Source organism: Streptococcus cristatus AS 1.3089 (assembly GCF_000385925.1).
Classification (GTDB): Bacteria; Bacillota; Bacilli; order Lactobacillales; family Streptococcaceae; genus Streptococcus; species Streptococcus cristatus_B.
Map to the genome: position 1 here is coordinate 317,501 of NC_021175.1, position 57,671 is coordinate 375,171.

Annotated in this window: 43 protein-coding genes, 1 tRNA gene, 7 pseudogenes and 2 CRISPR repeat arrays (2 of these 53 running past the window's edge); of the genes and pseudogenes, 44 read left to right on the forward strand and 7 right to left on the reverse strand. The window is 42.1% G+C overall.

The genetic code is table 11. From position 1 onward, the window contains the following. The 8 genes and pseudogenes from I872_RS01625 to I872_RS10745 all read left to right on the forward strand — a co-directional run. Nucleotides 1–736 carry the 3' portion of an ABC transporter permease gene (locus I872_RS01625; RefSeq protein WP_005591119.1) on the forward strand. The gene continues 83 nt to the left of window position 1, outside the view, so 736 of the gene's 819 nt are visible here — the last part of the coding sequence; its start codon lies beyond the left edge, outside the window; it ends in the stop codon at nucleotides 734–736. A gap of 1 nt (nucleotide 737) precedes the next feature. Continuing rightward, nucleotides 738–1,522, forward strand: a pseudogene (locus I872_RS01630) (ABC transporter permease). 220 nt (nucleotides 1,523–1,742) lie between these two features. Beyond that, nucleotides 1,743–2,153 carry a GNAT family N-acetyltransferase gene (locus tag I872_RS01635; RefSeq protein WP_041826775.1) on the forward strand — a complete coding sequence of 137 codons (411 nt, stop codon included), beginning with the start codon at nucleotides 1,743–1,745 and terminating at the stop codon, nucleotides 2,151–2,153. A 75-nt stretch (nucleotides 2,154–2,228) separates the two neighbouring features. Next, nucleotides 2,229–2,531 carry a cell division protein ZapA gene (locus I872_RS01640; RefSeq protein WP_015604420.1) on the forward strand — a complete coding sequence of 101 codons (303 nt, stop codon included), beginning with the start codon at nucleotides 2,229–2,231 and terminating at the stop codon, nucleotides 2,529–2,531. Next, nucleotides 2,531–3,082 carry a CvpA family protein gene (locus tag I872_RS01645; protein WP_015604421.1) on the forward strand — a complete coding sequence of 184 codons (552 nt, stop codon included), beginning with the start codon at nucleotides 2,531–2,533 and terminating at the stop codon, nucleotides 3,080–3,082. The genes I872_RS01640 and I872_RS01645 overlap by 1 nt, the downstream gene beginning before the upstream one ends. A 69-nt stretch (nucleotides 3,083–3,151) precedes the next feature. Then, nucleotides 3,152–5,485, forward strand: a complete 2,334-nt coding sequence (locus I872_RS01650) for an endonuclease MutS2 (protein ID WP_015604422.1) — start codon at nucleotides 3,152–3,154, stop codon at nucleotides 5,483–5,485. 93 nt (nucleotides 5,486–5,578) lie between these two features. After that, entirely contained in the window at nucleotides 5,579–5,893 is a 315-nt protein-coding gene (gene trxA, locus I872_RS01655) for a thioredoxin (protein ID WP_015604423.1), read from the forward strand. A 488-nt stretch (nucleotides 5,894–6,381) separates the two neighbouring features. Further along, nucleotides 6,382–6,676, forward strand: a pseudogene (locus I872_RS10745) (IS3 family transposase); the annotation flags it as partial. Nucleotides 6,677–6,731: 55 nt separating this feature from the next. Here the strand turns inward: I872_RS10745 and I872_RS01660 are convergent. Together I872_RS01660 and I872_RS01665 are read right to left on the reverse strand one after the other, a co-directional pair. Next, nucleotides 6,732–7,007: a hypothetical protein gene (locus I872_RS01660; RefSeq protein ID WP_015604424.1), complete on the reverse strand. Its 276-nt coding sequence runs from the start codon at nucleotides 7,005–7,007 to the stop codon at nucleotides 6,732–6,734. Between the two features lie 9 nt (nucleotides 7,008–7,016). Beyond that, the gene (locus tag I872_RS01665; RefSeq protein ID WP_015604425.1) at nucleotides 7,017–7,427 is read right to left on the reverse strand and encodes an HIT family protein; all 411 of its coding nucleotides are present in this window, start codon (nucleotides 7,425–7,427) and stop codon (nucleotides 7,017–7,019) included. A gap of 75 nt (nucleotides 7,428–7,502) precedes the next feature. Here I872_RS01665 and I872_RS01670 point away from each other — a divergent pair, with 75 nt between their 5' ends. The 7 genes from I872_RS01670 to I872_RS01700 all read left to right on the forward strand — a co-directional run bounded on the left by I872_RS01670 (nucleotide 7,503) and on the right by I872_RS01700 (nucleotide 18,648). Continuing rightward, the gene (locus tag I872_RS01670; protein WP_015604426.1) at nucleotides 7,503–8,234 is read left to right on the forward strand and encodes an ABC transporter ATP-binding protein; all 732 of its coding nucleotides are present in this window, start codon (nucleotides 7,503–7,505) and stop codon (nucleotides 8,232–8,234) included. Continuing rightward, nucleotides 8,231–9,277, forward strand: a complete 1,047-nt coding sequence (locus I872_RS01675; protein ID WP_015604427.1) for an ABC transporter permease — start codon at nucleotides 8,231–8,233, stop codon at nucleotides 9,275–9,277. The genes I872_RS01670 and I872_RS01675 overlap by 4 nt, the downstream gene beginning before the upstream one ends. A gap of 50 nt (nucleotides 9,278–9,327) precedes the next feature. Beyond that, nucleotides 9,328–10,122, forward strand: coding sequence for a cell cycle regulator CcrZ (gene ccrZ / locus I872_RS01680; protein WP_015604428.1), 795 nt, complete (start codon nucleotides 9,328–9,330; stop codon nucleotides 10,120–10,122). Beyond that, nucleotides 10,119–10,757, forward strand: coding sequence for a tRNA (guanosine(46)-N7)-methyltransferase TrmB (trmB, locus tag I872_RS01685; RefSeq protein ID WP_015604429.1), 639 nt, complete (start codon nucleotides 10,119–10,121; stop codon nucleotides 10,755–10,757). The genes ccrZ and trmB overlap by 4 nt, the downstream gene beginning before the upstream one ends. A gap of 389 nt (nucleotides 10,758–11,146) precedes the next feature. After that, the gene (locus I872_RS10665) at nucleotides 11,147–16,369 is read left to right on the forward strand and encodes a mucin-binding protein (protein ID WP_015604430.1); all 5,223 of its coding nucleotides are present in this window, start codon (nucleotides 11,147–11,149) and stop codon (nucleotides 16,367–16,369) included. Next, nucleotides 16,311–17,414: a mucin-binding protein gene (locus tag I872_RS01695; RefSeq protein WP_015604431.1), complete on the forward strand. Its 1,104-nt coding sequence runs from the start codon at nucleotides 16,311–16,313 to the stop codon at nucleotides 17,412–17,414. The genes I872_RS10665 and I872_RS01695 overlap by 59 nt, the downstream gene beginning before the upstream one ends. Before the next feature lie 517 nt (nucleotides 17,415–17,931). Beyond that, nucleotides 17,932–18,648 (forward strand): YebC/PmpR family DNA-binding transcriptional regulator, encoded by a 717-nt coding sequence (locus I872_RS01700; RefSeq protein ID WP_015604432.1) that lies wholly within the window; start codon nucleotides 17,932–17,934, stop codon nucleotides 18,646–18,648. A 79-nt stretch (nucleotides 18,649–18,727) separates the two neighbouring features. Here the strand turns inward: I872_RS01700 and queG are convergent, their stop codons facing one another. Continuing rightward, a complete protein-coding gene (gene queG / locus I872_RS01705; RefSeq protein WP_015604433.1) occupies nucleotides 18,728–19,852 on the reverse strand; it encodes a tRNA epoxyqueuosine(34) reductase QueG in 1,125 nt (374 codons plus the stop codon). Between the two features lie 229 nt (nucleotides 19,853–20,081). Between queG and secA the strand changes: the two genes are divergently transcribed. The 9 genes from secA to pepC all read left to right on the forward strand — a co-directional run bounded on the left by secA (nucleotide 20,082) and on the right by pepC (nucleotide 32,469). Continuing rightward, nucleotides 20,082–22,601 (forward strand): preprotein translocase subunit SecA, encoded by a 2,520-nt coding sequence (secA, locus tag I872_RS01710; RefSeq protein ID WP_015604434.1) that lies wholly within the window; start codon nucleotides 20,082–20,084, stop codon nucleotides 22,599–22,601. Nucleotides 22,602–22,617: 16 nt separating this feature from the next. Beyond that, nucleotides 22,618–23,649, forward strand: coding sequence for a 3-deoxy-7-phosphoheptulonate synthase (locus I872_RS01715; RefSeq protein ID WP_015604435.1), 1,032 nt, complete (start codon nucleotides 22,618–22,620; stop codon nucleotides 23,647–23,649). A gap of 1 nt (nucleotide 23,650) precedes the next feature. Next, on the forward strand, nucleotides 23,651–24,688 hold the full coding sequence (locus I872_RS01720; protein ID WP_015604436.1) for a 3-deoxy-7-phosphoheptulonate synthase: 1,038 nt from the start codon (nucleotides 23,651–23,653) through the stop codon (nucleotides 24,686–24,688). Nucleotides 24,689–24,888: 200 nt separating this feature from the next. Next, nucleotides 24,889–25,251 carry a holo-ACP synthase gene (acpS, locus tag I872_RS01725; RefSeq protein ID WP_015604437.1) on the forward strand — a complete coding sequence of 121 codons (363 nt, stop codon included), beginning with the start codon at nucleotides 24,889–24,891 and terminating at the stop codon, nucleotides 25,249–25,251. Continuing rightward, nucleotides 25,241–26,347 carry an alanine racemase gene (gene alr / locus I872_RS01730; RefSeq protein ID WP_015604438.1) on the forward strand — a complete coding sequence of 369 codons (1,107 nt, stop codon included), beginning with the start codon at nucleotides 25,241–25,243 and terminating at the stop codon, nucleotides 26,345–26,347. The genes acpS and alr overlap by 11 nt, the downstream gene beginning before the upstream one ends. Nucleotides 26,348–26,378: 31 nt before the next feature. Next, nucleotides 26,379–28,394 carry an ATP-dependent DNA helicase RecG gene (gene recG / locus I872_RS01735; protein ID WP_015604439.1) on the forward strand — a complete coding sequence of 672 codons (2,016 nt, stop codon included), beginning with the start codon at nucleotides 26,379–26,381 and terminating at the stop codon, nucleotides 28,392–28,394. Between the two features lie 314 nt (nucleotides 28,395–28,708). After that, a complete protein-coding gene (locus tag I872_RS01740) occupies nucleotides 28,709–30,169 on the forward strand; it encodes a nicotinate phosphoribosyltransferase (RefSeq protein WP_015604440.1) in 1,461 nt (486 codons plus the stop codon). Continuing rightward, on the forward strand, nucleotides 30,166–30,990 hold the full coding sequence (nadE, locus tag I872_RS01745) for an ammonia-dependent NAD(+) synthetase (RefSeq protein ID WP_015604441.1): 825 nt from the start codon (nucleotides 30,166–30,168) through the stop codon (nucleotides 30,988–30,990). The genes I872_RS01740 and nadE overlap by 4 nt, the downstream gene beginning before the upstream one ends. A 132-nt stretch (nucleotides 30,991–31,122) precedes the next feature. Further along, the gene (pepC, locus tag I872_RS01750; protein ID WP_015604442.1) at nucleotides 31,123–32,469 is read left to right on the forward strand and encodes an aminopeptidase C; all 1,347 of its coding nucleotides are present in this window, start codon (nucleotides 31,123–31,125) and stop codon (nucleotides 32,467–32,469) included. 90 nt (nucleotides 32,470–32,559) lie between these two features. On the opposite strand, the pseudogene I872_RS11250 reads toward pepC, so the two are convergent. Further along, nucleotides 32,560–33,916 (reverse strand): annotated as a pseudogene (locus I872_RS11250) (IS3 family transposase). 57 nt (nucleotides 33,917–33,973) lie between these two features. On the opposite strand from I872_RS11250, the pseudogene I872_RS01765 reads away from it, so the two are divergent. Next, a pseudogene (locus tag I872_RS01765) lies at nucleotides 33,974–34,300 on the forward strand (site-specific integrase); the annotation flags it as partial. Between the two features lie 104 nt (nucleotides 34,301–34,404). Here the strand turns inward: I872_RS01765 and I872_RS01770 are convergent. After that, entirely contained in the window at nucleotides 34,405–34,647 is a 243-nt protein-coding gene (locus tag I872_RS01770) for a type B 50S ribosomal protein L31 (protein ID WP_005590635.1), read from the reverse strand. A gap of 104 nt (nucleotides 34,648–34,751) precedes the next feature. Further along, nucleotides 34,752–35,687 carry a DHH family phosphoesterase gene (locus I872_RS01775; protein WP_015604447.1) on the reverse strand — a complete coding sequence of 312 codons (936 nt, stop codon included), beginning with the start codon at nucleotides 35,685–35,687 and terminating at the stop codon, nucleotides 34,752–34,754. 104 nt (nucleotides 35,688–35,791) lie between these two features. On the opposite strand from I872_RS01775, the gene I872_RS01780 reads away from it, so the two are divergent. The 16 genes and pseudogenes from I872_RS01780 to I872_RS01855 all read left to right on the forward strand — a co-directional run bounded on the left by I872_RS01780 (nucleotide 35,792) and on the right by I872_RS01855 (nucleotide 52,565). Further along, the gene (locus tag I872_RS01780; protein WP_015604448.1) at nucleotides 35,792–36,235 is read left to right on the forward strand and encodes a flavodoxin; all 444 of its coding nucleotides are present in this window, start codon (nucleotides 35,792–35,794) and stop codon (nucleotides 36,233–36,235) included. Between the two features lie 354 nt (nucleotides 36,236–36,589). After that, a pseudogene (locus I872_RS01785) lies at nucleotides 36,590–36,857 on the forward strand (chorismate mutase). After that, nucleotides 36,854–37,228, forward strand: coding sequence for a fluoride efflux transporter CrcB (gene crcB / locus I872_RS01790; protein ID WP_015604451.1), 375 nt, complete (start codon nucleotides 36,854–36,856; stop codon nucleotides 37,226–37,228). The pseudogene I872_RS01785 and the gene crcB (I872_RS01790) overlap by 4 nt, the downstream one beginning before the upstream one ends. Next, nucleotides 37,225–37,551: a fluoride efflux transporter CrcB gene (gene crcB / locus I872_RS01795; protein WP_015604452.1), complete on the forward strand. Its 327-nt coding sequence runs from the start codon at nucleotides 37,225–37,227 to the stop codon at nucleotides 37,549–37,551. Before crcB (I872_RS01790) ends, crcB (I872_RS01795) begins: the two co-directional genes overlap by 4 nt. Before the next feature lie 118 nt (nucleotides 37,552–37,669). Beyond that, nucleotides 37,670–38,017, forward strand: coding sequence for a 50S ribosomal protein L19 (rplS, locus tag I872_RS01800; protein WP_005590628.1), 348 nt, complete (start codon nucleotides 37,670–37,672; stop codon nucleotides 38,015–38,017). Between the two features lie 40 nt (nucleotides 38,018–38,057). Further along, nucleotides 38,058–38,129 (forward strand) — tRNA-Arg (locus tag I872_RS01805). Between the two features lie 806 nt (nucleotides 38,130–38,935). Continuing rightward, entirely contained in the window at nucleotides 38,936–41,350 is a 2,415-nt protein-coding gene (locus I872_RS01810; protein ID WP_015604453.1) for a CRISPR-associated helicase/endonuclease Cas3, read from the forward strand. Nucleotides 41,351–41,594: 244 nt separating this feature from the next. Next, on the forward strand, nucleotides 41,595–42,323 hold the full coding sequence (cas5c, locus tag I872_RS01815; protein WP_015604454.1) for a type I-C CRISPR-associated protein Cas5c: 729 nt from the start codon (nucleotides 41,595–41,597) through the stop codon (nucleotides 42,321–42,323). Beyond that, nucleotides 42,323–44,252: pseudogene (cas8c, locus tag I872_RS01820) on the forward strand (type I-C CRISPR-associated protein Cas8c/Csd1). The gene cas5c and the pseudogene cas8c overlap by 1 nt, the downstream one beginning before the upstream one ends. Before the next feature lie 3 nt (nucleotides 44,253–44,255). After that, on the forward strand, nucleotides 44,256–45,107 hold the full coding sequence (gene cas7c / locus I872_RS01825; RefSeq protein ID WP_015604457.1) for a type I-C CRISPR-associated protein Cas7/Csd2: 852 nt from the start codon (nucleotides 44,256–44,258) through the stop codon (nucleotides 45,105–45,107). A 1-nt stretch (nucleotide 45,108) separates the two neighbouring features. Further along, entirely contained in the window at nucleotides 45,109–45,780 is a 672-nt protein-coding gene (gene cas4, locus I872_RS01830) for a CRISPR-associated protein Cas4 (protein ID WP_015604458.1), read from the forward strand. Continuing rightward, complete coding sequence (gene cas1c / locus I872_RS01835) at nucleotides 45,777–46,802, forward strand: type I-C CRISPR-associated endonuclease Cas1c (RefSeq protein WP_015604459.1); 1,026 nt, start codon at nucleotides 45,777–45,779, stop codon at nucleotides 46,800–46,802. The genes cas4 and cas1c overlap by 4 nt, the downstream gene beginning before the upstream one ends. A 10-nt stretch (nucleotides 46,803–46,812) precedes the next feature. Further along, on the forward strand, nucleotides 46,813–47,106 hold the full coding sequence (gene cas2, locus I872_RS01840) for a CRISPR-associated endonuclease Cas2 (RefSeq protein WP_015604460.1): 294 nt from the start codon (nucleotides 46,813–46,815) through the stop codon (nucleotides 47,104–47,106). Between the two features lie 146 nt (nucleotides 47,107–47,252). After that, nucleotides 47,253–49,655: a CRISPR direct-repeat array (repeat unit 32 nt; unit sequence GTCGCTCCCTTCACGGGAGCGTGGATTGAAAT). Nucleotides 49,656–49,824: 169 nt separating this feature from the next. Beyond that, nucleotides 49,825–50,120: direct repeats of the CRISPR family, unit length 32 nt. 306 nt (nucleotides 50,121–50,426) lie between these two features. Continuing rightward, on the forward strand, nucleotides 50,427–51,068 hold the full coding sequence (locus tag I872_RS01845; RefSeq protein ID WP_015604461.1) for an amino acid ABC transporter permease: 642 nt from the start codon (nucleotides 50,427–50,429) through the stop codon (nucleotides 51,066–51,068). An 8-nt stretch (nucleotides 51,069–51,076) separates the two neighbouring features. After that, nucleotides 51,077–51,705 (forward strand): annotated as a pseudogene (locus I872_RS01850) (amino acid ABC transporter ATP-binding protein). An 11-nt stretch (nucleotides 51,706–51,716) separates the two neighbouring features. Further along, nucleotides 51,717–52,565 (forward strand): amino acid ABC transporter substrate-binding protein, encoded by an 849-nt coding sequence (locus tag I872_RS01855; RefSeq protein ID WP_015604462.1) that lies wholly within the window; start codon nucleotides 51,717–51,719, stop codon nucleotides 52,563–52,565. A 7-nt stretch (nucleotides 52,566–52,572) separates the two neighbouring features. On the opposite strand, the gene I872_RS01860 is transcribed toward I872_RS01855, so the two are convergent. Beyond that, entirely contained in the window at nucleotides 52,573–53,763 is a 1,191-nt protein-coding gene (locus tag I872_RS01860) for a cation diffusion facilitator family transporter (RefSeq protein WP_015604463.1), read from the reverse strand. 147 nt (nucleotides 53,764–53,910) lie between these two features. Here I872_RS01860 and pcrA point away from each other — a divergent pair, with 147 nt between their 5' ends. The 3 genes from pcrA to I872_RS01875 form a co-directional block, all read left to right on the forward strand. After that, nucleotides 53,911–56,199 carry a DNA helicase PcrA gene (gene pcrA / locus I872_RS01865; protein ID WP_015604464.1) on the forward strand — a complete coding sequence of 763 codons (2,289 nt, stop codon included), beginning with the start codon at nucleotides 53,911–53,913 and terminating at the stop codon, nucleotides 56,197–56,199. After that, on the forward strand, nucleotides 56,196–56,594 hold the full coding sequence (locus I872_RS01870) for an NUDIX hydrolase (RefSeq protein WP_041826777.1): 399 nt from the start codon (nucleotides 56,196–56,198) through the stop codon (nucleotides 56,592–56,594). Before pcrA ends, I872_RS01870 begins: the two co-directional genes overlap by 4 nt. A 98-nt stretch (nucleotides 56,595–56,692) precedes the next feature. After that, nucleotides 56,693–57,671: the 5' portion of an O-acetylhomoserine aminocarboxypropyltransferase/cysteine synthase family protein gene (locus I872_RS01875; protein ID WP_015604466.1), read on the forward strand. The gene runs 302 nt beyond the window's last position; 979 of the gene's 1,281 nt are visible here — the first part of the coding sequence; the start codon lies at nucleotides 56,693–56,695; the stop codon falls past the right edge of the window.

Sequence of the window (57,671 nt, forward strand, 5' to 3'; positions counted from 1 at the left end):
TTATCGGATTGGCGATGTCATGGGTGCTTTTGTGGAATTTTATCTCTGGAAGGCTGTCTTTGATTCCTCGCAAGAGTCTTTGATTCAGGGTTTCAGTATGGCAGATATCACCCTCTACATCATCATGAGTTTTGTGACCAATCTCTTGACCAGATCGGATAGCTCCTTTATGATTGGTGAGGAGGTCAAGGATGGTTCCATTATCATGCGTTTGTTGAGACCAGTGCATTTTGCGGCTTCTTATCTTTTCACAGAACTTGGTTCCAAGTGGTTGATTTTTATCTCTGTTGGACTGCCATTTTTAAGTGTCATCGTATTGATGAAAATTTTATCTAGGCAAGGGGTTGTAGAAGTGCTAGGATTAACCATCCTTTATCTCTTTAGCTTAATCCTAGCCTACCTGATCAACTTTTTCTTTAATATCTGTTTTGGATTTTCAGCCTTTGTGTTTAAAAATTTATGGGGCTCTAATCTGCTTAAGAATTCTCTGATTGACTTTATGTCTGGGAGTTTGATTCCCTTGGCTTTCTTTCCAAAGATCGTATCAGATATTCTGTCCTTCTTGCCTTTTTCATCCTTGATTTATACTCCAGTCATGATCATTGTTGGAAAATACGATGCCAGTCAGATTCTTCAAGCACTCTTGCTACAGTTCTTCTGGCTCATAGTGATGGTGGGCTTGTCTCAGTTGATTTGGAAACGAGTCCAGTCATTTATCACCATTCAGGGAGGTTAATATGAAAAAATATCAACGCATGCATCTGATTTTTATCAGACAATACATCAAGCAAATCATGGAGTACAAGGTCGATTTTGTGGTTGGTGTTTAGGTGTTTTCCTGACTCAAGGGTTGAACCTCTTGTTTCTCAACGTACTCTTTCAACACATCCCCTCGCTAGAAGGCTGGACATTTCAAGAAATTGCTTTTATCTATGGCTTTTCCTTGATTCCCAAGGGACTGGACCATCTCTTTTTTGACAATCTCTGGGCACTGGGGCAACGCTTGGTGCGAAAGGGAGAGTTTGACAAATACCTGACTCGTCCTATCAACCCTCTCTTTCACATCCTAGTCGAGACCTTTCAGATTGATGCTTTGGGAGAACTCTTGGTCGGTGGAATCCTACTGGCGACAACGGTCACCAGTATTAGCTGGACCTTTCCTAAATTTTTGCTTTTCCTAGTTTGTATTCCTTTTGCGACATTGATTTATACTTCCTTGAAAATTGCGACAGCCAGTATCGCTTTTTGGACCAAGCAGTCAGGCGCGATGATTTACATTTTCTATATGTTCAATGACTTTGCTAAGTATCCGATTTCCATTTACAATTCGCTTCTTCGTTGGTTGATTAGCTTTATCGTTCCCTTTGCTTTTACAGCCTACTATCCTGCTAGCTATTTCTTGCAGGACAAGAATGGACTCTTTAACATTGGTGGTTTGATCCTGATTTCTCTTATCTTCTTTGTCATTTCCTTGAAACTCTGGGATAGGGGCTTGGACGCCTACGAAAGTGCTGGTTCGTAAGGGTGAGTATAAATAAAGGGTGATATTCATTCAGAAAGTCTATGAATAAGAGAACTATTAGATACGGTATAAAGACAAGGTTTGCTGCCTTGTCTTTTCTAATATATTTTAAGGTAGCTATCTTTCAAATTTTTACTTTTGGAATGAATAAATTCTACTTATCTTGCTAAAATGGTAGAATAGGTTTAAGATTTGTTTGATAAGTAAGAAGGAGACTCTAATGAAATTGAGATTGGAAAATAAAGAATCTGAACAAGTCCAGGAACTTGGGAATTTAATCCGAGCTTATAATCGCTCTAAAAGGGAAGCTTCAATAAGTGAGCCTCTCAATATCTTTGTCGAAGATGAGGACGGAAATTTAATGGGCGGTCTGGTAGCCGAAACGTTTGGTTATTGGCTTGAAATTGAGTATTTATATGTGAGTGAGGCGTTACGAGGGCAAGGGTTGGGCTCGGATATTTTGCAAAGGGCGGAAGAGGAAGCTCGTGAAAGGAAGTGTAAGTATTCATTTGTGGATACCTTTCATTTTCAAGCGCCAGACTTTTATAAGAAGCATGGTTATGAAGAAGTGTTTAGATTAAAAGAATATCCTTATACAGGTGAGCGATACTATTATACGAAAGAGTTATAATTTATCAAAGGACGGATAGCAGATTTCTACCTGACAAATGTAGGGATTTTTGGTATAATATCATGAGGTGATTTTATGGCAAATTTGAATAGATATAAGTTTACATTTGGAAACAAAACCTTAACTTTAACAACAGAACACGATAATCTTTTTATGGAAGAAGTGGAGCGGGTTGCTAAGGAAAAATATAAGGCTATTAAAGAGCAGATGCCTGCGGCAGATGATGAAGTCTTGGCCATTTTGTTGGCGATTAATAGTTTATCTACTCAGCTCAGTCGCGAGATTGAATTTGATGATAAGGAAAAAGAATTGGAAAGTCTTCGTCGCAAAATGCTTAGCGAATTAAGAGAAAAGTCAGCTAATACAGGGGAAAGATAGTGTTTGCAATTATTATTTTACTAATATTAGCTTGGAGCTTTTATATTGGCTACTCGCGTGGGATTGTTCTGCAGGGATATTATGCTGCGATGACGATTGTATCCATGCTGGTGGCTGGAGCTCTATATCAGGGCTTGGCTAAGTCTATCAGCTTGTGGGTGCCCTATGCTAGCGCTGTCAAAGGCAGCTCGACTTATTTCTTTGCAAATTCCCAACTTTTCCATTTGGATAAGGTTTTTTATGCGGGGCTGGCTTATCTTCTTGTTTTCAGTCTTGTTTATATAGTAGGCCGCTTTTTTGGGATTTTTGTAAATTTAATTCCCTATCCGAATAAGTGGGATACCAAAGTTTTCAATATGGTTAGTGGGGCTATTGCGGTCTTCATCTCACTCTTTGTCATCGAGATGGGACTGACTATTTTAGCTACTGTACCCATGTCCTTTATCCAAGAACGCTTAAATTCGAGTTTGCTGATTCGGTTTATTATCAATCACACGCCTGTAACTTCATACATTTTACATGACCTTTGGGTCACAAAAATTATCGGATAATTAAGACTCAGTTGCCCTGTAGCTGAGTTTCTTTTTCAGTTTAAATCATATAGAAATAGAATGAACATGATGAATCATAAAATTTTAGAAACATTGGAATTTGATAAAATCAAGGAGCTTTTTTCTCCCTATCTGCTGACTGAGCTGGGAGAATTGGAGTTGAAGCAGCTCCAGCCAAACAGTAAAAAAGAATCAATTGCTGCCTCTTTTTTGGAAATGTCCGATATGCGGCAGATTTTTGTGCAACATCCGCACTTTAGTTTGGGAACGATTCAGGATATTAGGGGCTTGACCAAGCGCCTAGAGCTGGATAGTGACCTGAATATTGAGGAGTTTTTAGCCCTCAAGAGGGTCTTGGCTGTGACGCATGAGCTGGTGTCCTTCTACGAGGACTTGGAAAATGTCCAATTGGAGCGTTTGGATCGTCTTTTTAACAATCTAGTAGAATTTCCTAGTATTCAGGGAAGCCTGCAAGCTATCAATGATGGGGGCTTTCTCGAAAGTTTTGCTAGTGAAGAGTTGAGTCGTATTCGCCGGAAAATCCAAGAAAATGAAGTTCAGGTTCGAGATATTCTTCAAGAGATTCTCAAAACCAAGGGTGACATGCTGGCAGACCAAGTGGTGGCCAGTCGGAACGGCCGTAATGTGCTGCCTGTGAAAAATACCTACCGCAATCGTATTGCGGGCGTCGTTCACGATATTTCGGCCAGCGGTAGTACGGTTTACATTGAGCCGCGGGCGGTGGTTAATCTCAATGAAGAAATTGCTAGCAGTCGGGCGGACGAGCGCTATGAAATTCAGCGGATTTTGCAGGCCATGTCGGATATGATACGGCCTCATGCGGCTGAAATTGCCAACAATGCTTGGATTATTGGACATCTGGACCTGGTGCGTGCCAAGGTCCGCTTCATGCAGGAGACGGGAGCGGTGGTGCCAGACCTGTCGGAGGAGCAGGATATTCAGCTACTTAGTGTCCGCCATCCCCTGATTGAAAATGCAGTGGCTAATGACCTGCATTTCGGGCCGGACTTGACAGAAATTGTCATTACAGGCCCTAATACGGGTGGTAAGACCATCATGCTGAAGACCTTGGGCTTGGCTCAGATCATGGCCCAGTCAGGCCTTCCGATTCTGGCGGACAAGGGTAGCCACGTCGGGATTTTCAGTCAGATTTTTGCAGACATTGGTGATGAGCAGTCCATTGAGCAGAGCCTGTCGACTTTCTCCAGTCACATGACTAATATCGTCTCTATTTTAGAGCAGGTTGATAGCGAGAGTCTGGTTCTGCTGGATGAGCTGGGAGCTGGGACTGACCCTCAGGAGGGAGCAGCTCTGGCCATTGCTATCTTGGAAGATTTAAGGCTAAGACAGATTAAAACCATGGCGACGACCCACTATCCTGAGCTCAAAGCCTATGGGATTGAGACGGACTGGGTGGAAAATGCCAGCATGGAATTTGATACAGATAGTTTGCGGCCGACCTATCGCTTTATGCAGGGAGTACCTGGCCGCTCCAATGCCTTTGAAATTGCTCGGCGTTTGGGCTTGTCGGAAGTTATCGTTAGCCACGCCCAAGAGCAGACCAACACAGACAGCGATGTCAATCGGATCATTGAGCGTCTAGAGGAGCAGACGCTGGAAAGCCGTAAGCGCTTGGATAATATCCGTGAGGTCGAGCAGGAAAATCTCAAATTTAACCGAGCCCTCAAAAAACTTTACAATGAGTTTAATCGAGAAAAGGAAACCGAGCTCAATAAGGCGCGCTTGGAAGCCCAGGAAATCGTTGACATGGCCTTGTCAGAGAGCGAGAGCATTCTCAAAAATCTCCATGATAAATCCAGTCTCAAACCGCATGAGATTATTGAAGCCAAGGCCCAGCTTAAAAAGTTGGCACCAGAAACGGTTGATTTATCAAAGAATAAGGTGCTCAAGCAGGCCAAGAAAAATCGGGCGCCCAAGGTGGGAGATGATATCCTGGTGACCAGCTATGGTCAGCGGGGAACCTTGGTCAAGCAGCTCAAGGACGGACGCTGGGAAGCTCAGGTCGGTCTTATCAAGATGACACTAGAAGAGCAGGAGTTCAACTTACTCAAGGCTGAAAAGGAGCAGCAACCTAAGCGCAAGCAGGTCAATGTGGTCAAGCGAACCAATACCAAAGGTCCAAGAGCCAGATTGGATCTGCGTGGCAAACGCTATGAAGAGGCCATGGAAGAACTCGATGCCTTTATCGATCAGGCCCTTCTCAATAACATGGCTCAGGTGGATATTATCCACGGTATCGGAACGGGTGTTATCCGTGAAGGGGTGACAAAATACCTCCGCCGCAACAAGCAGGTCAAGTCCTTCGGCTATGCACCGCAAAATGCTGGTGGCAGTGGCGCGACGATTGTAATCTTTAAGTAGGGAAGCATCGGGTACTCCGTAGCAAATATTTTCTTTTCCTCTGGGTTTGGTGTACAATATTATCAAAAGTAAGCTATTCAAAGGAGAAGATTTATGGTAGCAGCAGTTACAGATGCAACATTCGCTGAAGAGACAAAAGACGGACTGGTTCTGATTGATTTTTGGGCAACTTGGTGTGGTCCATGCCGCATGCAGGCGCCTATCTTGGAGCAGTTGGCGGAGGAAGTTCATGAAGATGAACTGAAAATCCTTAAAATGGATGTGGATGAAAATCCTAATACTGCCCGTGAATTCGGCATTATGTCCATTCCGACCCTTCTGTTCAAGAAAGACGGTCAAATCGTTAAGCAAGTAGCTGGTGTTCATACGAAGGAGCAACTGAAGGCGATTTTGGCAGAATTAAGTTAAGAAAGAAGCCTTAGGCTGCGATTCAGGTTGAAGACAAAGTTCTTAGAACACCAGTTTCTAAGGGCTTTTCTTTGTGTAAAATTGAATAAAAGATGTAAGAAGAGTTGCGAGGTGTTTTCCATGTTTCACAAAGAAAAACAAGACTATAATCGTCTCTAATATAGTTTTTATACAATAGACGAATTGCCCTAAAAGATTACTTCCATTGACAAGTAGAATCAAGGATTGATTTGGCTATATATGACTTGGTTGAAGATACCTGTGGCCCAGTTATAAGTTATAATGGATCGTAAGCCAAAGAAAATCTGAGAGGAGATGAGACATAACTAAAAGCTCTTCAAGCAGAAAATGAATGCCTAAGAGCGAAGGATGCTGTTCTAAAAAGTTTATAAAATTTCAATTGAAGGAGGAAAAGAGAGAAGAAAAACGGAAATTATCCAAGAATTGCTAATTGAGTTTTTTTTGATATTCTTCTAAAGATTGTCGAAATTACTCGCTCACCGAACTTGGAACAAGTGAAAACTATGTTGGAGGAAGCATTTACAGAGAAATATCAGGGAAATACCATTCTTTACAGAGACCAAGTCTGATAATATCAACACGCTTCTTATCATCAATTTTTGGAGAAGAAGGGGATTCAGCCATCCATGTCACGCAAGGGAAATAGCCCTGACAACGGTATGAAGGAGTCCTTCTTTGGAATTTTAAAATTAGATATCTTTCGTTGATGTCAAACTAAAAGGACTCAACTCTGAGCAATACAGAACTAAGTCCTTTACTTAAATTATAGTCTAACCTTTTGAGATTGGTAGGTTTTTTGTTGCTATGAGAAAGTTTTCTATTGCCAGATGTCCTGTATTTGTGCGATTTGAGCCTGGGCTTGTTTTTCGAAAACCTTGTATTTGTAAGTCAGATCCTGCGCCATCTCTTTGATATTGTCTCGCTGTTCTTGGATAATGGCGATGTTGTGCTGGATGTTAGCTAAATTGTCCTGAATTTTGTCCAAGATATCGGATGTTTCGACGACTTCTTGGCTAATTGCCTTCCGGTTTTTGACCAATCGGTAGCTGGTCCAGGCAGCACCTGTGAACAGCATAAGATTTGAAAATTTCATAGTTCCTCCTTAAGCTTGGGTAATTTTTTCAGCCAATTGAGCCAAGGCTGGAAAATCTGGTTCGTGGGCTTCAAAGCTGATTTGTAAGCCGTCTGTCTCATCGTAGCGAGGGGCTAGATGGACATGTGTATGGAAGACGGTCTGGCCGGCAATTTCTTCGTTGTTATTAAGAATGTTCATGCCTTTGGCACCTGTTGCTTTCATGACCTTGCGGGCGATGTCTGGGACACGAGCGAAGAGCTGGCTTGTGCTATCTGCATCCATTTCTAGAAGGTTTCTGAAGTGCTGTTTGGGAACGACCAAAGTATGGCCTGGAGTGACCTGAGAAATGTCTAGAAAGGCTACTACCTGGTCGTCTTCATAAACTTTATAAGAGGGGATTTCCCCTGTGATAATCTTACAAAAAATGCAATCAGCCATAAATGATACCTCTATTCGCTAGATTTTTGTTATAATTTAAAATATAAGAACATTATACCAGAATTTGGAGAAAATATGTTAGAAATCAAAGGCCTTACAGGAGGCTATATTAACATTCCTGTTTTGAAAGATATTAGCTTTGAAGTGGGCGATGGTCAGCTGGTTGGGCTGATTGGTCTCAATGGTGCTGGTAAATCCACCACCATCAATGAAATTATCGGTTTATTGACGCCTTATAAGGGAGAAATTCGGATTGATGGTTTGCAGCTGCGAGAAAATCCTAGTGCCTACCGTAAGAAGATTGGTTTTATCCCAGAGACACCGAGTCTCTACGAAGAGCTGACCCTACGTGAGCATATTGAAACGGTGGCCATGGCTTACGATATCGAGCAGGAAGTTGCTTTTGAGCGCGTGGAGAGCTTGTTGACTATCTTCCGACTGAAGGATAAATTGGACTGGTTTCCAGTGCATTTCTCTAAGGGGATGAAGCAGAAGGTCATGATTATCTGTGCTTTCGTGGTAGATCCTAGTCTTTTTATCGTGGACGAACCCTTTTTGGGGCTGGATCCGGTAGCTATTGCAGACCTTATCCAGCTCTTGGATGAGGAAAAGAAAAAAGGTAAATCCATCCTCATGAGTACCCACGTACTGGATTCGGCTGAGAAGATGTGTGATAGCTTTGTGATTTTGCATAAAGGGCAGGTGCGCGCTAAGGGCAATTTAGCTGAGTTGCGAGTGCAATTTCAGATGCCGGAAGCTAGTCTCAATGACATCTATCTTGCCTTGACGGAAGAGGTTGCCTTATGAAAGAAGTATTTGCTAAACGCAAGCAGGATTTCCGTCAGCGCTGCCTGAAGTATTTGCGCTATGTTCTCAATGATCACTTTGTCCTGTTTTTATTGATTTTTCTCGGATTTCTGGCGGTTCAGTACAATCAATTGCTGCGGAATTTCCCTAGTCAGTCTTGGCCGATAATAGTAGGATTAGTCTTGTTTTCTGTGCTCATTCTTCCTTTTGGCGGTATTGCAACCTATCTGGAGAAGCCAGACATGCTCTTCTTGCTGGTGCAGGAGCAGGCAGTCATTGAGTTTGTTAAGGGACAAATCCAGCGGTCTTATATCCTCTTTGGCCTACTACAAACCTTGTTGCTGCTTTTGTTAGCGCCCCTGTTTTTGGCTCTAGGTTTGCCAATCTGGGGCTTTGGGCTGTACTGTCTCCTTATGTTATTGCTAAAATGGCTAGTCTTTCAGTTCAAGGGACGTCGCTTTTTCTTGGTTGACCGCCTCGATTGGCAGTTTGCAATTGCAGCTGAGGAAGGGCGCAAGCAGAAAGTTCTTCGTTTCTTCGCCCTCTTTACAAATGTAAAAGGCATTTCCAATAGTGTTAAAAGAAGAGCTTACTTGGACGGGCTGACGAGACTTTTGCCTAAGATCCATGCCAAGACTTGGCAAAATATGTTTCTGCGCTCTTATCTTCGCAATGGCGATCTATTCCCTCTGACCTTGCGTCTCCTGCTTTTAGCCCTGCTGACAATTGCTTTTGTTAGCCAGCCTTGGATTGCTGCAGGTTTTGTCGTCCTATTCAACTATCTGTTGCTCTTTCAGTTGCTGGCCTTGTATGAAGCCTTTGATTATCAGTATCTAACCCAGCTTTTCCCGCTGGATAGCAGGTCTAAAATCAAGGGATCAAGACAGGTTATTACAGGGATTGGATACAGTGTCTTACTGTTTGAAACGCTAGTAGCAGCGCTTTGTTTTCAAGATAAAATAGCTGTGCTAGCATTGCTTGGGATGACGACCTTCTTGTATCTTGTCTATTTGCCATATAAGCTGAAAAGATTGGTTGACTAAAAGAATGAAAATTAGTAAAATAGTAAGGAAACTTTTTAAGGAGGGGAATCATGGTCTTGGTTGATAACGAGCTAACCCTGACACCAATAGCTGGTAAGAGCGGAAAGGCCTATATGGGAACTTATCCAGACGGGGGGCGAGTTTTCGTCAAGATGAATACGACCCCGATTCTGGCAGGTTTAGCCAGAGAACAAATTGCTCCGCAACTTCTGTGGAGTCGACGCTTGCCAGATGGCAATGTTATGAGTGGCCAAGAATGGCTTTCAGGTGCCATTTTAACACCAAATGACATGTCGAAAAAGCAAGTAATCAATATTTTAACGCGTTTGCATCGGTCGCGCCCTCTGATGACTCAGTTGGCTAAATTGGGTTATATTTTGGAAACGCCGATCGATTTAATCAATAGCTGGCTCAATCAAGCGCCGGTCGTTTTGAGGAACAATCAGTACCTGCAATCTATTATTCGGGATTTGCGGCAAACGGTCCCTGCTTTCCGTGAGGACTATGCGACGATTGTCCACGGGGATGTGCGCCATAGCAACTGGTTCCAGACGGACAGTGGCTTGATTTATTTGGTGGATTGGGATTCCGTTCGCTTGACGGATAGAATGTTGGATGTGGCTCATATCTTGAGTCACTATATCCCAGATACCAATTGGCAGGAGTGGCTGACCTACTACGGTTATAAGTACAATGACAAGGTTGTCAAAAAACTGTATTGGTTTGGTCAATACTCTTATCTGATGCAGATTGCTAAATATTACGAAAACAATGATTTAGAAAATGTGAACCGGGAGATTTACGCTCTACGCAACTTCCGTTCTAAGTATGGAAAGGTAAGATGAGAGTAAGAAATCGTAAGGGGGCGACTGAACTATTAGAAGCCAACCCCCACTATGTAATTCTAAATCCAGCTGATGCCAAGGGAAAGTGGCGGGAAATTTTTGGTAATGACCACCCTATCCACATTGAAGTCGGAAGTGGCAAGGGGGCCTTTATCACAGGAATGGCCAAGGCTAATCCAGATATCAACTATATCGGAATTGACATTCAGAAGTCTGTTCTCAGCTATGCTTTGGATAAGGTTTTGGTGGCTGATGTACCCAATATTAAGCTGCTCTGGGTGGATGGTTCAGATTTGACCAACTACTTTGCAGACGGAGAGATTGATCGGCTTTATTTGAATTTCTCTGATCCGTGGCCTAAGAAGCGGCATGAAAAACGCCGGCTGACCTATAAGTCTTTCTTGGATACGTTTAAGCAGATTTTGCCAGAAAAAGGAGAAATCCACTTCAAGACGGATAATCGTGGCTTGTTTGAATACAGTCTGGTCAGCTTTTCGCAGTATGGCATGGTTCTCAAAGGTGTTTGGCTGGATCTTCATGCCAGTGACTTTGAAGGCAATGTTCTAACCGAATATGAGCAAAAATTCTCTAGCAAGGGTCAGGTTATTTACCGAGTTGAAGCAGAGTTTCAATAAAAATTGAGAGAGTCCTAAGCAGGGAATGTGTCTTAATTGTTAGATTTTGAGTCTAATTTTTGGTACACATTCCTGTTAAGGATTCTTTTTGTTTTGGCTTATTTTTAGTCTGGAAGGATGATTTTTCTTTAAGGGTAGCGTTTTCAAGATAACAAAGGCACAAGAACTCCTTGTTCCAATAATAATATATGTCACTTTTGTTACAGAAAAAATTAGATAGAAAAATCCTTGATATAATAGGAGAAAAACGGTATAATTATAGGTATGGTTTGATGTTCAAATTTTGGCATTATAACCACCAATCATATATTATAAAATACTTTGCTGCTCAGGCGTTAAGGTGTTGAGTAATAGGTGGTTGAACTATATTTTAAAAAGGAGAGATGTTCATGGATAAAAATGCGAGACGCAGATTAAACCGTGCGAGTGCTGAGAAACGACTTCGATACTCAGTTCGTAAGTTTAATGTGGGCGTGGCTTCTGTAGCAGTCGCAGCTTTCATGTTCTTTGGGGGGAATGTTGTCTCAGCCGATACGCTAGCTAAGACAGATTCTTCAACCACCTCTACGGAGAAAACGACCTCTGTGCCGGATTCAGGGAAAGATTCGGGAACGGATGACTCTGATTCTGAGTCGGCCATAGGTAAGGATTCAACCGTAGCAACTGTTGCTGAAAGCAATACAGTTTCAAGTGCTGTTTCTACAGCATCTTCTACCTCTGCTGAGGACTTGTCTAGCAAAGTAGAAGACAAGACTGTTAAATCAGAAGCTGCTTCAAAAAGTGAAGCAGTCTTGAAAGAAGCTACTTCACAAGCATCTAAAGCTTCAGTAGCGACTAGTCAATCAGCTGCCCCTGCAGCTCAGTCTGAGGCTCCAGCAGCTTCACCAGCTTCTTCAGCTACTGCAGAGTCAACTGCGGTTTCATCTGAAGCTGCAGCAGAATCAACTGCTGCTGTGGAACCTAAAGTATCAGTTGAAAAAGCAGCTAGCCAAGCAGCTAGTTTGGCAACAGCTAGCAAAACACCAAATGCAGTAGCTAAGAGTGAGGCTAATTCCACATTAGCAGCAGCTCAAAACGAAGTAAATAAAGGTTACGCTGATTTCCGTAAATCAGGAGAAAGCGGCTTCCGTTCGTTTGACCCACAAACAGGGAAAACAACTGTAACGAAAGAAAACTTCCTTGACTACTTCAGATTGAATGGTTCAGCTACCTATAATTCATACGATGGTATCGTAACCCTTACTCCAGATGAAAACTCTAAGACAGGTAACTTCAGTCTGAAGAGTAAGATTAATATGAACCAAAGCTTCAAGCTGACTGGAGGAGTTAACCTTGGTAGCAAGACTCAGGAACGTTATGGTGCCGATGGTATCGGTTTTGCCTTCCATACAGGGAACACAACAGACCTAGGTGCTGATGGTGGTAACCTTGGTATCGGTGGTTTGCGTAATGCGACTGGTTTCAAACTGGATACTTTCTGGAACGTCCACACCCCGCCAAAAGGAAATCGTTTTGACACTAGCAATACGGATTCCTTCCAATACGGTTGGGCTGAAGACCCTCGTCTGGGACAGTTCGGTGCTTGGGTAAATACCACTCATAAACAAGTTCCTGGTGCTCGTGGTCTCTTCGGACCTAGTGGCACATATGAGCGTTGGTGGGCTGAGACAGACGCTGGTAGTGCTCAGCGCCTGGACTCAAGTGACTTGGATGGTCGTTTCCACAGATTTGCTATCCAGTATGACGGTGTAACCAAGGAATTAACTGTCTCTTACGAAAGTAATCTTGGTATCAAGCAATGGAAGAAGAAAGTTTCTACTCCAGAAGAACTGATGTCCATGGTGGTTACGGCGACGACGGGTAACTACAAGAACTTGCAACAGTTCCAAATCAAGCGTTTTGATTTCTATCAAAGTGCCTCTGTTGACGTACGTTATGAAGATGAGCAAGGTCGAGAAATCGCTGAAGGCTCAGTAGCTTATCCACAAGGTGCCTTCAAAGGTAAACCTTATACCACTGAACAAAAAACAATCCCAGGCTATGGCTTTGTCCGGATGAAAAATGGTAGTTTGCCACCTTCAGGAACTCTGGCTGACTGGGGTACCAACGGTACAGTAACCTACGTTTACCGTAAAGGTGCAACTGATACGAAGACAGAAAAGAAGACAGTCTCTCGTACTATTTATTATAAATATAAACCAGGTGTGACAGGACCGACACTTCCGCCAGCTTATACTCAAACAGCTGAGTTCACTCGGACTGTGACAGGTGGTCGACCAGGTCCATGGAGTCCTTCATCTAAGAATTTTGCGCCTGTAGATTCTCTAGATGTACCAGGATATACACCAGATATAGCGACAGTTCCAGGGCTTACAGTAAATCCAGGTTCTACCCCAAGTGATGTAACAGTATACTACGACAAGATTGCGCCAAGAGTAACAACTGAAACAAAAGACGTCACTCGTACAGTAGTTTACGAATACGAAGATGGTGTGACTAGAAATCGTCCAGCACTTCCACGTGAAGTACAACAAAATGTACAATTTACTCGTCAAGTGTCAGAAGACCCAGCGACTGGTAGAAAGACATACGGCAATTGGACACCAAGTCGTCAAACTGTAGATGCGGTTGATACACCAGCGATTAAAGGCTTTACACCAAATAAAACTCGTGTAAATTCAGCCTCTGTTTCACCAACAGACCCAAGCTGGCGTGAAATCGTTTCATACCGTAAGAATGATCCGAAAGTAACAACTGAAACTAAGGATGTTACTCGTACAGTCGCTTACGAATATGAAGACGGTGTGACTAGAAATCGTCCAGCACTTCCGCAACCGGTTGAGCAAACAGTTCAATTTACTCGCCAAGTGTCAGAAGATCCAGTAACTGGTCAGAAGACATACGGTAACTGGACACCTAGCCGTCAAAATGTAGCTGCTGTTGATAGTCCAGAAGTAGCAGGCTTTACACCAAATAAACCACGTGTAAATTCAGCCTCTGTTGCTCCAACAGATCCAAGTTGGCGTGAAATTGTAAGCTATTCTGCTGCAACTCAAAAGGGAAGCATCGTTTACCGTACAGATGGTAAGAATGGTGTTGAAGCTAAGACTCTCCACACAGATAACGTAACAGGTAATTCAAACACTCCTGTCAACTACACAACAACTGCGAAAATCAATGAATTTAAACAGTTGGGTTATGATCTTGTTAGCGATGGCTTTACTAAAGCTGGCGGTCAAAAATTTGACAGCAATAACAATGTAGATCAAACATGGGAAGTTGTTCTTACTCCACGTATTGAGACAAAACAAGAAACAAAAGATGTTACTCGTAACGTTCGTTACCAATACAAGGATGGAGTGACCACAGGTCGTCCAGCACTTCCTCGTCCAGTTACTCAAACAACAACATTTACTCGCCCAGTTTCTGTGAACAAGGTGACAGGTGTTGAAACTCCTGGACAATGGAACAAGCCAAGTGAAGAACTTCCAAAGGTTGATTCTCCAGCAGTTACTGGATTCACCCCAGACAAACCAAGCGTTCCAGCTGCAACTGTTACTCCTACATCTCCTAATGAAGATGAAGTAGTAAGCTACAGCCAAGATGATCAACGCGGTATCATTGAGTATGTGACAGATGGACAAAACGGTGTTCCAGCTAAGACTCTTTACACAGACGGTGTTACAGGTAAATCAGGTGAAGATGTTGTTTATTCAACTGCTAGCCGTATCGCTCAACTTCAACAAGCAGGTTACAAACTTGTAAGTGATGGCTTCACTCAACCAAGTGGTCAGAAGTTTGATAACGATAAGACAAAAGACCAAGTTTGGAAAGTTGTCGTAACCCCACGCGTGGATGACAATACGAATCCAGCTGATTTGAACAGCAAGGTTACACGTACCATCAAGTATCAATACGCAGATGGTCAAACAGCGGGTCGTCCAGCTCTGAAAGCTCCTGTAACTCAAGAAGCAACCTTCACACGTACTGGTAAAATAAATGCTGTAACTGGTGAAAAGACCTTCACTGCATGGACACCAGCTACGAAAGAATTGGCTCAAGAAGCTACACCAGTTGTAACTGGATTCGTGGCAGATAAGGCTAATGTAGCAGCGAAGACAGTGAAAGCTGGCGACGCTAACAGTGAAGAAGTTGTACAATACAAGAAGCTCGGTTCATACGTACCAAATGTACCAGACGGACTTCCAAAAGTACCAAATCTTCCATATCCAAACGATCCGAAAGATCCAAGCAAGCCAGGCACTGACCTTCCAGTGATTCCACATGTACCAGGCACTACACCAGTAGGCCCAGATGGCACAACACCATTGACACCGAAAGATCCGAGCGATCCAAGCAAGGGTTACAACCCACCACCAATTCCAAGTGATCCAACTAAGGATACACCAATCAACTTCGTGAAGGATGGTCAAAAAGCGATTATCAGCTTCGTAGACCAAACTGACGGTAATAAGGAATTGACTAAGGTAGTTGAAAGCGGTAAGTCAGGTGAGCCAATCGGTACAACTAACTACGCAGCCCGTCTGAAAGAATTGACAGACAAGGGTTACGAAATTGTGAACGATGAGTTCAAGGGACCTAAGACCTTCGATAATGACGATAAGAAGGATCAAACCTTCACCGTTACTCTTCGTCAAGGTACAGAGAAGATTACAGACCCAGCTAAGCTCAACAAGAAAGTATCACGTACGATCAAGTACGAATACGCAGATGGTCAAACAGCAGGTCGTCCAGCTCTGAAAGCTCCAGTGACTCAAGAAGCAGCCTTCACACGTACAGGTGAACGAAACCGTGTAACTGGCGTTGAAACCTTCGGCGCATGGACACCAGCTACGAAAGAATTGGCACAAGAAGCTACACCAGTAGTAACTGGATTTGTGGCAGATAAGGCCAATGTAGCAGCGAAGACAGTGACTCCTGACGATAAGGATAGCGAAGAAACAGTTAAGTACAGCAAACTTGGTTCATACGTACCAAATGTACCAGACGGACTTCCAAAAGTACCAAATCTTCCATATCCAAACGATCCGAAAGATCCAAGCAAGCCAGGCACTGACCTTCCAGTGATTCCACATGTACCAGGCACTACACCAGTAGGCCCAGATGGCACAACACCATTGACACCGAAAGATCCGAGCGATCCAAGCAAGGGTTACAACCCACCACCAATTCCAAGTGATCCAACTAAGGATACACCAATCAACTTCGTGAAGGATGGTCAAAAAGCGATTATCAGCTTCGTAGACCAAACTGACGGTAATAAGGAATTGACTAAGGTAGTTGAAAGCGGTAAGTCAGGTGAGCCAATCGGTACAACTAACTACGCAGCCCGTCTGAAAGAATTGACAGACAAGGGTTACAAGGTTGTGAATGATGAGTTCAAGGGACCTAAGACCTTCGACAACGACGATAAGAAGGATCAAACCTTCACCGTTGCTATGCGTCAAGTTGTAGTACCATTCGATCCGAATAACCCGCCGAAACCAGATACTCCAATGGATCCAAGCAATCCAGGGGGACCTCAGTGGACAGATGATAAGATCAAGTCAGCTCAACAAGAAAGCAGTGAAAGAATTGAGCCGTACGATTAAGTACGTATACGAAGATGGCAAGGAAGCAGCACCAAGCTTCACAGACAGCGCTAAATTCACGCGTATTCTGAAGATCAATGTCGTAACGAAACAAATCGTAGAAAAAGGCCCATGGACTTCACAAGATGACGTGATCAAGGGACAAACTTCACCAGACATCAAGGGTTACGTAGCGGATAAAGCAAGCGTAGCAGATGTGAAGGTTACAGCAGACTCAGCTAAACCAGCAGATGAAGTCGTAACTTACAAGAAGGCTGATCAAAAAGCAACCATCACCTTCGTAGACCAAGCTAAGAAAGAATTGGCGAAGATCTCAGAAGGTGGTAAGTCAGGCGAACCAATTAGCCGTGACCAATACCTTGCGAAGTTGAAAGAATTGACTAACCAAGGTTACAAGGTTGTGAATGATGAGTTCAAGGATCCACAAAACTTTGATGATGATGCAAGCAAGGACCAAAACTACACTGTTCAACTGGAAGAAGGCGTAGTACCATTCAATCCAAATAATCCACCGAAACCAAACGATCCAATGGATCCAAGTAATCCGGATGGACCTAAGTGGACAGATGATAAGATCAAGTCAGCTCAACAAGAAGCTGTGAAAGAATTGAGCCGTACGATCACTTACGTATACGAAGATGGCAAGGAAGCAGCACCAAGCTTCACAGACAGCGCTAAATTCACGCGTATTCTGAAGATCAATGTCGTAACGAAACAAATCGTAGAAAAAGGCCCATGGACTTCACAAGATGACGTGATCAAGGGACAAACTTCACCAGACATCAAGGGTTACGTAGCGGACAAAGCAAGCGTAGCAGATGTGAAGGTTACAGCAGATTCAGCTAAACCAGCCGATGAAGTCGTAACATACAAGAAGGCTGAGGTTCCACCAACACCAACTCCGGAACCAAAACCTGTTCCACCAACACCAGCTCCGGTACCAAATAAACAAGTACCGAACAAGCCGGTGGAACCAAGAGTTTCTGGAACTACTGCTCTGCCAAATACAGGTGAGAAATCATCGTCTGCAGCAGTACTTGGTTAGGAATTGTTGCGACACTCGCAGGTGTCAGCTTGATTAAACCAAGATTGAAAGAAGAAGATTAATTCTTTCTAACTTGGATAGTAATCACTAAAGAGTTGTGAACGATGAGTTAACAACTCAGAAAAAGCGATAACTTCGTAAAGAAGTTATCGCTTTTTTGTTTATGTGCGCACTTAGTTTTAGTAGTAACAAAAGAGAGAATATTTCGGCAAGGTAGGTATATTACTGTCAAACAGGCCTAAAGGATGTGATTTGTTAGAAGACCTGGGAAATGATGCATTGATCCTTTTTATCTCAGTTATACTGCTATATAGATGGGGTGCTACAAAATTTTAGCAAAGTAGAGTAGATAAGGAGCCCGTAAAGCAGATCAGAGGTTATTTTGATTTAAGTTCGTATTTGGCTGGATTATTTTAAGGAATTGAGAAGATTCCTGTTTTTGTTGGATGATTTTTCGTCTTTCCTGTGTTATAATAAGGAAGATTAAAAATGTAGAATGGTTAAAGGAGAAATTCCAATGGGACGTAAGTGGGCCAATATTGTAGCTAAGAAAACAGCTAAAGACGGCGCAAACTCAAAAGTTTATGCTAAATTCGGTGTAGAAATCTATGTAGCAGCGAAAAAAGGCGATCCAGATCCTGAGTCAAATACAGCCCTTAAGTTTGTTATTGATCGTGCTAAGCAAGCGCAAGTACCAAAGCATGTTATTGACAAGGCGATTGATAAGGCTAAGGGAAATACGGATGAAACCTTTACAGAAGGTCGTTATGAAGGCTTTGGACCAAATGGTTCTATGCTGATTGTTGATACCTTGACTTCGAATGTCAACCGGACTGCAGCCAATGTTCGTGCAGCCTTTGGGAAAAATGGCGGGAACATGGGGGCTAGTGGCTCTGTATCTTATCTTTTTGATAATAAAGGTGTCATCGTTTTTGCTGGGGATGATGCAGACAGTATCTTTGAATTGCTTTTAGAAGCAGATGTAGATGTGGATGATGTGGAGGCAGAAGATGGAAGCATCACCGTTTATACAGCACCAACTGATCTGCATAAAGCAATCGTGGCCTTGCGTGAATCTGGTATCCAAGAATTCCAAGTGACAGAGCTTGAAATGATTCCTCAGTCAGAAGTGGAGTTGACTGGTGACGACCTCGAAACCTTCGAAAAATTGTATAGCGTCCTTGAAGACGATGAAGATGTCCAAAAAATCTACACCAACGTAGATGGCTTCTAATTGAATAACATAAAAATACAGTTTGATTTAGTATGAGGCTGCGCCTTGAAGCAGTTTCTAAATCAGACTGTATTTATTTTTAGTTGGTTAAGTGGAATTTCTTTAGGAATTGAGCTTGTTCTTCTTTGATCGCTTCTGTTGGATTTTTCACAGCGAGAATCATCTCAATCATTTCAGGATTGGTTTCGCGCACCAGTTGACCCAATGCCCAGATAGCCGTAGCGATATGGATAGGGTTTTGCCCCTTGTCGATAATTTCCAGTAGTTTGGGAATAGCAGAGCGGTCATTAGCATTGGCTAGAGCAATGATGGCATTGCGCTGCAAGATGTTTTTGCCCCGCCAGCTACCTGCTATATGACCAAATTTCTCCTTAAACTGACCATTAGAAAGTTCCAAGAAAGGCAGGAGCTCAGGATGAGCTAGTTCAGGGTCAATCTCTGTTGCAAGCGGATTGTCCAAGCCTTTATTATAGGGGCAGCAGATTTGGCAGATATCGCAACCATAGATGACTGTTTTGATTTTCTTTCGAAATTCCAGATCCATGACGCCCTTGTCTTGGGTCTGAAAGGATAGACAGCGTTTGGCATTCATAGTTCCATCGCCAATGAGGCAGGAGGTAGGACAGGCTGTCACGCAACGATTGCAGTCTCCGCAGCCATAATCGACAGGCTGATCAGGTTCGATGTCCAGATTGGTGATTAGCTCTCCTAAAAACATATAGGAGCCAAATTCTTTGGAGATGACCAAACCGTTCTTGCCGATAAAGCCGATTCCTGCTCGTCGTGCTACGGCGGTGTCTACCAGAGCACCTGTATCTACCATGCCCTTGTACTCAAAGTCAGCGGTCAGCTCTTCGATTCCCTTGGCTAGTCGGTCCAGCTTGTCCTGAAGGACATAGTGGTAGTCCAGTCCCCAGCTGTTGGGAGTGAATTTTCCCCGCTTGTAGGCTGTTTTTTGCGGCTGCTGCTTGAGCTTGTGGGGATAGGCGACAGCGATAGAGATAATGGTCTTGGCCGATGCTAGACTCAGCTTAGGCTTGATTCGCTCCTCAATGTTTTTATGCTCAAACCCTGAATTTCGCTCTTCTTCGACAGCCAAGCGCAGCGACTTTTCCAGATAGTCAAAGTCATCTGCTGTTGTAAAGCCAATCTTAGAAATGCCAATTTCTTTTGATAATTTGATAATTTCTTCTTTGATATTCATTGCTATTATTATATCTAAATTATGAGAATTTTGCGAGAAACTACTTTCTAGAAACCATGATTCTTTAGTAAGTTTTGCTCTGGGATAAGCTAGGCAGATAGGCTTGTAAATAGAGAACTGACGGCCTTTTAGACCAGTTGCTAAATGGATTATTTCTTGAAAGATATGGGGAAACATGCTATAATGAGAGGAAACATTTATAAACAGAACATAGCGAGTAAGGAATAAAATGGCTAATATTTTAAAATCAATCATCGAAAATGATAAAGGTGAAGTAAGAAAATTAGAAAAGATGGCAGACAAGGTCATGTCCTATGAGGATGAAATGGCGGCCTTGACTGATGCAGAACTGCAAGCAAAAACGGTTGAGTTTAAGGAACGCTATGCAAAAGGTGAAACTTTAGATCAACTTCTGTTCGAAGCATTTGCGGTTGTCCGTGAAGGAGCTAAACGTGTTCTTGGTCTCTTCCCCTATAAGGTTCAGATTATGGGAGGGATTGTCCTTCACCACGGAGATGTACCCGAAATGCGTACAGGGGAAGGAAAAACCTTGACAGCGACTATGCCGGTATATCTGAATGCCTTGTCTGGAAAAGGCGTTCACGTAGTAACGGTCAATGAATACCTGTCAGAGCGTGATGCGACTGAAATGGGTGAACTTTATTCTTGGTTGGGACTTTCTGTTGGTATCAACCTGGCATCTAAGTCTCCGATGGAAAAAAGAGAAGCTTATGCTTGTGACATCACCTACTCAACTAACTCTGAGATCGGTTTTGACTACCTTCGTGATAACATGGTGGTTCGGGCTGAAAATATGGTACAGCGTCCGCTTAACTATGCCTTGGTTGACGAGGTAGACTCTATCTTGATTGATGAGGCCCGTACGCCTTTGATCGTGTCAGGACCGACAGCATCTGATACCAATCAGCTTTATTACAGAGCGGATAGCTTTGTGAAAACACTTCAGAAAGATGACTATATTATCGATGTTCCGTCCAAGACTATTGGTTTGTCAGATTCTGGTATTGACAAGGCTGAAAGTTACTTCAACTTAGAAAATCTATACGATCTTGAGAATGTTGCTTTGACGCACTTTATCGACAATGCCCTGCGTGCTAACTACATTATGACCTTAGACGTGGATTATGTCGTGAGCGAAGAGCAGGAAATCCTCATCGTTGACCAATTTACTGGACGTACAATGGAAGGTCGCCGTTTCTCTGATGGGCTCCACCAAGCGATTGAAGCAAAAGAAGCTGTACCTATCCAAGAAGAATCAAAAACATCTGCTTCCATTACCTATCAGAACCTTTTCCGTATGTATAAAAAGCTTTCAGGGATGACAGGTACTGGTAAAACAGAAGAAGAAGAATTCCGCGAAATTTATAATATTCGCGTTATCCCAATCCCAACGAACCGCCCAGTTCAACGTATTGACCATCCAGATTTGCTCTATCCTAGCTTGGAAGCTAAGTTTAAAGCAGTAGTAGAAGACGTCAAGGAGCGCTACAAAACAGGTCAGCCTGTCTTGGTCGGTACAGTATCGGTTGACACGAGTGACTATCTTTCTCAAAAATTAGTGGCTGCAGGAATTCCTCATGAAGTTTTGAATGCTAAAAACCACTATAAAGAAGCACAGATTATCATGAATGCTGGTCAACGTGGTGCTATTACCATCGCGACCAACATGGCTGGACGTGGTACCGATATTAAGCTAGGTGAAGGTGTGCGTGAATTGGGTGGACTTTGTGTCATCGGTACAGAGCGCCATGAAAGCCGCCGGATTGATAACCAGCTTCGTGGACGTTCAGGTCGTCAAGGAGACCCGGGTGAATCACAATTCTACCTATCTCTAGAAGACGATTTGATGAAACGTTTCGGTTCAGAGCGCATTAAGGCCGTGCTAGACCGGATGAATCTGAGCGAAGAAGAGTCCGTCATCAAGTCTCGGATGCTGACGCGTCAGGTTGAAGCGGCTCAAAAACGGGTTGAAGGAAATAACTACGATACTCGTAAGCAAGTCCTTCAATATGACGATGTCATGCGTGAGCAACGCGAGATTATTTATTCTCAACGCTATGATGTCATCACAGCAGACCGTGATTTAGCTCCAGAAATTCATGCTATGATCCGTCGGACGATTAATCGGATCGTAGATGGTAGCAGCCATTCAGACCATGATGAAAGAATTGAAGCGATTCTGAATTTTGCTAAATATAATCTTGTACCAGAGGACTCTATCTCAGCTGATGATATAGAAGGTAAATCCAAGCAAGAAATCAAAGATTACTTGATGGAGCGAGCTTCTGAAGTTTATGACAATCAGATTTCTAAGCTTCGGGATGAAGAAGCAGTCCAAGAGTTCCAAAAAGTGCTGATTCTCCGAGTGGTAGATAGCAAATGGACAGATCATATCGACGCCTTGGATCAATTGCGCCAGGCTGTGGGATTGCGCGGTTATGCTCAGAACAACCCAGTTGTTGAGTATCAGGCAGAAGGTTTCCGGATGTTTAATGATATGATTGGCTCTATCGAGTTTGATGTGACTCGTCTCATGATGAAAGCACAAATTCATGAGCAAGAACGTCCACGTACAGAGCACAGTATCAGCACGACAGCTACTCGCAATATTGCTGCCCAAAATCCAAATCTTCCAGAAAATGTTGATTTGTCTTCTGTTAAAAGAAATGATTTATGTCCATGTGGTTCAGGTAAGAAATTTAAAAACTGTCATGGTCGCAAGAAGTAGTTTATAAGGAGAGAAGATGACCTTTAAAGCAACTAGTCAACCAATCAATGTAGCAGAAGTGCGTCAGCTTGCTAAGTTAGAAGGTTCTATTCTGGCTCGTAAGCAAGAACGAGATCGCCAACTAGAAGCTATTATCCGTGGTGAGGATGATCGTATCCTTTTGGTCATCGGTCCTTGCTCCTCAGACAATGAAGAAGCTGTCTTGGAATACGCTAAGCGTTTGGCAGCTCTTCAGGAAGAAGTCAAAGATCGGATCTTTATGGTCATGCGGGTCTACACTGCCAAGCCACGGACCAATGGCGATGGCTATAAGGGCTTGATTCACCAGCCTAATGCGACAGCGGCACCTAGCCTAATCAACGGGATTAAGGCGGTGCGCAACCTGCATTACCGTGTGATTTCAGAAACTGGAATGACGACGGCTGACGAGATGCTTTACCCGGAAAATCTCCCCTTAGTAGATGATTTGATTTCCTATATGGCGATTGGTGCTCGTTCTGTTGAAGATCAGCAGCACCGCTTTGTAGCCAGTGGAGCAGATTTCCCGACTGGTTTGAAAAATCCAACATCTGGCAATCTGAATGTCATGTTTAATGGCATTTATGCGGCTCAAAACAAACAGAGCTTTCTCTTTGCAAATCGAGAAGTAGAGACGAGTGGAAATCCCTTGGCTCATGCCATTCTGCGCGGTGCCATCAATGAATATGGGAAGAACATTCCAAACTACTATTATGATAATCTGCTGGACACAATCGCCCAGTATGAAGCAATGGGATTAGAAAATCCATTTATCATCATCGATACTAACCATGACAACTCTGGCAAGCAGTATTTGGAGCAAGTCCGTATTGTTCGTCAGACTTTGATCAACCGCGACTGGAATGATAAAATCAAGAAGGTTGTTCGTGGCTTTATGATAGAATCTTACTTGGAAGACGGCCGACAAAATGAGCCAGAAGTCTTTGGCAAATCTATCACAGATCCATGTCTAGGTTGGGACAAGACGGTCGAGCTCGTCCATGAGATATACGATACACTAGGTAAATAATATGGCATTTATAGAAAAAGGTCAGGAAATTGACATCGAGCAGATCAAGTCTGCAACGATTTTGTCAGACCAAGCTTTACAAAAGAAGAATCAGCGCGATCAGGAATTGGCCGCCATCATCAAGGGAGAGGATCAACGCTTGCTCCTGGTTATCGGTCCCTGCTCATCTGACAATGAAGAAGCGGTGCTGGAGTACGCTCGCCGCTTGGCTGACCTGCAGCAGAAGGTGGCAGATAAGATTTTTGTCGTCATGCGGGTTTATACTGCCAAGCCACGGACCAATGGTGACGGCTATAAAGGGCTCGTCCACCAGCCGGATACTTCAAAAAGTCCAAGCTTGATCAATGGGTTAAAGGCAGTGCGCCAGCTTCATTACCGAGTAATTACTGAGACAGGCTTGACCACAGCTGACGAAATGCTCTATCCTTCTAATCTAGTGCTGGTGGATGATTTGGTTAGTTATCATGCTGTAGGTGCTCGTTCGGTCGAAGATCAAGAACACCGCTTTGTAGCTTCTGGTATTGATGCGCCGGTCGGTATGAAAAATCCAACCTCTGGCAATCTTGGAGTCATGTTTAATGCCGTTTACGCTGCACAAAATAAGCAAATCTTCCTTTACCATGGTCAGGAAGTGGAAACTCTAGGTAATCCCCTGGCGCATGTGATTTTGCGTGGTGCGTTAGATGAGTACGGTAAGAACAAGCCTAACTTCTATTACGAGAATCTTCTGGATGTGATCAAACGCTATGAAGATATGAAGCTGTCCAATCCTTTTATCATAATTGATACCAACCACGATAATTCTGGCAAGCAGTATCTGGAGCAGGTGCGGATTATCCGTCAGACTCTGATCAACCGTGCTTGGAATGAGCAAATCAAGAAGTCGGTGCGTGGTTTCATGATTGAATCCTATTTGGAGGATGGCCGCCAGAATGAGCCAGAAGTCTTTGGTAAGTCCATTACTGATCCTTGCTTGGGCTGGGACAAGACTGAACAGCTCATTCAGGAAATCTATGAGACCTTAGAAAAAGAAGCTTAAAAAGAAAGGATTAGGAGGCTTTTGATAGGAGTCTGCCAACGAATATAGGCAAGCTCATACTCTATGAAAATCTAATTTTGATGATGTTAAACCTCTTTGATACATTTCAGTGTCATTCTCATCGGTTTGCCTTGTCGAAATTAGATTTTCTTTCAATCTCCTTGGGGGAAGGGGGCTTACCTCGTATTCCTAATAGAAGTATGATAAGAGGACACGGAATAGATATAGAAGAGATTTCCAGCATTGGTCGAGCCTACGAGAAGAATGCGCGCTTTGCTGAGAAAATTTTGACGGCTCAGGAGTTGGCTCGGTTTGGCTCCTTGAAGGGCAAGCGCAAGCTAGAATATTTGGCAGGTCGCTGGTCAGCCAAGGAAGCCTTTGCCAAGGCTTGGGGGACCGGTATTGGCCCTGTGACTTTTCAAGATTTGGAAATTTTAAATGATGATAAGGGGGCACCTTATTTTAGTAAGTCCCCCTTTGCTGGTTCAGTATGGCTATCAATCAGTCATGCTGGAAATCTGGTAACCGCCAGTGTGATTTTGGAGGAAGACAATGAAAGCTAGTCTACATAGACCCACTAAAGCAGTCATAGACTTGTCTGCTATTGCATTTAATATTGAGCAAATTGCGGCTCATATTCCCCAGTCGGTCCAGAAGTGGGCAGTAGTCAAGGCTAATGCTTATGGACATGGTGCAATTCCTGTCTCTCAACACGTTCAGGGCCTTGTAGACGGTTTTTGCGTATCAAATATTGACGAAGCTCTCGAACTACGAGAAGCTGGCATTGCTAAACCAATTCTTATTTTGGGTGTTTCTTCACTAGAGGCTGTGCCTTTAGCGATCCAGCAGCAGATTACCTTGACGGTGGCCAGTCTAGCTTGGCTGGAGGAACTCTTGAGCCAGCAACCTAATCTGACGGGCTTGACTGTTCATATCAAGATTGATTCAGGCATGGGACGCATTGGCTTCCGTGATAGTCAAGAAGCCCAGCAAGCAATTAGCCGCCTGCAAGCAGCAGGAGCTGTGGTAGAAGGGATTTTCACTCATTTTGCAACTGCTGATGAAAGAGATGCGAGTCATTTTGTAGCCCAATTAAGTCGCTTTAAAGAGATTTTGAGTGGGTTAGCTTTCTTGCCGCCGATTGTGCATGCTAGTAACTCTGCCACAACTCTCTGGCATAGTGAAACGATTATGAATGCTGTTCGGCTGGGTGATATTATTTACGGTCTGAATCCTAGCGGACGAGTGCTGGATTTGCCTTATGAGGTTAAACCAGCTTTGAGTTTAGAATCTGCCTTGGTTCACGTCAAAGAAATTCAAGCGGGCGCCCATGTCGGCTATGGGGCGACCTATACCAGTGATAGCCTGCAAATCATTGGTACCATTCCTTTGGGTTATGCTGATGGCTGGACCCGAGATATGCAGGGCTTTGATGTTTTGATTGATGGTCAGCGCTGCCCAATTGTCGGTCGGGTTTCAATGGATCAGATCACGGTGCGTCTGCCTCAAGTCTACCCTTTGGGAACGCAGGTGGTTTTGATTGGTAATAGTGGCGCCGAGCTTATCACAGCGACGGATGTGGCGGACAAACGTGGTACGATTAACTATGAAGTGGTCTGCTTAATCAGTGACAGGGTACCGAGAGAGTATAAAAAGTAAAAGACAATTAAGAAGAAGGAAAGGAGACAGGATGAATCTGCATCAGGCTTTGACGGCCCTGCCAGGAGTGGGGCCAAAATCGGCTGAAAAATTTAAAAAACTAGGCCTTGAGAGCCTGCAGGATCTCCTGCTCTATTTTCCTTTTCGCTATGAGGATTTTAAGAGCAAGAATGTCCTCGACTTGGAAGATGGAGAAAAGGCAGTTATTTCTGGGATAGTCGCGACTCCAGCTAATGTCCAGTACTATGGCTACAAGCGCAATCGCCTGCGTTTCACAATCAAGCAGGGAGAAGTCGCGATTGCAGTCAATTTTTTCAACCAGCCTTATCTGGCAGATAAGATTGAGCTGGGAGCAACGGTGGCTATTTTTGGTAAATGGGATAAGGCCAAGGCCAGTCTAACGGGGATGAAGGTTTTAGCTCAGGTCGAAGACGACTTGCAGCCAGTTTATCGCGTTGCCCAAGGAATTAGTCAGGCCAGTCTAGTCAAGCTGATTAAGGTGGCCTTTGACCAAGGTCTGGATCAGTTATTGGAGGAAAATCTTCCCCCTATCCTTCTGGAGCGCTACCAGCTTTTAGGGCGCACTCAAGCTGTGCGTGCCATGCACTTTCCCAAGGATTTAGCAGAATATAAGCAGGCCTTGCGTCGAGTCAAGTTTGAAGAACTTTTTTACTTTCAGATGCAGCTGCAGGTTCTAAAGCATGAAACCAAGGATATCAGCCAGGGACTTGCTATCCCTTGGCAGGAAAAAATGCTGGCTCAAAAGAAGGCTGCATTACCATTTTCTCTGACGGAAGCTCAAGAGCGGAGTCTGGAAGAAATTCTCAGTGATTTGCAATCGCCTGCCCATATGAACCGTCTCCTACAGGGAGATGTTGGCAGTGGTAAGACCGTGGTGGCTGGCTTGGCCATGTATGCCGCTTATACGGCAGGTTACCAGTCGGCTTTGATGGTTCCGACAGAAATCTTGGCTGAGCAGCATTTGGATAGCTTGACTCAGCTCTTTCCTGAGCTGAATTTGGCCCTTCTAACTGGTGGTATGAAAGCCGCTGAACGCAGAGAGACTTTAGCTGCCATAGAGTCGGGGCAAGTAGATATGGTGGTCGGCACCCATGCCTTGATTCAGGAAGGAGTAGTCTATCATCGACTGGGCCTGGTCATTATTGATGAGCAGCATCGTTTTGGGGTGGACCAGCGTCGGATTTTGCGGGAAAAAGGAAATAATCCAGACGTTCTCATGATGACAGCCACGCCTATTCCTCGAACTTTGGCCATTACCGCTTTTGGCGATATGGATGTCTCCATCATTGACCAGATGCCGGCTGGTCGCAAGCCTATCATTACCCGCTGGGTCAAGCATGAGCAGCTGGAAGTGGTCTTGGACTGGATGAAAAAAGAGCTGGCCAAGGGCGCCCAAGTCTACTTTATTTCTCCCTTGATTGAGGAATCAGAGGCCTTGGACTTGAAAAATGCGATTGCGCTAGAGGAAGAGCTCAAGGCCTATTTTGCCAATCAGGCTCAGGTGGCTCTCCTTCACGGTCGTATGAAAAATGACGAAAAAGAAGCCATTATGCAGGACTTCAAGGATGGGAAAACGGATATTCTAGTGTCGACTACAGTCATTGAAGTTGGCGTCAATGTTCCGAATGCGACCATCATGGTTATCATGGATGCTGACCGCTTCGGCCTCAGCCAGCTTCATCAGCTACGGGGACGAGTTGGTCGGGGAAATAAGCAGTCTTATGCCGTGCTAGTTGCCAATCCCAAGACGGAGTCTGGGAAGAAACGCATGAAAATCATGACTGAGACGACAGATGGCTTTGTTCTGGCTGAGGAAGACCTCAAGATGCGTGGTTCAGGTGAAATTTTTGGGACCCGTCAGTCTGGTATTCCAGAGTTTCAGGTAGCGGACATTGTGGAGGATTATCCCATTTTGGAAGAAGCGCGCAAGGTAGCCAGCCAAATCGTTGCCAATCCTAGCTGGCGGCAGGATGCCAATTGGCATCTGGTATCCCTGCATTTAGAAAAACGCGATTATCTGGATTAGTGAGATAAAGTTTGGATTTATTTGTTTAAGCTTTCTGCAAGAAAATTCTAAGCCTTCCTTAAGCTTTGAAGTCTATAATAAAAGCATCAAAAGAAACGAGGTGGCAAAAATGAAAGTAGCAGTTAAAGTAACCTATAAAAAAGAATTCAAACAGATGCGCCGCGTGAACAAGACTTATGGAATCTAATATTTCCAAGTGAAAGATAAAAGAAGATACCTCTGGAAGAAATTCTGGAGGTATTTTGCTATTGAATCAAGGCTTTCTTACAATTTATGTTATAATATAGAATAACTATGATAAAAGGAGCTCAATTATGTTTCTAGATGACAGTTTGACTTTACATACAGACTTATATCAAATCAATATGATGCAGGTTTATTTCAACGAGGGTATCCATAATAAGCGTGCTGTTTTTGAAGTCTATTTTCGCAAGAATCCTTTCAATAATGGCTATGCCGTTTTTGCGGGCTTAGAGAGGATTGTGGCTTATCTGAATGATTTGAAATTCAGTCAGACAGATTTGGACTATTTAGCGTCCTTGGGCTATAACGGAGCTTTCTTAGAGTATTTACGTGATTTCAAGATGCAGCTGACCGTGCGTTCTGCTAAAGAAGGAGATTTGGTTTTTGCCAATGAACCGATTGTTCAGGTCGAAGGGCCGCTGGCACAATGTCAGTTGGTGGAAACAGCGATTTTAAATATCGTGAATTTCCAAACCTTGATTGCGACCAAGGCAGCTCGCATCCGCTCTGTGATCGAAGATGAGCCGTTGATGGAGTTTGGTACCCGTCGTGCTCAGGAGATGGATGCAGCGATTTGGGGTACTCGGGCAGCTGTTATAGGTGGGGCCAACGGTACCAGCAATGTTCGGGCTGGCAAGCTCTTTGATATTCCTGTTCTGGGGACGCATGCCCATGCACTTGTGCAGGTTTATGGCAATGATTACGAGGCTTTTAAGGCTTATGCGAGCACTCATCGGGACTGTGTGTTCTTGGTAGACACCTACGATACCCTTCGGATCGGGGTTCCTACGGCCATCCGTGTAGCGCGTGAATTTGGGGATAAAATCAATTTCTTGGGTGTGCGGATCGATTCTGGAGACCTAGCCTATATTTCCAAAAAAGTTCGCCAGCAGTTGGATGAAGCGGGCTTCCCAAATGCTAAAATCTACGCTTCCAATGATTTGGATGAGAATACCATCCTCAACTTGAAAATGCAAAAGGCCAAGATTGATGTCTGGGGCGTAGGGACCAAGCTGATAACTGCCTACGATCAGCCAGCTCTGGGTGCGGTTTACAAGATTGTAGCGATTGAAGATGAGAATGGGCACTTGCGCAATACCATCAAGCTGTCTAACAATGCTGAAAAGGTTTCGACTCCGGGCAAGAAGCAGGTTTGGCGGATTACCAGCCGTGAAAAAGGCAAGTCTGAGGGCGATTACATCACTTATGATGGCGTTGACGTTACCCATCTGGCAGAGCTGGAGATGTTCCATCCGACTTATACTTATATCAATAAAACAGTCAAGAATTTCGATGCGGTGCCGCTCTTGGTGGATATTTATAAAGAAGGTCAGCTCGTTTACGAGTTGCCGAGTCTATCAGAGATTCAGGATTATGCCCGCCGAGAATTTGACAAACTCTGGGACGAATACAAGCGGGTCCTCAATCCACAAGATTATCCGGTCGATTTGGCGCGTGATATTTGGCAGGACAAGATGGACTTGATTGACCAGATGCGCAAGAAAGCCTACCAAACAGGAGCAGAAAAATGAGCCTACAAGAAGAAATCATCCGTCAACTAGGCGTCAAGCCCGTCATTGACCCAGAGGAAGAAATCCGCAAGACGGTGGACTTTCTCAAGGCCTATCTGAGAAAACATCCCTTTTTGAAAAGCTATGTTCTGGGCATTTCTGGTGGGCAAGACTCAACCTTGGCTGGTCGCTTGGCCCAGCTAGCCATAGAAGAAATGAGGGCTGATACAGGAGATGACAGCTATCGCTTTATCGCTGTCCGCCTGCCTTACGGCGTTCAAGCGGATGAAGACGATGCCCAAAAGGCTCTGGCTTTCATCCAGCCAGATGTCAGTCTGACAGTTAATATCAAGGAATCCGCTGATGCCATGACAAAGGCCGTAGAGGCAACGGGTGCCAAAGTCTCTGACTTTAACAAGGGCAACATCAAGGCACGTAGCCGCATGATTGCCCAGTATGCATTGGCTGGTTCATATAGCGGAGCTGTCATTGGAACCGATCATGCAGCAGAAAATGTCACGGCCTTTTTCACCAAGTTTGGGGATGGCGGAGCAGATATTGTGCCCCTCTATCGTCTCAATAAACGCCAAGGCAAGCAACTTTTGATTGCCTTGGGAGCCGATCCAGCTCTTTATGAGAAGGTTCCTACGGCTGATCTGGAAGAGGAAAAACCCGGGATTGCTGATGAAGTCGCATTGGGTGTGACCTACAATGAAATTGACGACTATCTAGAAGGCAAGTCCGTTTCGGCTCAAGCCCAAGCGACTATTGAATCCTGGTGGCACAAAGGTCAGCACAAACGCCATTTGCCGATTACAATTTTTGATGAATTTTGGAAATGAAAAGCTCTTTCGAAACTTTTTAGTCTGAGCTAAGAAACGAGAAAGCAAGTAAAAAGTTAGGCTTGCCTAACTTTTTACTTGCGCTCTTTTTTTAAAGTTCTATAATAGATGTATAATGACAAGGAGGATTCTATGAATTCATTAAAACAAGATTTTACAGATAAGTTGTATGCTGCTTACGAGGCCAATCCCAAGTATGCAGCGATGGAAAATGCTATTAGTCACAATGGTCTCTTGACATCTTTGGAAAAACGGACTGCTGCTGTAGAAAATGCACCTGTTTTCTCACTGGATCTCACCAAAGACAAGGTCAGTGACCAAAAAGCTTCTGGTCGTTGCTGGATGTTTGCAGCTCTTAATACCTTCCGCCACAAGATGATTGCGGGCTTCCAGTTGGAGGACTTTGAACTGTCTCAAGCTCATACCTTCTTTTGGGATAAGTATGAAAAATCCAACTGGTTCTTAGAGCAGGTTTTGGCAACGGCTGACCAAGAACTAACCAGCCGCAAGGTCAAGTTCCTCTTAGATACGCCTCAGCAGGATGGAGGTCAGTGGGATATGGTCGTGGCGCTTTTTGAGAAATACGGCGTTGTACCCAAGTCAGTTTATCCAGAATCAATTTCTTCCAGCAATAGCCGAGAGCTCAATCAGTTGCTCAATAAACTCTTGCGTCAGGATGCGCAAATCTTGCGTGAGCTGGCCCTGAGTGGTGCAGATGAAGCTAGTCTACAAGCCAAGAAAGAACTTTTACTACAGGAAATTTTCAACTTCCTAGCGATGTCGCTGGGCTTACCTCCTCGGAAGTTTGACTTTGCTTATCGGAACAAGGACGGCAACTACCATAGTGAAGCTGATTTGACTCCGCAGGCCTTTTACCAAAAATATGTGGACCTCAAGTTAGATGACTATGTGTCTATTATCAATGCGCCAACAGTCGATAAACCTTATGGCAAGTCTTACACGGTCGAGATGTTGGGCAATGTAGTCGGCAGTAAACCAGTTCGCTATTTGAATGTAGAAATGAAACGTCTCAAGGAATTGGCTATTGCACAGATGCAGGCTGGTGAGACTGTTTGGTTTGGCTCTGATGTAGGTCAATCCAGCAATCGCAAGGCAGGGATCATGGAGGAAGGAATGCATGATTTGACTGCCAGCATGGATATCCAGTTGACCCAAGATAAGGCAGGCCGTCTTGATTACAGCGAAAGCCTTATGACCCATGCTATGGTACTGGCTGGAGTGGATTTGGATGAAAAGGGTCAAGCCAAAAAATGGAAGGTGGAAAATTCTTGGGGTGAAAATGTTGGAGATAAGGGCTACTTTGTCGCCAGCGATGCCTGGATGGATGAGTACACTTACCAAATCGTAGTCAGAAAAGACTTCTTGACACCAGAAGAACTGGCAGCCTACAATGCTGAGCCAATTGTCCTAGCGCCTTGGGATCCAATGGGAGCCCTAGCGAGTGGCAAAATGATTTGATAGAATAAGCAAGTTCAGAAGGATGTTTATCTAGTTAAATATAAAAAAGAGGCTGGGACTGTACTGACCCCAAAAAGTTAGACAATTAATTTATCCAAAGGATTTAGTTCTGTATTGCACAGGGCTAAGTCCTTTTAGTTTTACCTTAATCCGTTTGTTGTTGTAGTAATCAATATAGTCTACAATAGCTTGTTCCAATTGCTCAAGTGATTTAAACGACTTCTCATAACCATAAAACATCTCAGACTTAAGAATACCAAAGAAGGACTCCATCATACCGTTATCTGGACTGTTTCCTTTACGTTGACATGGACGGTTGGATTCCTTTATCCTCTAAAAAACGAATGATAATACTGATGTTGATACTGCCATCCTTGATCACTATGGAGGATGGTATTTGTGTAATGTTCCTCTGTAAATGCCTGCCTCCAGCATATTCTTTCTACTTGTATACAAAGTTCGGTGACGTAGAAAGATTATAGGCGATAATTTCGCTATTAAAGCCATCTAAAACTGGTGATAAATAGAGCTTTTGACTGCTTATCGGAATGGCAAACTCTGTCACATCTGTATAGCACTTTTCCATTGGTTTGGATGCTTCAAATTGGCGTTGAATAAGGTTATCTGCTTTCTTGCCAACTTCTCCTTGGTATGAAGAATACTTGCGTTTACGACGAATCCGAGCTGTTAGACCAAGGCCTTCATTAGACGTTGGACCTTTTTATGGTTCACTACAAAACCACGATTCCTTAATTCGAGTGTTATTCGGCGATAACCATAATTTCCTTTATTGCTCAGTAAAATAGCTTGAATTTCAGCCTTAATATCAATGATTTTTATCGCTTTTTATCTAATTGCTTTAGCTGGTAATAATAGGTTGAACGAGCTAGCTTAATAATCTTTAGAAGAATCTCTAAGGCAAACTCTGTTACTAATCCTTGAACAATTTCTGCTTTTCTTCTTGATCCTTTTCGTCCCTCAATCGGAGTTCTCTCAACTTTTTTAGAATGGCATTCTCCGCTCTCAAATATTCTAATTCTTCCTGAAGTCGCTCTAGCTCTGTCATCTCTTCGGGTTTCTTTTTTGGTTTACGTCCCATTTTAGGCGGTCTCCCTCTTGTTTTCTCAACAATAGTATACCCGTTTTTCTTATATTGTGCTATCCAATTAGGCAACATTCCAACACTTGGAAGAGCATAATCTAGAGACACCCTTATTTGTGAACGACCTTCAAGTAGAACTTTATCAATGATCTCTTGTTTTAGTTCAGGTGAATAGTAGCAATTCTTTCCTTTTTTGACGATTTCTATTCCATAACGATCAATCAATTTAATCATGTACTGAAGATTGGAAATTTTTATCCCAAATATATTTGAGAGCTCTTTGAAGCTTCGCCCTTGTTTTCTAAGTTCATAGATCTGAACTTTATCTTTATAAGTTAATTTCATAATAAAAACACCCCAAAAGTTAGATTTTTTTCTGTCTAACTTTTGGGGTGCAGTTCAACAGTTACCCCTTTAATTGATAGTGATTACATGTTTACGTTTGTTGATCGAGACGGAAAGATAGAACCTTTATATCAGGACTATATAAATAGTGTTCTAAAGCGGATCATCAGGAAACATGGCTTGAAGAAGATAACTCCTCATGGCTTCAGGCATACTCATGCAACCTTGATGATTGAAGTAGGGGTTGACCCTGTCAATGCGGCCAAAAGGTTGGGGCATGCAAGTAGTCAGATGACCTTGGACACTTATAGCCATTCTACAATAGCAGGAGAGGAGAAAGCTATCAAAAAATTTGTAGATTACCTGGATAGTGCAAAAGGTTAGTTTTCCAAGACGGTACCAAAAACGGTACTAAAAACAAAAAAAGCCAAATCCGATTTCTCGGAAATGGCTTTGTATCAACATTCTTTTTAATGTCAATACGGTTCTTATTTGAGACCGTATTTTTTGTTGAAACGATCCACACGTCCATCTGCTTGAGTGAACTTTTGACGTCCAGTGTAGAATGGGTGTGAGTCTGATGAAATTTCGACACGGATCAATGGGTAAGTTTCGCCTTCGAATTCAACAGTTTCGTTAGAACGCTTAGTTGAACCGCTAAGGAACTTGTAGCCAGTAGTAGTGTCCATGAATACAACAGGGCGATATTCTGGGTGAATGTCTTTTCTCATTTTAAAAATTCCTTTCTGCCATGGTCTCTTTGCGAGCCATAGATTCGTTACTTTGATAGTTTATCAAATTCTAATTGATTTGACAAGTCTTTTGGATGATTTTCTTACTTTTTTGCTTTTTCTTTTAATTTTTGATAAATCAAGTCAACCTCATCTTTGGAATAAGCATTAGCACCGCTGGCAAGTGGATGGCCGCCGCCATTGTGTTGCTTGGCAATTTCATTGATTGGAGTAAATTTACTGCGCATGCGAACACGATAATGGCCGTCAGGCTGCTCTACAAAGATAGCCCACATCTGGACATCTTCAATTCGTCCAGGTGCACCTACAATGGCTGAAGTATCAGCGTCAGTCAATCGATTTTCTTTCAATAATTGCTGTGATAGGATGACACGCGCAGCACCATTTTCATCCACTTCCAGATTATCGTACACATAACCTTGGAGTTTGGCAACTTGATGGGTGATGGAGTCCATTTTTCGAGAAAGCTCTGAGAAATTAAAAGCATATTGGCGAAGTTTTCCAGCAACCTCAAATGTGCGTGCAGTAGTCGCTGGATAGAGGAAACGACCTGTATCTCCGACAATACCAGCATAGAGGAGTTTGGCGATAGAGTCATTTACTTCTAAGCGATTTTCGAAGGCAAAAAGAGCGATAAGCTCGCTGGTACTGCTAGCATCTGTATCAACCAGCAGCAGGTCTCCGTAGAGATCGTCGTTGGGATGATGGTCGATTTTAATCAAAAAGTCGACCATGCTGTAGCGCTTATCATCAATACGAGGAGTGTTGGCTGTATCGCACACGATTACCAGGGCTTGCTCATAGTCAGAATCGGCCACCTCATCCATCTTGGCTAGCCAAGTAAGGGTTGGTTCGTCGTAACCTGTTACTTTGATGGATTTTTCAGGAAAGTTGAGTTGGAGAAGCTTTTGTAAACCGACTTGACTGCCAATCGCATCTGGATCAGGGCGCATGTGGCGGTGGATAATAATTTTATCGTATTCTTTAATTTTTTTCAGAATTTTGCTATAGATACTCATTGTAGACCTCTTAAACTTTCTCTAGTTATTGTAGCACAAGAATTTTTATTTTTAAAATAAAAAGATGTGTTATAATGAATGAAGATTATAATTTGGAGGAAACTATGACCTTAGCGAAAATTGTATTTGCCAGCATGACTGGAAATACGGAAGAAATCGCAGATATTGTTGCTGATAAATTGAGAGATTTAGGTGTTGATGTCGATGTGGATGAATGTACGACAGTTGACGCAGAGGACTTTCTGGAGGCCGATATTGCCATTGTAGCGACCTATACCTATGGGGATGGCGAATTGCCAGATGAAATGATGGATTTCTACGAAGATTTGGCTGGTTTGGACTTAGCTGGAAAAATCTACGGTGTGGTTGGTTCTGGAGATACTTTCTATGACGAATTCTGTAAAGCTGTGGATGATTTTGATGCAGTGTTTGCAGGAACAGGTGCTGAAAAAGGTGCGGAAAGTGTCAAAGTGGACCTGTCAGCTGAGGATGAAGATATTGAGCGCCTAGAGGCTTTTGCGGAAGAGTTGGTCAGCAAACTTGCCTAAGTACAGAGTTTTAGAAGCTCTAAGTGAATGACCTTAAGAACTGAAATTTATCTTATTTCAGCTACTAATGAGCTTTATTTGTTAAATAGAAAGTGAAATTAAGTGAGGCTGGGACAAAAGTCCTAGCCTCTCAATTGTCTTTGGATTGTCGAGCAAGACGCAGTGGTTGAGTGGGCTCTATTACGCTGATTTCATCAACTTTTACAGCCCTACTCAACTGTGCGGAGGTGGGACGACGAAATCGAATTCTAACGAATTACCGATTTCTGTCCCACTCTCTACTTTTTCTTTGCAAGAAGCCTAGAAGATTTTACTAATTTTTGTTATGATAGATAGCATACAAGGAGGAAGTAGATGAAGCTAGAAGAAATTAGACAGGAAATTGATCAAGTGGATGATGCGCTCGTTGCCTTACTAGAGAAACGCATGAATCTGGTCGGCCAAGTTGTGGCTAGTTAAAAAATCAAATGGGAAGGCCGTCGCAGATCCTAAACGAGAAGAAAGGATTTTTGCTAAAGTTGCGAGTAAGATCGAAAATAAGGATTATCAAGAGCCGATTCTTGCGACCTTTGCGGATATCCTAAATCATTCACGCGCTTTTCAGGAGAAGCAAATAAGATGAGCGAAGTAAAAAATTCTTTAGCAATCTTCTTGGGAGCTATGCTAGGCGGCTTACTTCGTTATCAATGCTCATCCTTTTTCACATTTACGGGACATTTTCCGCTAGCTACACTTTTGGTCAACTATTTGGGAACTTTCTTGTTAGTCTATTTGGTTAAAGGCTATCTCAGTCGCAAGCAAGTTTCCAAGCGTTTGTTATTGGCTTTGTCGACGGGATTTTGTGGCGGCTTGACAACTTTTTCAGGTCTTCTATTAGATTCGCTCAAATTGTTGGATTTAGGCCGTTATCCAGAATTGATCGTATATCTAGCCTTGAGTATCGGCGGTAGCCTTTGCATTGCCTTATGGGCTGGAAGGAAGGTGACCGCATGATTTGGTTTTTGCTCATTGCTTGCGGTCTAGGAGCTCTTGTCCGTTACTTTTTTTCTAAGGTCAATAGCAGAGCTGCTCTGCCAGTAGGCACCCTGTTGGCTAATGTACTGGGAGCCTTTTTGATTGGATATTTTTACAATCACATCCAAGATAAGCAACTGTATAGCATTTTGGCAACGGGTTTCTGTGGCGGTTTAACAACTCTTTCCACCTTTAATGCGGAATTAGCAGAGCTGTTCTCAGATAAGAAGAAGTTTAGCTTCTATCTGATGTTGACCTACCTTTTAGGATTTTTAGCGATTCTTTTAGGAATTTTTATCTAAAAATCTTTACTTTTACTAGAATTTTGATATAATATACTTTGTGCATAAATGGATGCACTAAAAAAACGGCTAATCCGCTGTTGTCTAGAGCTACAAGATTAGCAAGATAGGAGAAAAAATGAATCCATTAATTCAAAGCTTGACTGAAGGTCAACTTCGCTCAGATATCCCTGCATTCCGTCCTGGTGACACTGTCCGCGTTCACGCGAAAGTTGTCGAAGGAACTCGCGAACGTATCCAGATCTTTGAAGGTGTCGTTATCGCTCGCAAAGGTGCTGGAATCTCAGAAAACTACACAGTTCGTAAAATCTCTAACGGTGTAGGTGTTGAACGTACTTTCCCAATCCACACTCCACGTGTTGACAAGATTGAAGTCGTTCGTTACGGTAAAGTTCGTCGTGCTAAATTGTACTACCTTCGTGCATTGCAAGGTAAGGCAGCGCGTATCAAAGAAATCCGTCGCTAATATCAGAAATGACTCTGTCACTTGGCAGAGTTTTTCTCTAGTCCCCTTAGTTCAATGGATATAACAACTCCCTCCTAAGGAGTAGTTGCTGGTTCGATTCCGGCAGGGGACATTGAATTATGCTTAAAACCCTTGTTTTACAAGGTTTTTTCTATATTTGCCCCAAATTCGCCCCAAAAGTTTCGAAAATCTTTCTTATTCGATTATGATTTTTTCTTTTTGTTACTCTAGTTAATGGGCATAGACTTCTGCATGCCCAAAATAGATTGCTCTATCGAAAGCTAGATGATGAAAGTAAGTTCTTTGCAGTGGGGAACATAAGCACTAGCGGTCACTTTTTTCTAAAAAAGTAAGAGGACTGTGGACAAAAGATTGTTCATAAAATTATTCTAGAATAATTACAATAAAACTATTTTCTTCTAGGGTTAGTGGAAATCCTCAGATGGCTTGCCGTCATTACCGAATAACGAGAGTAATATCATTCTTTATAACTGCAGATATGGAGATATAGAAGAATGGAAAATGAGTGCTATAGCAAATGTTGCAGCGTTTTTTAATAGAAAGTAACAAAAATACTCATTATCTATTGAAATTTTTAGTTTTTAAGTTTACAATGATATTAATATAGTGTTCTAAATATGTTCCTATGAAGATTATCAGTGGATTTTTATTAAAGCTAAAAACTTATAGTATAGGTGATTAGTAATGTCTTTATCTATATGGTTACCTTGATAAAGAATTCGTTTTTTAGGACTAAGATATTATTCATTTAAATATTTTGTAGTCTGTCTATAATACTTCAGAAATTATTTTCTTTAAAAATGAAAGCGCTTTAATTTTTAGACGCTTTAATCTAAATTAGAGATTTAAGATTGGATTATTTTTCCAACATTTACACTAAATGAAATGAGGATAAAAATGATAAAAGCTCATTATAATCGTGATACGAACGAAATGCAATCGCTAAAAATACATTTAACAAATGTTGCTGAAAGTGGAAGAAAAGAAGCGGAATCTTTAGGACAAGGTGATGTGCTTTTTTTACTAGGCTTATATCATGACTTAGGCAAGGCAAATAAAGCTTTTCAAGATAAATTGGAAATGCATCCTAGCAAGCATGTTGATCATTCGTCTGCAGGAGCTAGATATCTCTTTCAGAATATACAAGCATGTTTAAAAAAATCAAGCATTCCGTTGGCAGACAGGGTACTTTTTCAGGAGATCAGTGCCTATGTTATTTCAGCTCATCACGGTATGTATAACATTCCTCTGCAAGATGAAGATGTTCAAGCAGAACAATTTGCATTTAACAAGTTGAGGCATCGAATTATAGAAGGTATAGCGAACGAGCCTTACCAAGAAGATATTCTACCTTTTGCTCAAGAATTAGAAGATGAATTAAGCATCTATGGTTACAGAGATTTAAACGATTTAATCGAAAAAGCATTTGCAAATTACCAGCAAGCTTGGTCTAAACTTAGTTGGTCTGATGAAAGTGAGAAAGAATATTATAGTGGTTGTTTTATTCGGATGTACTTATCCTTTTTGAAGAATGCAGATATATTAGATACTATCAATGCTTATGGCTTACTCATTGAACCTTTAAAAGACGAAGAAAAACAAAAACTAAATGAGTCTTATCTTGAAGCTATTGAGCGAAAATATCGTAGCTTTAGTCATCCAACTACAAGACTTAATGAGATTCGTTCACAAATTGGTGAACGAGTTAAGAGTAGGGGTGAAAAAGATTCAACGGGAATCTATCGTTTGGATCTGCCAACTGGCGCTGGAAAAACGAATCTTAGTATGAGATATGCCTTTCATCAGTTGGTTGATCAAAATAAATCAAGATTTTTCTATATTACCCCATTTTTATCTGTCCTGGAGCAAAATGCTTCTGAAATTAGAAAAGTAATTGGCGAGGTAGGTGTTCTAGAGCATCATTCAAATGTTATACAGAACAAACAAGAGAACGAGGATAAGGGAGACGAAAAAGAGAGCTTATTAGCAGAGTACCTGATAGAAAGTTGGGATAGTCCAGTCGTTTTGACATCAATGGTTCAATTTTTTCAAACTTTATTTAAAACTAAATCAGCAAATATCCGTCGTTTTTCCAGTTTAGCGAATAGTGTTTTGATTTTAGATGAAGTACAATCATTGCCTATTGAGGTGACAACTTTATTTAATTTAACCATGAATTTCTTAAATAAAGTTATGAATACGACTATCATCTTATGTACAGCTACACAGCCTGCTTATGATTCTACTGCAATTAATCATAAACTTTCTTATGGTGGAAAAAATGGTGAGGCTACTGATATAGTCGAGTTAATTCATGACGAAAAAGAAGTCTTTTCAAGAACAGAACTTAGAAAATTTGATGAAAATAATCAACATTCGAACCTGTCAGATTTAGTAGATTTTGTACTGGAAAATGACGAGTCTATTCTTGCGATTTTTAACACCAAAAAGACAGTTGATAAATTATATATGATGTTTGAAGGATTGACTGATAGACCTATTTATCAACTTTCGACTAATATGTGTGCTCAGCACAGATTAGACATTATATCGGAAATTAAACAACATCTAAAAAAAGGAATACCTATTATTTGTATTAGTACGCAACTAATTGAAGCTGGAGTTGACATTGATTTTAATCGTGTCATCAGATCTTATGCAGGAGTTGATTCAATTGTGCAAGCTAGTGGACGATGTAATCGTGAAGGTAAACGTGATAAAGGTCAGGTTACCTTAGTCAATCTTACCGCTGAAGAGGAAAATCTATCACGCTTGAAAGAAATAAAAGCTAAGAAAGACGCCACAGAGCATATTATCCATAAGATTTCATCGCCTATTGAAATGTCGCTTTTAAATCGGGATTTTTTTGAATATTATTACGCTAATAATCAAGGTTCAATGGATTATCCTTTATCGCATGGTGAATCAGTTTACGATTATTTAAGCACAAATTCATATCAAGACAGAAATAATTTTAAGGGAAAGTTAAAGCAAGCCTTTAAAACTGCTGGTTTGAAGATGAATTTAATAAACAATGACACAATAGGGGTGTTGGTTCCGTATGGAGACGCTATTGATAAGTTGTTGTTTTTAGAAGAATTGTGTGAATATGATTACCCATCTGTTGAAGACTATCAAACGATAAAAGCTCTTTTAAAGGAATTGCAGCCCTATACGGTAAACGTTCGTAAGCACGATCAAGTGCTTGAAGCGACAAAACCATATTTGAATGGGCAAATTCAGATATTGTCAGATGGTTATTATGATGAGAAAAAGGGGATTACCCTAGATTCAGGAAGTTTCCTGATGTAAAAGTTAAATGAAAATAGGCCAACGAGAGTCAGTAGAGGACTTTGTTGACCTGTAATTCAGTATAAATAAGCACTAAATATAATTTCAATCCACATAGATAGCACTATGATGGCTAGATTATATCAAAATTGATTCATATAATCAACAGCCATTTTATAATCACTATATATAGAAACAAAAAATTGACTTTTGAAGTTTCAAGTGCTAAGATAGGTCTATAGAATCACAGAAGGAGGTTTTAACCTTGTACAGATCAAGAAATTTCTATGCGAAAATACGTAGTGAACAGGCTCTATTTACAAATCCTGCAACTAAAGGTGGTGGAGAGAGATCATCATATCCTGTTCCTACTCGGCAAGCTCTCCAAGGCATAATTGATGCTGTGTACTACAAGCCGACTTTCACAAATGTTGTTACTGAAGTTAAGGTCATGAATCAAATTCAGACAGAGCTACATGGTGTTCGTGCTTTGTTACATGATTACAGTGCGGATTTGAGTTATGTTTCATACTTGAGTGATGTGGAATATCTAGTGAAATTCCATTTCATTTGGAATGAAAATCGTGAAGATTTGATGCAAGATAGGTTACCTAACAAGCATGAGGCTATTATGGAACGTTCTATTCGAAAGGGTGGACGACGAACTATTTTTTTAGGGACCAGCGAATGCTTTGGCTTAGTCGATGAAATTAGTCAGGAAGAGTATGAAAACACCCCTTCTTACTACGATGGTGTTACTATTGATTTAGGTATCATGTTCCATTCTTTTGCTTATCCCAAAGACGAAACGACACCATTAAAATCTTATTTTACAAAAACAGTGATGGAGAATGGGTTGATTAAGTTTAAGTCTCAGTCTGATTGTGAAATTGTAAATACTTTGTCTAGTTATACTTTCAAGACACCTGGCCAGATTAAGTCCGTTGATGATGAACTTAAGGAATACGAAACCATGGAGAAAGGAGAAGGATAATGGATTTTTTTACTTCTCTACTTAAAAACTTATGAAAAAGCAGAAGAAATTGGCTTAGTTGACCAACAAAAAGGAGACAATCCTGTTTTGCTACCGATTTACCATGATAATAAGGTAATAAAAAATAATGATATCTATATCGAAATATTATTAGATAATGAAGGTGCTTTTTTTAAGGCAAGGAAGTTTGAAATTGGTGAAAATGTGATTTTCCTGTAACCTATGAATCTAGTAATAGAACGAGCACTAAGATAGCACCACATCCAATCGTAGATAGTTGGTACTATGTCATGTATTCGGAATTAAGAAAAGAGAAGCATCAAAGGTATCTACAAAATTTAGATAACTGGATGATCCAAACTGAAAATAATAAAGTAGAAATTTTTTTAAAAATAATTAAAAAATTTGTTGAGAATCCAGAATCAGTTGAATTAGTTTTAAATAGTGCATTTGGTTCAGATTGCCAAATACAAGAAGAGTTTGTTGATAATAACGGAAAAATTCAAGAAGGTTCACTTATTTTTGGAGAAAAAAACAAAAAATAGCTTTAAAAGATATTAAATTATCATTTAAAATTTTAGAGTTTGATGGTTTGAGAGACGTTTCAGTTTCAAATTTTAATGAAATGCATCATGATTTTATTAACTATATTAATAATAATTCAACTGAAATTGGCATTGGAATATGTAATATTAGCGGAAAAGAAGACAGGATCATTAAAAATCATCGTAAACCGAAAGGTGTATTTTCAAATGGAAAACTGATTTCCCAAAATAATAAAATAGCATACCTTGGTGATAGATTTCCAAATGAAAATGCTTCATCAGACATAATTAAAATTGGCTATGAAACCTCAGAAAAAATACATTTGATGATTAAGTATCTGTTGGAGAACAATAATAGTCATACTTGGTTAGGTACCTCTCAATATTTGATCAATTGGTTTAGTGATGATTTGTCAAATGATAGTCAGTTAGATATTGTCAAACCAGAGTTTGATGATTTATTTGAAGATGATGAAGAAGAAAAACAAGTTTTTATTAAACCGAATGAAGAGAATAAAAAATTGGTTCATCTTTTGTTAGAGGTCAGAAATTATTCAGCAATAATGCTACTTATAATATTGCTATCCTGAATGAAAATAAAGGTCGTATTGCTTTAAAATATTTCCGCCAGCTTCAAGTTTCACAGCTGCTGAAAAATCTGGAAACTTGGCAGGAAAACTATTCTTGGAAGGCAAAAACTAAATCTGGAAATTATAAATTAAGAACACCTACTTTTAATGACATAATCAACGCTGCCTACGGTATTGACAGAGAACGTTATTTGGAATTGGACAATGACAGTTTTAAGAGTGATCAATATCAGCAATTAGTAACAGCTTTGATTGATGGGAATCCAATACCTAGTACTATCGTTAAGAAGTTAGAAAAGAATATTAAACAGCGACAAAAGTACCCTAATCACTGGTCTCAGGTGCAGCAAATAAGTTTAGCGATTTTACACAAACAATATGGAAGGGAGTTTAAACCAATGTTAGATCATGAAAATACTAATCGTTCCTATCTCTTCGGAAGATTATTAGCTATTTTTGAGCTAATTGAAACTCAGCGATATCGAATAGATGGTAATAATCAGGAAAGAATTACAAATGCCGAGAGGTACTGGAACGCCTATACCAGCCAGCCAGCCAAGTTAATGATGAATTTGACAAATAAAATTAAACCTTATGAAGAAACTGTAAAGTTAAATGCTCATGGAATTTTTAATAAATTGGACAAAGAGCGAGCAGAAATTGTCCAATTACTCAGCCCCCTAATGGCAAAGAAGGATATCAATGATCCCTTGGATTATCAATTTATTTTTGGTTACTATGCTGAAAAGCAGTTCTTTTATACAAAACAAGAAAAAAATGAAAGTGAGGAATAGCAGATGTTGGAACACAAGATTGATTTTATGGTAACGGTTGAAGTGAGGGAAGCTAATGCAAATGGTGATCCTTTGTCAGGAAATATGCCAAGAACAAATGCAGCCAATCAAGGCTTAATCAGCGATGTAGCCATCAAGCGCAAAATCCGCAATCGGATACAGGATTTTGGCCACACCATCTTTGTACAAGCAAATGATCGCATTGAGGATGGGCTTAATTCACTTGAGAAACGGTTTAAGACTCAATTTACAGGAAAAGAATCAGATGAAGAAATTAATGAAAAAGCCAATCAATTATGGATGGATGTCCGTTCGTTTGGTCAAGTGTTCACTTATCTAAAAGATCGCTCGTTTGCTATTCGTGGACCGGTTTCTGTTAGCATGGCTAAATCTTTGGATCCAATCATCATCTCTAGTTTACAGATTACTAGAAGTACAAATGGTGTCGAACCTAAAAAAGCAGGTGGACGTTCATCTGATACGATGGGGACTAAGCATTTTGTGGACTATGGCGTCTATGTCATCAAAGGTTCGATTAATCCAAATTTTGCTGAAAAAACAGGATTCTCTAACGAAGATGCTGAAGTTATAAAGGAAGTTCTCGTTAGTCTTTTTGAAAACGATGCGTCATCCGCTCGTCCTGAAGGTTCTATGCGAGTAAGGGAAGTCTTCTGGTTTACACATTCTAATAAGTTAGGAAATGTTTCCAGTGCTCGTGTTTTTGATTTGTTTGAATTTGACAAAGAAAAACAGGATAAGGATAGTTATGAAGACTATGCTATCCATCTTAATCAAGAGAAATTGGCAGAATATGAGGCTAAAGGATTGACAGTTGATATCTTAGAAGGACTGTAATATGGTTTATGCTGAAAGTGACTATTTGATGTTGTCTGGAATTCAGCATTTCCAATTCTGCAAGCGCCAATGGAGTTTGATTCATATTGAGCAGCAGTGGGTTGAAAACGAAGCGACAGCTCATGGGCAGATTTTACATCAAAAAGCAGACAATCCATATATCAAGGAAAAACGAAAGGATGTTATTAGCTCGCGAGCTATGCATGTCTCGTCAAGAGAGCTTGGTCTCTATGGAATATTGGATGTGGTTGAATTTCATAAGGATGAAAAAGGAGTTTCGTTAAAAGGGAAACATGGCAAATGGCTCCCTGTTATTATTGAATATAAGCGTGGAAAACCAAAAAAGGATACTCGTGATATTGTTCAGTTGGTTGCTCAAACGATTTGTCTTGAAGAAACTCTTGGATGCGAAATCGAGTATGGTTATCTTTACTATCATAGTGTAAATCAAAAGAAGCGAATAGAAATCACTTCTGATTTACGAAAAGAAGTAGCTGAGCTGGCTTGCCAAATGCATCAATATTATGATAAAAAGCTTATTCCGAAAGCTGAATATTTTAAAAACTGTCAGTTATGCTCCTTAGTTGATATTTGCATGCCGCGTCTGAGCAAGAAGTCACGCAATGTTGACAATTATATTTTCCAAGCACTAAAAAGTGAGGATAGCTTATGAAAAAGCTACTTAATACTCTATATTTGACTCAAGATAATTTTTATTTAACGCGTGAAAGAGATAATATCGTTATCAAGCAAGAAGGTAAGGTTGTCAGTCGTTTTCCATATCGGATACTTGATGGCATTGTTTGTTTTTCTTATTTGGGAGCGTCTCCTTCTTTGATTGAACTATGTGCCAAAAATCAGATAAATTTGTCCTTCCATACACCACAAGGGCGCTTTTGCGGTCGATTTGTTGGGCAAACAAATGGGAATGTTTTGCTAAGGAGACAGCATTATCGTTTGGCGGATGAAGAAAAATCTCTAGAATATGCAAAACACTTTATTCTTGCTAAGATTTCAAATTCTAGAAAATATTTATTACGTTTCAAGCGTGACCATCGCGATCGAATCGATAGCCATCTCTTTGAAGAGGTGAATACGGAATTAACTTGGGCCTTGGAACAGGTTCAAGCAGCTGAAGACAAGGATTCTCTATTAGGAATTGAAGGTCAGGCAGCAAATCAATATTTTCGTATTTTTAATGATTTAGTATTAACTGATAAGGAGACTTTCCAGTTTAATGGGCGAACCAGACGACCTCCCTTAGATTGTGTCAATGCTTTATTATCATTTGGCTACAGTTTGTTAACATATGAATGCCAATCTGCTTTGGAAGCAGTGGGACTGGATAGTTATGTTGGCTTCTTCCATACGGATAGACCAGGTCGTGCTAGTTTGGCATTGGATTTAGTCGAAGAATTTCGTGCTTATATAGTTGATAGATTTGTATTTTCTTTGATAAATAAAGGTCAGCTGACAAAAAAACATTTTGAATATAAGGAAAACGGCAGTGTCATATTAACAGAAAAAGGTCGTGCGACCTTTATTGAAGCATGGCAAAAGCGGAAACATCAGGAAGTAGAACATCCTTTTACTAAAGAAAAGGTGAAATTGATGTTACTGCCCTATGTCCAAGCACAGTTATTGGCTAAGACAATCCGTGGGGAATTGGAATCCTATCCACCGTTTTTAATATAGGAGCCGGTTTATGATGGTATTAGTAACATATGATGTGAATACTGAAACTGCGCAAGGCAGGAAAAGATTACGTCATGTGGCAAAATTATGCGTTGATTATGGGCAACGCGTTCAGAATTCAGTTTTTGAATGCTCAGTAACTCCTGCAGAATTTGTAGAAATAAAGGCTAAGCTTTTGAGTATTATTGACACTGAGTCTGACAGTATTCGTTTTTATTTGCTAGGAAAAAACTGGCAAAATCGTCTAGAAACGATTGGACGTAATACAAGTTATGATCCTGATATAGGGGTATTACTCCTTTAAATAGTCTAGTGCGAATAGGTGTTGCTCATAAAAAAGAAGGACTTTCGCGCAAAAAATAAACAAAAACAAGGCAAAAATTCGAAATTTTAGAAGAATTTTCTTCTCTCGAAAGATAATGTTTGCTTAAAACAGTGCAACTACGCGCTGTCGCTCCCTTCACGGGAGCGTGGATTGAAATTATACGTGTGTTTGATAATAGCTGTCTCAGGGACGTCGCTCCCTTCACGGGAGCGTGGATTGAAATCCCAAACCCATAAATGAGTTACAGCATGGCGAAGTCGCTCCCTTCACGGGAGCGTGGATTGAAATGGAAGTTACTGGTGAAAATTATTATATGTGAGCAAGTCGCTCCCTTCACGGGAGCGTGGATTGAAATATTTTAGGGTGGAAGGTCTTCCAACGTTCAGCCATGTCGCTCCCTTCACGGGAGCGTGGATTGAAATAAACCAAGTTATCACCGTGACAAGAATGTATGAGTCGCTCCCTTCACGGGAGCGTGGATTGAAATGTTCCAATGTCACTTGATGTTACTTTCCACTTGGTCGCTCCCTTCACGGGAGCGTGGATTGAAATTGATATAAGCTGATAGGGAGAAAAATTGAACTGACGTCGCTCCCTTCACGGGAGCGTGGATTGAAATCAGATAATTTTGAAAAACCCTTTATCTATTAAGGGTCGCTCCCTTCACGGGAGCGTGGATTGAAATAACAAATTTAGTGCCATCTGGCAGACCAGCTAATGTCGCTCCCTTCACGGGAGCGTGGATTGAAATAACGTTATGGTGATTTGGTTTATTCTAAGACTAAGTCGCTCCCTTCACGGGAGCGTGGATTGAAATATCCTATCCTTATGTGATGTATGGTCACAAAATGTCGCTCCCTTCACGGGAGCGTGGATTGAAATATCAGGGATGAACTTTTTAGGAATGATAATGCACGTCGCTCCCTTCACGGGAGCGTGGATTGAAATGAAATCAATATAATTTCCTTTATAATACGCTACAGTCGCTCCCTTCACGGGAGCGTGGATTGAAATCTGTTGTTTCGGACACATTCTCACCGCTTGAATGTCGCTCCCTTCACGGGAGCGTGGATTGAAATTATGCTAGGTTTGAACTCATTAGGTGTTGATAAGTCGCTCCCTTCACGGGAGCGTGGATTGAAATACCATCCGCTACGAAGACCTGAACAAGCTAATAGGTCGCTCCCTTCACGGGAGCGTGGATTGAAATCTCAACAACTACCATTTTTATACGATTGATAACTGTCGCTCCCTTCACGGGAGCGTGGATTGAAATTGAGAACCTTTTTGAAAGGGTCAGCGCCAGAATGTCGCTCCCTTCACGGGAGCGTGGATTGAAATGGAAAAGCCTGGTTATTGAAAATATTTAGTTTGTCGCTCCCTTCACGGGAGCGTGGATTGAAATCAGATGAATTGAAAAAGTATGCTCTTGATCCAACGTCGCTCCCTTCACGGGAGCGTGGATTGAAATTTTGGTTGAAGCAGATAGGCTAGATTGACCGTCGTCGCTCCCTTCACGGGAGCGTGGATTGAAATCACTGGTCTAGGGTGTCTAATAGACGACTGCGAGTCGCTCCCTTCACGGGAGCGTGGATTGAAATCTAGCAGAAGAAAGCCTTATGCTTAACATCATCTTGTCGCTCCCTTCACGGGAGCGTGGATTGAAATTTATGTTGACATAAAATCTCTTGTAAACGGTAAGGTCGCTCCCTTCACGGGAGCGTGGATTGAAATAACGATGGATGTAGTGTATGTGAGCATGACTAAGGTCGCTCCCTTCACGGGAGCGTGGATTGAAATGAGTTACTGGCGAAAAAACAATTTATGCAGTAAAGTCGCTCCCTTCACGGGAGCGTGGATTGAAATATAAAACATAGCATATATACCACGTGAAAGAATAGGTCGCTCCCTTCACGGGGGCGTGGATTGAAATTCAATCATCTTCCAAGCAAGAAAGTTCCTTATCTTGTCGCTCCCTTCACGGGGGCGTGGATTGAAATAGAAAGCTGCATCAAGCTTATTTGATACTTTTACGTCGCTCCCTTCACGGGGGCGTGGATTGAAATTAGTTGGTGCAAAAGAAAGCCAGATGTAAAAATCGTCGCTCCCTTCACGGGGGCGTGGATTGAAATCAGTGTTTATCATAGTAGGAAGCTCATCGAACTGTCGCTCCCTTCACGGGGGCGTGGATTGAAATGTTTCAAAGAAACAACAATCACAAAACAAAATCCGTCGCTCCCTTCACGGGGGCGTGGATTGAAATACATAAACTATTGACATTATTTTCATTTATATTGTCGCTCCCTTCACGGGGGCGTGGATTGAAATTTAAAAAGCTCTAAATCAAAATTAGTTAGATAAAGTCGCTCCCTTCACGGGGGCGTGGATTGAAATACTCCACCCTTTAAGAGCGTCATAACCAATGGTTGTCGCTCCCTTCACGGGGGCGTGGATTGAAATGAAGGAATGTTACACATCCAAGTGCGATTAAACCAGTCGCTCCCTTCACGGGGGCGTGGATTGAAATTCCTCAACTATACCTAAAGGCTTAATAAGTTCATGTCGCTCCCTTCACGGGGGGCGTGGATTGAAATGTAACTTGAGAAGACTGCTCCTGCTGTTGGGGTTGTCGCTCCCCTTCACGGGGGGCGTGGATTGAAATACTGATGGTTTATAATGAATAATAAGTAATATAGAGTCGCTCCCTTCACGGGGGCGTGGATTGAAATATTGTTTAGGTAGTTCAATGACTTCGAGATAAAAGTCGCTCCCTTCACGGGGGCGTGGATTGAAATATACATTGCCCGTTTAGCTTCATCTAAATAATACTGTCGCTCCCTTCACGGGGGCGTGGATTGAAATTGGTTGTTGATGAAATTAAGTCCACCCAAATAGTCGCTCCCTTCACGGGGGCGTGGATTGAAATATGACCTGCATTACGGCCTTAATGATGCCTAATACGTCGCTCCCTTCACGGGGGCGTGGATTGAAATAACACCCTCACGCTTGATAACCTCAAAATAACCAGTCGCTCCCTCCCAGAATGGAACCTACTGCGGTTAACAAAGAGCTAACCTCTCCTTTTGGTTGGAAGGTTATTTGTCAGTTTTAGAGCTATGTTGTTTCGAATGGTTCCAAAACCAAGCGCCCCAGATTCAAATAAATCCGATTCTTAAAAAGAGGGTCGGATTTTAGTTTTGTTTGATTTCGATTTTCTCCCTATAAATTTTTTGCAATATCTGCCTGTATTTTCCTGAGATTCTGTTATAATGGTAAAATATTTATTTAGGAGGAAGAGAATGAACTATATTTTGGAAATTTTACCCAGTCTTCTAAGTGGAGCGGCAACTACCTTGCAAGTGTTTGCTTTGGTCTTGGTTTTTTCGATTCCTTTGGGAATTATGCTGGCTTTTTCGATGCAAATTCGCTTGAAGCCCCTGCAATGGCTGCTTCATATTTACATTTGGATTATGCGTGGGACGCCGCTTTTATTGCAGTTAATCTTTATTTACTATGTTTTGCCAAGTATCGGAATTCGACTGGATCGGATTCCGGCAGTGATTATTGCCTTTACACTAAACTATGCCGCTTATTTTGCGGAGATCTTCCGCGGCGGCATTTCTTCCATTCCGACTGGACAGTATGAAGCTGCGAAGGTTTTGAAGTTTACTCCAGTTCAGACGATTCATCTAATTATTTTGCCGCAAGTCGTAAAAATTGTGCTACCAAGCGTATTTAATGAAGTCATGACTTTGGTGAAAGATACCTCTTTGGTGTATGCTTTAGGCATTTCAGACTTGATTTTGGCCAGTCGTACAGCGGCCAACCGAGATGCAAGTCTAGCACCGATGTTTGTTGCAGGCTTGATTTATTTACTCTTAATCGGTCTGGCTACGCTGGTTGCAAAACAGGTCGAAAAGAAATTTAGTTATTATAAGTAGGTGCTATTATGTTAGAATTACGAAATATTAGTAAAAATTTGGTGATAAGCAGATTCTAAAGGATTTTAATTTAATCGTGCCTGAAAAGCAAGTATTGGCCATTGTTGGACCTTCAGGCGGAGGGAAGACGACCCTTCTGCGTATGCTGGCAGGTTTGGAGACAATTGATTCGGGACAAGTAATTTATAATGGAGAGATTTTGGCTGTCGCAGAGCTTGAAAAGCGTAATCTTCTAGGCTTTGTCTTTCAAGATTTTCAGCTCTTTCCTCATTTGTCTGTCTTGGAAAATTTGACCTTATCACCAATACATACAATGAACATTTCCAAAGAAGAAGCTGAAGAGAAGGCGCAGGGCTTGTTGGCTCGCTTAGGCTTGTCCGAGCATGCCAATGCCTACCCTTATTCGCTGTCAGGAGGGCAAAAACAGCGGGTCGCTTAGGCTCGTGCTATGATGATTAATCCAGAAATTATCGGATATGATGAGCCGACTTCTGCCTTGGATCCTGCCTTACGCTTGGAAGTAGAAAAACTTATCCTTCAAAATCGTGAAATGGGAATGACGCAGATTGTGGTCACACATGATTTGCAGTTTGCGGAAAACATTGCGGATTCTATTCTCAAAGTCATACCAAAATAAGGGAGGTCCGAATGAAACTAAAGAATATTCTTTTGACCTGTTTGACCCTGATCCTAACCTTTCTGCTCAGTGCTTGTAGTTCCAATGTCAGTGATCCCAGTTTAGATAACTGGAGCAAGTACGAGGAGAAAAAACAGATTACAATCGGCTTTGATAATACCTTTGTCCCCATGGGATTTGAGCAAAAAGATGGCACTTATGCAGGGTTTGACATTGATTTGGCCAATGCCGTTTTTAAGGAATATGGGATTGAGGTGAAGTGGCAGCCGATTGATTGGGATATGAAAGAAACAGAGTTGACCAACGGCACGATAGACCTTATTTGGAATGGCTATTCTGCGACGGATGAGCGAATGGAAAAGGTACAATTTACCATTCCTTATATGAAAAATGAGCAGGTTTTGGTCAGCAAAAAATCCTCTCATATCTCACAGACCAGTGATATGGCAGGAAAAGTATTGGGTGCCCAAACGGGATCTTCTGGCTATGTAGCTTTTGAAAGCAATCCTGAAATATTGAAAAACTTTGTCAAAAATCATACAGCGACCCAGTACCAAAGCTTCAACGAGGCTTTGATTGATTTGCAAAACGACCGGATTGATGGACTCTTGATTGACCGCGTTTATGCCAATTATTATCTGACAGAAGAAGGAATTTTAGATCAATATTCAGTCTTTTCAGTTGGATTTGAGAGCGAGGCCTTTGCGGTCGGGGCTAGACAGGCGGACCGTACTTTAGTGGAAAAAGTAAATGCTACTTTCGGGCAATTATACCAAGAGGGAGAATTCCAGAAAATCGCTGAAAAGTGGTTTGGAGAAGATATTGCAACAGACCAAGTGAAGGCATATAAAAACAACTAGTTTTCTGCTAGTTGTTTTTTCGTGTTTCTTGGTGGAAGATGTTTTGCCAGACTTCGTGGCGGCGCCAGAGGCTGGTATGGATGACATCCCCGATTTGATAGCGAATCAGCTTGGTCTTTTGGCTGACGGATGTAATTTCTAAATTTTTGATAGGAGAAGTTTGGGCTCTCTCTAGTTGAAATTCCTCTTTGTTTAGCTGGCGACCGTCTTGGGAAATGTAGATAAAATCGGAAGATAAGAGTGCATCCAATTGACTACCTTGGTCGACTAATTGCTCACGCATCAGGAGCTTTTGATAGACATTATCCAGAATCTCATCTTCAGGAATAGGGGCTGGCTCAATATGAATATCAATGTCGAAGACGCCAAAGTCTTCCTTGAGCATATCCTCTACCTGATCAGCGATTTCGTGACTTTCAAAGACGGAGAGGTCAGGATTCATTTCCAGTATAATATCCAGATAGATATTGCTACCATAGGTTCGGCCACGCTGGGATTTGACGCGTGTTATTTTAGGAATTTCCAGAATGGCACGCTTGTAATCATCTAAAATGTCTTGATCAAAGCCGTCTGACAGGCTGAAGGAGGATTCCATGAAAATATCATAGGCCGTTTTCAGAATGAAAAAAGTAATAATGATGGCTGCTAGCCTATCAACGATAGGAAACTTCAGGGAGCTGGCAATAATGGCAACAGAAGTGCCCAGAGAAGTGATGGCGTCCGACAGATTGTCTTTAGCAGCCGCATCCAGAGCTTTGGATTTCACTCTTTTGGCTAGATTTTTATTGTAAAGATAAACACCAAACATGATGATGGCCGATACAATCCCGACGATGGCTCCCACAGGATCAATCAAGGTTTCTTCCTTATTAATGATTTTTTGAGCTGTATCAATGAGGACATTGAAACCGACAAAAAACATGATGAAAGAAGTAATTAGGCTGGCCAGATCTTCAATCTTCCAATGGCCGAAGCGGTGGTCCTTATCCGCTGGTTTTCTTGCCATGCGTAGGCCGATTAAGACTGCTAGATTGGCAACGATATCGGAGACGTTGTTGAAACCATCCGCCGTCAAACTGGAGGATGTCAGTGTCGCACCTGCAATGATTTTTGTAACGGATAGGCCAATGTAGGTGGCAATTGCTAGGAGGGCGCCTCGTTCGGCAAGTTTGAGATTGTCACTTGGATGATTGTGCATGGCTACTCCTTTCTAAACTACTATTATAGCTTTTTCACACTCTAATTTCAATTGAGGACAGTTGCCTTTTCGATAACAAATTCACTCGAATTTTGATATAATGGAAGCATTGATTTTCAGTTTGATTTTACATTGAAAGGATAGAAGATGAATCCCTTATTAAACGGTATGAATGACCGTCAGGCTGAGGCGGTGCAAACGACAGAAGGCCCCTTATTGATTATGGCGGGGGCTGGTTCTGGAAAGACCCGAGTTTTGACCCACCGTATTGCTTATCTGATTGATGAAAAAATGGTCAATCCTTGGAATATCTTGGCCATTACCTTTACCAATAAGGCGGCTCGTGAGATGAAAGAGCGTGCTTATGGTCTCAATCCAGCTACTCAGGACTGTCTGATTGCAACTTTTCACTCCATGTGTGTTCGTATTCTGCGTCGTGATGCGGATCATATCGGCTACAATCGTAATTTTACTATAGTGGATCCAGGAGAGCAACGAACTCTCATGAAACGCATTCTCAAACAGTTGAACTTGGATCCGAAAAAATGGAATGAACGGACAATCTTGGGAAGTATTTCCAATGCTAAGAATGACTTGATTGATGATGTGGCTTATGCTTCCCAAGCTGGCGATATGTACACGGAGATTGTGGCCAAGTGCTACACGGCCTATCAAAAGGAATTACGCCAGTCTGAGGCCATGGACTTTGACGATTTGATTATGCTGACCTTGCGGCTTTTTGATCAAAATCCTGATGTTCTGACCTACTACCAGCAACGTTACCAGTACATCCATGTAGACGAGTATCAGGATACCAACCATGCCCAGTACCAGCTTGTCAAGCTCTTGGCTTCCCGCTTTAAGAATATCTGCGTGGTCGGAGATGCTGACCAGTCTATCTATGGCTGGCGGGGAGCGGATATGCAGAATATCTTGGACTTTGAAAAGGATTATCCAGAAGCTAAGGTAGTCCTGCTTGAGGAAAATTATCGCTCGACTAAGACCATTCTTCAGGCGGCTAATGAAGTCATCCGAAACAACCGCAATCGCCGTCCGAAAAATCTCTGGACTCAAAACGAAGACGGTGAGGAAATTGTCTACTATCGGGCTAATGACGAACAGGACGAAGCTCTCTTTGTTGCCCGAACTATTGATCAGCTGAGCCGAGAAGGATACAGTCATAAGGATTTTGCAGTCCTTTATAGGACCAATGCCCAGTCACGTACGGTAGAAGAAGCCCTGCTCAAGTCCAATATTCCTTATACTATGGTCGGCGGAACCAAATTCTACAGCCGTAAGGAAATCCGTGATATTATCGCTTATCTCAACCTCATCGCCAATCCTAGCGATAATATCAGTTATGAGCGCGTGGTCAATGAGCCTAAGCGTGGTGTCGGACCGGGAACGGTAGACAAGATTCGGAATTTTGCAGCTACTCAAGAAATCTCTTTGCTGGATGCGTCAGCCAATATCATGCTTTCGCCAGTCAAGGGTAAGGCGGCTCAGGCGGTCTATGAGTTTGCCAATCTGATACTCGACTTGCGGGATCGTTTGGATGACTATAGCGTGACTGAACTAGTCGAGCTTGTTCTGAAAAAAACAGGTTACTCAGCCGCTTTGGCAGCTCAAGCAACCTTGGAAAGCCAAGCTCGGATTGAAAATATCGAAGAATTCCTATCTGTGACCAAGAACTTTGATGAAAATCCAGACAATCCTGCTGATGAGACTGGTCTTGATAAGCTCAGCCGTTTTCTCAATGACCTAGCCTTGATCGCAGACACAGACGACGGAGATCAGGAGAGTTCTGAAGTAACTCTGATGACCCTCCACGCAGCCAAGGGATTGGAATTTCCAGTCGTTTTTCTGGTTGGTATGGAGGAAAATGTCTTCCCTCTGAGCCGAGCATCTGAAGATGAGGATGAGCTGGAAGAGGAGCGGCGTCTGGCCTATGTCGGTATTACCCGAGCAGAGAAAATTCTCTATCTGACCAATGCCAATTCCCGCCTGCTTTATGGCCGAACTAACTACAATCAGCCGACTCGTTTCTTGAGGGAAATCAGCTCAGACTTGCTGAACTATCAGGGGCTGGCTCAACCGGCAAATAGCTCCTTTAAGGTCAGTTACACCAATAGCGATACTAGCAAATTCGGTCAGGGCATGAGTCTGGCTCAAGCCTTACAGGAGAGGAAGCGCCAGGCAGCTCCTAGTTCGATTTCTACAAATAGTCTGCCTTTTGGAAAGAGCAGTCAGAGCCAGCCATCTAAGCCTGAAGTTGCTTGGGCTATTGGAGATATTGTCCACCATAAGAAATGGGGCGATGGAACAGTTTTGGCAGTCTCTGGCAGCGGAAATAGTCAAGAGCTCAAGATTAATTTCCCAGAGGTCGGTCTGAAGAAAGTGCTGGCCAGCATAGCACCGATTGAGAAAAAATCATGATGAGGCGGTCGATTGAAGCCTGGATCTATCATCCAGAGGATGGAGAAATCTTGCTCTTGAAAGTTGAGGATGAGAATGTTTCCTTTTGGCAGCCCATTACTGGAGGGATTGAGAGCGGAGAGAGTCCAGAAGAAGCTTGTCTTCGTGAAATAAAAGAAGAGACTGGCTTGCTCTTAGCTTGTTCAAGTCTGACGGGTTTTGGAGATTTTACGGTAAAGATTGATGAAAATCTGTTTATCCACAAGAATCTTTTTCTAGTTCTGACTGAACAGAAAGAAATCCAGATTTCTGATGAGCATGTAGGAGCTCAGTGGGTAGCTTTAGACAAAGTTTCGTCGCAGCTGTACTGGCCAAGCAATCAGACGACTTTTGAGATTATATCTGAGAAGCTATAAGATATAGCTTCTCTTTATTTCTTTTGATAAGGAAATTCTATTAGTCAAGCGGGGCGTTTAATGGTAGACTTATCACATAACTATAGTGAGGTGACCTTATGACACGTGAATTTAAATTTGAAACTCTGCAGCTTCATGCTGGACAAACAGTCGACCCGACAACCAAGTCACGGGCTCTGCCTATTTATCAGACAACTTCCTATGTGTTCGACGATACCCAAGAGGGGGAAGATCTCTTTGCCCTACGCAAACCGGGAAATATCTACACTCGGATTACCAATCCGACCCTGTCTGCTTTTGAGGAGCGGATTGCGGCTTTGGAGGGTGGAGTCGGAGCTCTAGCGACAGCTTCTGGTATGGCGGCCCTTACCTATACTATTCTGGCTTTGGCGCATGCTGGCGACCATGTAGTGGCAGCCTCCACCATCTACGGCGGCACCTTTAATCTGCTCAAGGAAACCCTGCCTCGCTATGGCATTACCACGACTTTTGTCGATATTGAAAATCTGGCTGAAGTAGAAGCAGCCATTCAGGATAATACCAAGCTGGTTCTGATTGAAAGCTTGGGCAATCCTCTGATTAATATCCCTGACTTTGAAGCATTGGCAGAGCTGGTTCATGCTCACAGGATTCCGTTGATTTCCGACAATACCTTTGCAACACCTTATCTGATCAATGTCTTTTCTCATGGAGTGGACATTGCAGTGCATTCGGCGACCAAGTTTATCGGCGGTCACGGAACCAGCATCGGTGGTGTGATTGTGGACAGCGGTCGTTTCGACTGGGAAGCTTCTGGCAAGTTTCCGCAGTTTGTTGACCCAGATCCGAGCTACCACGATATCAGCTATACGCGCGATGTTGGAGCGGCAGCCTTTGTCACTGCTGTGCGGACCCAGCTCTTGCGCGATACGGGCGCAGCTATGTCTCCCTTCAATGCCTTTCTCTTCTTGCAAGGGTTAGAAACACTCTCTTTGCGCGTAGAGCGCCATGTGTCCAACGCAGAGAAGATTGTAGATTTCCTAGCAGGGCACCCTAAGGTCGAGCAGGTCAATTATCCGAAACTTGCTGACAGTCCTT

Excerpts from the sequence above, each read along its gene's own strand:
- I872_RS01670 (WP_015604426.1), top strand. The coding sequence starts at position 7,503 with ATGTTAGAAATCAAAGGCCTTACAGGAGGCTATATTAACATTCCTGTT.
- I872_RS01870 (WP_041826777.1), top strand. The coding sequence starts at position 56,196 with ATGATGAGGCGGTCGATTGAAGCCTGGATCTATCATCCAGAGGATGGA.
- nadE (WP_015604441.1), top strand. The coding sequence starts at position 30,166 with ATGAGCCTACAAGAAGAAATCATCCGTCAACTAGGCGTCAAGCCCGTC.
- cas1c (WP_015604459.1), top strand. The coding sequence starts at position 45,777 with ATGAAAAAGCTACTTAATACTCTATATTTGACTCAAGATAATTTTTAT.
- ccrZ (WP_015604428.1), top strand. The coding sequence starts at position 9,328 with ATGGTCTTGGTTGATAACGAGCTAACCCTGACACCAATAGCTGGTAAG.
- I872_RS01855 (WP_015604462.1), top strand. The coding sequence starts at position 51,717 with ATGAAACTAAAGAATATTCTTTTGACCTGTTTGACCCTGATCCTAACC.
- crcB (WP_015604451.1), top strand. The coding sequence starts at position 36,854 with ATGAGCGAAGTAAAAAATTCTTTAGCAATCTTCTTGGGAGCTATGCTA.
- I872_RS01675 (WP_015604427.1), top strand. The coding sequence starts at position 8,231 with ATGAAAGAAGTATTTGCTAAACGCAAGCAGGATTTCCGTCAGCGCTGC.
- cas4 (WP_015604458.1), top strand. The coding sequence starts at position 45,109 with ATGGTTTATGCTGAAAGTGACTATTTGATGTTGTCTGGAATTCAGCAT.
- I872_RS10665 (WP_015604430.1), top strand. The coding sequence starts at position 11,147 with ATGGATAAAAATGCGAGACGCAGATTAAACCGTGCGAGTGCTGAGAAA.
- I872_RS01775 (WP_015604447.1), bottom strand. The coding sequence starts at position 35,687 with ATGAGTATCTATAGCAAAATTCTGAAAAAAATTAAAGAATACGATAAA.
- cas2 (WP_015604460.1), top strand. The coding sequence starts at position 46,813 with ATGATGGTATTAGTAACATATGATGTGAATACTGAAACTGCGCAAGGC.
- alr (WP_015604438.1), top strand. The coding sequence starts at position 25,241 with ATGAAAGCTAGTCTACATAGACCCACTAAAGCAGTCATAGACTTGTCT.
- I872_RS01845 (WP_015604461.1), top strand. The coding sequence starts at position 50,427 with ATGAACTATATTTTGGAAATTTTACCCAGTCTTCTAAGTGGAGCGGCA.
- secA (WP_015604434.1), top strand. The coding sequence starts at position 20,082 with ATGGCTAATATTTTAAAATCAATCATCGAAAATGATAAAGGTGAAGTA.
- I872_RS01720 (WP_015604436.1), top strand. The coding sequence starts at position 23,651 with ATGGCATTTATAGAAAAAGGTCAGGAAATTGACATCGAGCAGATCAAG.
- recG (WP_015604439.1), top strand. The coding sequence starts at position 26,379 with ATGAATCTGCATCAGGCTTTGACGGCCCTGCCAGGAGTGGGGCCAAAA.
- I872_RS01695 (WP_015604431.1), top strand. The coding sequence starts at position 16,311 with ATGATAAGATCAAGTCAGCTCAACAAGAAAGCAGTGAAAGAATTGAGC.
- I872_RS01715 (WP_015604435.1), top strand. The coding sequence starts at position 22,618 with ATGACCTTTAAAGCAACTAGTCAACCAATCAATGTAGCAGAAGTGCGT.
- I872_RS01700 (WP_015604432.1), top strand. The coding sequence starts at position 17,932 with ATGGGACGTAAGTGGGCCAATATTGTAGCTAAGAAAACAGCTAAAGAC.
- I872_RS01810 (WP_015604453.1), top strand. The coding sequence starts at position 38,936 with ATGATAAAAGCTCATTATAATCGTGATACGAACGAAATGCAATCGCTA.
- I872_RS01665 (WP_015604425.1), bottom strand. The coding sequence starts at position 7,427 with ATGGCTGATTGCATTTTTTGTAAGATTATCACAGGGGAAATCCCCTCT.
- I872_RS01635 (WP_041826775.1), top strand. The coding sequence starts at position 1,743 with ATGAAATTGAGATTGGAAAATAAAGAATCTGAACAAGTCCAGGAACTT.
- pcrA (WP_015604464.1), top strand. The coding sequence starts at position 53,911 with ATGAATCCCTTATTAAACGGTATGAATGACCGTCAGGCTGAGGCGGTG.
- cas7c (WP_015604457.1), top strand. The coding sequence starts at position 44,256 with ATGTTGGAACACAAGATTGATTTTATGGTAACGGTTGAAGTGAGGGAA.
- trxA (WP_015604423.1), top strand. The coding sequence starts at position 5,579 with ATGGTAGCAGCAGTTACAGATGCAACATTCGCTGAAGAGACAAAAGAC.
- rplS (WP_005590628.1), top strand. The coding sequence starts at position 37,670 with ATGAATCCATTAATTCAAAGCTTGACTGAAGGTCAACTTCGCTCAGAT.
- I872_RS01740 (WP_015604440.1), top strand. The coding sequence starts at position 28,709 with ATGTTTCTAGATGACAGTTTGACTTTACATACAGACTTATATCAAATC.
- crcB (WP_015604452.1), top strand. The coding sequence starts at position 37,225 with ATGATTTGGTTTTTGCTCATTGCTTGCGGTCTAGGAGCTCTTGTCCGT.
- I872_RS01660 (WP_015604424.1), bottom strand. The coding sequence starts at position 7,007 with ATGAAATTTTCAAATCTTATGCTGTTCACAGGTGCTGCCTGGACCAGC.
- I872_RS01770 (WP_005590635.1), bottom strand. The coding sequence starts at position 34,647 with ATGAGAAAAGACATTCACCCAGAATATCGCCCTGTTGTATTCATGGAC.
- acpS (WP_015604437.1), top strand. The coding sequence starts at position 24,889 with ATGATAAGAGGACACGGAATAGATATAGAAGAGATTTCCAGCATTGGT.
- I872_RS01650 (WP_015604422.1), top strand. The coding sequence starts at position 3,152 with ATGAATCATAAAATTTTAGAAACATTGGAATTTGATAAAATCAAGGAG.
- I872_RS01780 (WP_015604448.1), top strand. The coding sequence starts at position 35,792 with ATGACCTTAGCGAAAATTGTATTTGCCAGCATGACTGGAAATACGGAA.
- queG (WP_015604433.1), bottom strand. The coding sequence starts at position 19,852 with ATGAATATCAAAGAAGAAATTATCAAATTATCAAAAGAAATTGGCATT.
- trmB (WP_015604429.1), top strand. The coding sequence starts at position 10,119 with ATGAGAGTAAGAAATCGTAAGGGGGCGACTGAACTATTAGAAGCCAAC.
- I872_RS01860 (WP_015604463.1), bottom strand. The coding sequence starts at position 53,763 with ATGCACAATCATCCAAGTGACAATCTCAAACTTGCCGAACGAGGCGCC.
- I872_RS01640 (WP_015604420.1), top strand. The coding sequence starts at position 2,229 with ATGGCAAATTTGAATAGATATAAGTTTACATTTGGAAACAAAACCTTA.
- pepC (WP_015604442.1), top strand. The coding sequence starts at position 31,123 with ATGAATTCATTAAAACAAGATTTTACAGATAAGTTGTATGCTGCTTAC.